This window comes from Psychrobacter sp. GW64-MNA-CIBAN-0177 (assembly GCF_040309585.1).
GTDB classification, from domain to species: Bacteria; Pseudomonadota; Gammaproteobacteria; order Pseudomonadales; family Moraxellaceae; genus Psychrobacter; species Psychrobacter okhotskensis.
Map to the genome: position 1 here is coordinate 1 of NZ_JBEOOY010000014.1, position 57,671 is coordinate 57,671.

49 protein-coding genes and 1 tRNA gene (1 of these 50 running past the window's edge) are annotated in these 57,671 nt (G+C 43.9%); 20 read left to right on the forward strand and 30 right to left on the reverse strand.

Annotated features, from left to right (window positions below):
* Nucleotides 1-388 precede the first annotated feature (388 nt).
* The 9 genes from AAEY79_RS09585 to AAEY79_RS09625 all read left to right on the forward strand — a co-directional run bounded on the left by AAEY79_RS09585 (nucleotide 389) and on the right by AAEY79_RS09625 (nucleotide 12,620).
* Nucleotides 389-1,189 carry an SDR family NAD(P)-dependent oxidoreductase gene (locus AAEY79_RS09585; protein ID WP_350588218.1) on the forward strand — a complete coding sequence of 267 codons (801 nt, stop codon included), beginning with the start codon at nucleotides 389-391 and terminating at the stop codon, nucleotides 1,187-1,189.
* Nucleotides 1,190-1,334: 145 nt separating this feature from the next.
* Nucleotides 1,335-2,480 carry an FAD:protein FMN transferase gene (locus AAEY79_RS09590; RefSeq protein WP_025652989.1) on the forward strand — a complete coding sequence of 382 codons (1,146 nt, stop codon included), beginning with the start codon at nucleotides 1,335-1,337 and terminating at the stop codon, nucleotides 2,478-2,480.
* Nucleotides 2,481-2,787: 307 nt separating this feature from the next.
* Nucleotides 2,788-3,033: a (Na+)-NQR maturation NqrM gene (gene nqrM, locus AAEY79_RS09595; RefSeq protein WP_025652990.1), complete on the forward strand. Its 246-nt coding sequence runs from the start codon at nucleotides 2,788-2,790 to the stop codon at nucleotides 3,031-3,033.
* A gap of 486 nt (nucleotides 3,034-3,519) precedes the next feature.
* On the forward strand, nucleotides 3,520-4,788 hold the full coding sequence (locus tag AAEY79_RS09600) for a CynX/NimT family MFS transporter (RefSeq protein WP_227687632.1): 1,269 nt from the start codon (nucleotides 3,520-3,522) through the stop codon (nucleotides 4,786-4,788).
* Between the two features lie 91 nt (nucleotides 4,789-4,879).
* Nucleotides 4,880-5,719, forward strand: coding sequence for an arylesterase (locus tag AAEY79_RS09605; protein WP_201566678.1), 840 nt, complete (start codon nucleotides 4,880-4,882; stop codon nucleotides 5,717-5,719).
* Nucleotides 5,716-6,438, forward strand: coding sequence for an ABC transporter ATP-binding protein (locus tag AAEY79_RS09610; protein WP_201582718.1), 723 nt, complete (start codon nucleotides 5,716-5,718; stop codon nucleotides 6,436-6,438). The genes AAEY79_RS09605 and AAEY79_RS09610 overlap by 4 nt, the downstream gene beginning before the upstream one ends.
* The gene (locus tag AAEY79_RS09615; RefSeq protein WP_025652995.1) at nucleotides 6,416-9,058 is read left to right on the forward strand and encodes an ABC transporter permease; all 2,643 of its coding nucleotides are present in this window, start codon (nucleotides 6,416-6,418) and stop codon (nucleotides 9,056-9,058) included. The genes AAEY79_RS09610 and AAEY79_RS09615 overlap by 23 nt, the downstream gene beginning before the upstream one ends.
* Before the next feature lie 259 nt (nucleotides 9,059-9,317).
* Nucleotides 9,318-11,033: an AIPR family protein gene (locus AAEY79_RS09620; RefSeq protein ID WP_350588217.1), complete on the forward strand. Its 1,716-nt coding sequence runs from the start codon at nucleotides 9,318-9,320 to the stop codon at nucleotides 11,031-11,033.
* A gap of 267 nt (nucleotides 11,034-11,300) precedes the next feature.
* Nucleotides 11,301-12,620, forward strand: a complete 1,320-nt coding sequence (locus AAEY79_RS09625) for a valine--pyruvate transaminase (protein WP_350588216.1) — start codon at nucleotides 11,301-11,303, stop codon at nucleotides 12,618-12,620.
* Between the two features lie 321 nt (nucleotides 12,621-12,941).
* On the opposite strand, the gene AAEY79_RS09630 is transcribed toward AAEY79_RS09625, so the two are convergent.
* The 5 genes from AAEY79_RS09630 to hisB all read right to left on the reverse strand — a co-directional run bounded on the left by AAEY79_RS09630 (nucleotide 12,942) and on the right by hisB (nucleotide 16,806).
* A complete protein-coding gene (locus AAEY79_RS09630; protein ID WP_350588215.1) occupies nucleotides 12,942-13,853 on the reverse strand; it encodes a DJ-1/PfpI family protein in 912 nt (303 codons plus the stop codon).
* A 206-nt stretch (nucleotides 13,854-14,059) separates the two neighbouring features.
* Nucleotides 14,060-14,908: a hypothetical protein gene (locus tag AAEY79_RS09635; protein ID WP_350588214.1), complete on the reverse strand. Its 849-nt coding sequence runs from the start codon at nucleotides 14,906-14,908 to the stop codon at nucleotides 14,060-14,062.
* Nucleotides 14,909-14,969: 61 nt separating this feature from the next.
* Complete coding sequence (locus tag AAEY79_RS09640) at nucleotides 14,970-15,353, reverse strand: hypothetical protein (RefSeq protein WP_350588213.1); 384 nt, start codon at nucleotides 15,351-15,353, stop codon at nucleotides 14,970-14,972.
* A gap of 142 nt (nucleotides 15,354-15,495) precedes the next feature.
* Nucleotides 15,496-16,140, reverse strand: a complete 645-nt coding sequence (hisH, locus tag AAEY79_RS09645; RefSeq protein WP_352288152.1) for an imidazole glycerol phosphate synthase subunit HisH — start codon at nucleotides 16,138-16,140, stop codon at nucleotides 15,496-15,498.
* On the reverse strand, nucleotides 16,141-16,806 hold the full coding sequence (gene hisB / locus AAEY79_RS09650; RefSeq protein WP_101211854.1) for an imidazoleglycerol-phosphate dehydratase HisB: 666 nt from the start codon (nucleotides 16,804-16,806) through the stop codon (nucleotides 16,141-16,143).
* 550 nt (nucleotides 16,807-17,356) lie between these two features.
* Here hisB and AAEY79_RS09655 point away from each other — a divergent pair.
* Together AAEY79_RS09655 and AAEY79_RS09660 are read left to right on the forward strand one after the other, a co-directional pair.
* Nucleotides 17,357-17,779: a hypothetical protein gene (locus AAEY79_RS09655; protein ID WP_173239079.1), complete on the forward strand. Its 423-nt coding sequence runs from the start codon at nucleotides 17,357-17,359 to the stop codon at nucleotides 17,777-17,779.
* Between the two features lie 111 nt (nucleotides 17,780-17,890).
* Nucleotides 17,891-17,966: transfer RNA gene (locus AAEY79_RS09660), tRNA-Phe, on the forward strand.
* A gap of 99 nt (nucleotides 17,967-18,065) precedes the next feature.
* Here the strand turns inward: AAEY79_RS09660 and AAEY79_RS09665 are convergent.
* Nucleotides 18,066-18,431: a hypothetical protein gene (locus AAEY79_RS09665; protein WP_350588211.1), complete on the reverse strand. Its 366-nt coding sequence runs from the start codon at nucleotides 18,429-18,431 to the stop codon at nucleotides 18,066-18,068.
* Nucleotides 18,432-18,610: 179 nt separating this feature from the next.
* On the opposite strand from AAEY79_RS09665, the gene AAEY79_RS09670 reads away from it, so the two are divergent.
* Complete coding sequence (locus AAEY79_RS09670) at nucleotides 18,611-19,111, forward strand: DUF4385 domain-containing protein (protein ID WP_201577890.1); 501 nt, start codon at nucleotides 18,611-18,613, stop codon at nucleotides 19,109-19,111.
* A 127-nt stretch (nucleotides 19,112-19,238) separates the two neighbouring features.
* On the forward strand, nucleotides 19,239-19,916 hold the full coding sequence (locus tag AAEY79_RS09675; RefSeq protein WP_352288156.1) for a phosphoglycolate phosphatase: 678 nt from the start codon (nucleotides 19,239-19,241) through the stop codon (nucleotides 19,914-19,916).
* Nucleotides 19,917-19,943: 27 nt separating this feature from the next.
* Here the strand turns inward: AAEY79_RS09675 and AAEY79_RS09680 are convergent, their stop codons facing one another.
* Nucleotides 19,944-21,521 carry a YifB family Mg chelatase-like AAA ATPase gene (locus AAEY79_RS09680; protein ID WP_101211858.1) on the reverse strand — a complete coding sequence of 526 codons (1,578 nt, stop codon included), beginning with the start codon at nucleotides 21,519-21,521 and terminating at the stop codon, nucleotides 19,944-19,946.
* Nucleotides 21,522-22,014: 493 nt separating this feature from the next.
* Here AAEY79_RS09680 and AAEY79_RS09685 point away from each other — a divergent pair, with 493 nt between their 5' ends.
* The 3 genes from AAEY79_RS09685 to hemN all read left to right on the forward strand — a co-directional run bounded on the left by AAEY79_RS09685 (nucleotide 22,015) and on the right by hemN (nucleotide 27,479).
* Nucleotides 22,015-24,528 (forward strand): penicillin acylase family protein, encoded by a 2,514-nt coding sequence (locus AAEY79_RS09685; protein ID WP_352288159.1) that lies wholly within the window; start codon nucleotides 22,015-22,017, stop codon nucleotides 24,526-24,528.
* A 381-nt stretch (nucleotides 24,529-24,909) separates the two neighbouring features.
* Complete coding sequence (locus AAEY79_RS09690) at nucleotides 24,910-25,782, forward strand: arylamine N-acetyltransferase (protein ID WP_352288190.1); 873 nt, start codon at nucleotides 24,910-24,912, stop codon at nucleotides 25,780-25,782.
* A gap of 155 nt (nucleotides 25,783-25,937) precedes the next feature.
* The gene (gene hemN / locus AAEY79_RS09695) at nucleotides 25,938-27,479 is read left to right on the forward strand and encodes an oxygen-independent coproporphyrinogen III oxidase (protein WP_227691715.1); all 1,542 of its coding nucleotides are present in this window, start codon (nucleotides 25,938-25,940) and stop codon (nucleotides 27,477-27,479) included.
* A 126-nt stretch (nucleotides 27,480-27,605) separates the two neighbouring features.
* Here hemN and AAEY79_RS09700 read toward each other — a convergent pair whose 3' ends face one another.
* The 5 genes from AAEY79_RS09700 to AAEY79_RS09720 form a co-directional block, all read right to left on the reverse strand.
* On the reverse strand, nucleotides 27,606-28,466 hold the full coding sequence (locus tag AAEY79_RS09700; RefSeq protein ID WP_201566664.1) for an SPFH domain-containing protein: 861 nt from the start codon (nucleotides 28,464-28,466) through the stop codon (nucleotides 27,606-27,608).
* 38 nt (nucleotides 28,467-28,504) lie between these two features.
* Nucleotides 28,505-28,996, reverse strand: a complete 492-nt coding sequence (locus tag AAEY79_RS09705; RefSeq protein ID WP_051395162.1) for an NfeD family protein — start codon at nucleotides 28,994-28,996, stop codon at nucleotides 28,505-28,507.
* Between the two features lie 198 nt (nucleotides 28,997-29,194).
* The gene (locus tag AAEY79_RS09710; protein ID WP_350588209.1) at nucleotides 29,195-29,737 is read right to left on the reverse strand and encodes a porin family protein; all 543 of its coding nucleotides are present in this window, start codon (nucleotides 29,735-29,737) and stop codon (nucleotides 29,195-29,197) included.
* A 207-nt stretch (nucleotides 29,738-29,944) separates the two neighbouring features.
* Nucleotides 29,945-30,499: a porin family protein gene (locus tag AAEY79_RS09715; RefSeq protein WP_025651962.1), complete on the reverse strand. Its 555-nt coding sequence runs from the start codon at nucleotides 30,497-30,499 to the stop codon at nucleotides 29,945-29,947.
* Nucleotides 30,500-30,645: 146 nt separating this feature from the next.
* Nucleotides 30,646-31,191, reverse strand: coding sequence for a porin family protein (locus tag AAEY79_RS09720; protein ID WP_025651963.1), 546 nt, complete (start codon nucleotides 31,189-31,191; stop codon nucleotides 30,646-30,648).
* A gap of 292 nt (nucleotides 31,192-31,483) precedes the next feature.
* Between AAEY79_RS09720 and AAEY79_RS09725 the strand changes: the two genes are divergently transcribed.
* Both AAEY79_RS09725 and AAEY79_RS09730 read left to right on the forward strand, forming a co-directional pair.
* Nucleotides 31,484-32,734, forward strand: coding sequence for an 8-amino-7-oxononanoate synthase (locus tag AAEY79_RS09725; protein WP_352288163.1), 1,251 nt, complete (start codon nucleotides 31,484-31,486; stop codon nucleotides 32,732-32,734).
* Nucleotides 32,735-32,805: 71 nt separating this feature from the next.
* Nucleotides 32,806-33,615, forward strand: a complete 810-nt coding sequence (locus tag AAEY79_RS09730) for a methyltransferase domain-containing protein (protein WP_201566658.1) — start codon at nucleotides 32,806-32,808, stop codon at nucleotides 33,613-33,615.
* 145 nt (nucleotides 33,616-33,760) lie between these two features.
* Here AAEY79_RS09730 and dnaK read toward each other — a convergent pair whose 3' ends face one another.
* Both dnaK and grpE read right to left on the reverse strand, forming a co-directional pair.
* Nucleotides 33,761-35,704 carry a molecular chaperone DnaK gene (gene dnaK / locus AAEY79_RS09735; RefSeq protein WP_025651966.1) on the reverse strand — a complete coding sequence of 648 codons (1,944 nt, stop codon included), beginning with the start codon at nucleotides 35,702-35,704 and terminating at the stop codon, nucleotides 33,761-33,763.
* A gap of 275 nt (nucleotides 35,705-35,979) precedes the next feature.
* On the reverse strand, nucleotides 35,980-36,585 hold the full coding sequence (grpE, locus tag AAEY79_RS09740) for a nucleotide exchange factor GrpE (RefSeq protein WP_025651967.1): 606 nt from the start codon (nucleotides 36,583-36,585) through the stop codon (nucleotides 35,980-35,982).
* Nucleotides 36,586-37,288: 703 nt separating this feature from the next.
* Here grpE and AAEY79_RS09745 point away from each other — a divergent pair.
* Nucleotides 37,289-38,584 (forward strand): alpha/beta hydrolase, encoded by a 1,296-nt coding sequence (locus AAEY79_RS09745; protein WP_201566656.1) that lies wholly within the window; start codon nucleotides 37,289-37,291, stop codon nucleotides 38,582-38,584.
* Here the strand turns inward: AAEY79_RS09745 and AAEY79_RS09750 are convergent.
* The 15 genes from AAEY79_RS09750 to fmt form a co-directional block, all read right to left on the reverse strand.
* Complete coding sequence (locus AAEY79_RS09750) at nucleotides 38,549-39,676, reverse strand: metallophosphoesterase (protein WP_025651969.1); 1,128 nt, start codon at nucleotides 39,674-39,676, stop codon at nucleotides 38,549-38,551. The genes AAEY79_RS09745 and AAEY79_RS09750 overlap by 36 nt on opposite strands.
* Nucleotides 39,677-39,832: 156 nt before the next feature.
* Nucleotides 39,833-40,867 (reverse strand): metallophosphoesterase, encoded by a 1,035-nt coding sequence (locus tag AAEY79_RS09755; protein WP_227687610.1) that lies wholly within the window; start codon nucleotides 40,865-40,867, stop codon nucleotides 39,833-39,835.
* A gap of 187 nt (nucleotides 40,868-41,054) precedes the next feature.
* Nucleotides 41,055-41,516, reverse strand: coding sequence for a thiol-disulfide oxidoreductase DCC family protein (locus AAEY79_RS09760; protein WP_201566652.1), 462 nt, complete (start codon nucleotides 41,514-41,516; stop codon nucleotides 41,055-41,057).
* A gap of 131 nt (nucleotides 41,517-41,647) precedes the next feature.
* The gene (locus AAEY79_RS09765) at nucleotides 41,648-42,505 is read right to left on the reverse strand and encodes a fatty acid desaturase (RefSeq protein ID WP_025651972.1); all 858 of its coding nucleotides are present in this window, start codon (nucleotides 42,503-42,505) and stop codon (nucleotides 41,648-41,650) included.
* Nucleotides 42,506-42,621: 116 nt separating this feature from the next.
* Nucleotides 42,622-43,095 carry a hypothetical protein gene (locus AAEY79_RS09770; protein WP_025651973.1) on the reverse strand — a complete coding sequence of 158 codons (474 nt, stop codon included), beginning with the start codon at nucleotides 43,093-43,095 and terminating at the stop codon, nucleotides 42,622-42,624.
* A gap of 79 nt (nucleotides 43,096-43,174) precedes the next feature.
* Entirely contained in the window at nucleotides 43,175-44,140 is a 966-nt protein-coding gene (locus AAEY79_RS09775) for an epimerase (RefSeq protein WP_201566650.1), read from the reverse strand.
* A gap of 23 nt (nucleotides 44,141-44,163) precedes the next feature.
* Complete coding sequence (locus AAEY79_RS09780) at nucleotides 44,164-44,664, reverse strand: hypothetical protein (RefSeq protein WP_201577131.1); 501 nt, start codon at nucleotides 44,662-44,664, stop codon at nucleotides 44,164-44,166.
* 124 nt (nucleotides 44,665-44,788) lie between these two features.
* Nucleotides 44,789-45,742, reverse strand: coding sequence for a fatty acid desaturase (locus tag AAEY79_RS09785; RefSeq protein ID WP_201582697.1), 954 nt, complete (start codon nucleotides 45,740-45,742; stop codon nucleotides 44,789-44,791).
* A 141-nt stretch (nucleotides 45,743-45,883) separates the two neighbouring features.
* On the reverse strand, nucleotides 45,884-46,402 hold the full coding sequence (locus AAEY79_RS09790; RefSeq protein WP_025651978.1) for a GbsR/MarR family transcriptional regulator: 519 nt from the start codon (nucleotides 46,400-46,402) through the stop codon (nucleotides 45,884-45,886).
* Between the two features lie 121 nt (nucleotides 46,403-46,523).
* A complete protein-coding gene (locus tag AAEY79_RS09795) occupies nucleotides 46,524-47,153 on the reverse strand; it encodes an L-threonylcarbamoyladenylate synthase (protein WP_025651979.1) in 630 nt (209 codons plus the stop codon).
* 158 nt (nucleotides 47,154-47,311) lie between these two features.
* Nucleotides 47,312-48,559: a DNA-processing protein DprA gene (gene dprA, locus AAEY79_RS09800; protein WP_201577642.1), complete on the reverse strand. Its 1,248-nt coding sequence runs from the start codon at nucleotides 48,557-48,559 to the stop codon at nucleotides 47,312-47,314.
* A 48-nt stretch (nucleotides 48,560-48,607) separates the two neighbouring features.
* Nucleotides 48,608-49,705, reverse strand: a complete 1,098-nt coding sequence (locus AAEY79_RS09805; protein WP_350588207.1) for a LysM peptidoglycan-binding domain-containing protein — start codon at nucleotides 49,703-49,705, stop codon at nucleotides 48,608-48,610.
* A 338-nt stretch (nucleotides 49,706-50,043) separates the two neighbouring features.
* Nucleotides 50,044-51,465, reverse strand: coding sequence for a threonine synthase (thrC, locus tag AAEY79_RS09810; protein WP_025651982.1), 1,422 nt, complete (start codon nucleotides 51,463-51,465; stop codon nucleotides 50,044-50,046).
* Nucleotides 51,466-51,523: 58 nt separating this feature from the next.
* A complete protein-coding gene (locus AAEY79_RS09815) occupies nucleotides 51,524-53,098 on the reverse strand; it encodes a transcription antitermination factor NusB (protein WP_025651983.1) in 1,575 nt (524 codons plus the stop codon).
* Nucleotides 53,099-53,164: 66 nt separating this feature from the next.
* Nucleotides 53,165-54,256: a methionyl-tRNA formyltransferase gene (gene fmt / locus AAEY79_RS09820; RefSeq protein ID WP_025651984.1), complete on the reverse strand. Its 1,092-nt coding sequence runs from the start codon at nucleotides 54,254-54,256 to the stop codon at nucleotides 53,165-53,167.
* A 231-nt stretch (nucleotides 54,257-54,487) separates the two neighbouring features.
* On the opposite strand from fmt, the gene AAEY79_RS09825 reads away from it, so the two are divergent.
* Complete coding sequence (locus tag AAEY79_RS09825; protein WP_201567487.1) at nucleotides 54,488-57,406, forward strand: response regulator; 2,919 nt, start codon at nucleotides 54,488-54,490, stop codon at nucleotides 57,404-57,406.
* Between the two features lie 125 nt (nucleotides 57,407-57,531).
* Here the strand turns inward: AAEY79_RS09825 and AAEY79_RS09830 are convergent, their stop codons facing one another.
* Nucleotides 57,532-57,671, reverse strand: the end of a protein-coding gene (locus AAEY79_RS09830) for a riboflavin synthase (RefSeq protein ID WP_352288171.1). Its footprint extends 535 nt past the window's final position; 140 of the gene's 675 nt are visible here — the last part of the coding sequence; its start codon lies beyond the right edge, outside the window; it ends in the stop codon at nucleotides 57,532-57,534.

The following is a 57,671-nucleotide window of genomic DNA, read 5'->3' on the forward strand; positions in this document are numbered from 1 at the left end:
ATAACGTGGCATGATTGGTCCTTGTGCCCCCATTTGGATTATTCTTTAGGGGTGACAACTATCCTGCCATAGGGGGGAAATGCCGTTATCAAATTGGGATTGCAAATGTAAAGAGTGAAAGAGAAAAGAGTTTACTTAGTTCTTGCATGGAATCAGAAGGTTATCGTTATACAAATGCTAGAGTAAATTAAAGAGAATACCTCTAGAGTTTATGTAGTGATGAAAAGTATTAGAAATTAAGGGCATCCTATTAGATGCCTTTTTTATTTTTTTAAATTTAATATATGATGGTATCCAGTTTGTGGTTTTAAAATAGAAATATTCTTAAGCTAAAAAAATCATTGGCTAAAGTCTATGAAAAACTTCAATTATTTAAGAAAGGATTCTTATGAAAACCAAAGTAAAAGAATTAACCATTTGGCTTACTGGTGCTTCTAGCGGTATCGGTGAAGCCTTAGCCATTGCTTTTGCCAAACGCGGTGCTCGGATTATCTTGAGTGGTCGTGATGAGGCAAAATTGGCAGCGGTCAAAAAAAGCTGCAAACACAGCAAAAAACATATCATTATGCCTTTTGATATTAGTGATGCCGAGCAAGCGAAAGAAGCCTATGACGCTGCTATCGCACAAGCAGGGAACATTGACTGGCTGATTAATAATGCTGGCGTCAGTCAACGCGCGCTTATTATGGAAACCAGTGAAGAGGTCGAACGGCAAATTATGGAGATAGACTATTTTGCGCAAACGCGTCTCACAAGATTGGTTTTGCCCAATATGATCGCACAAGGCGGCGGCAAAGTCGTGATGATATCGAGTGTGGCCGGCTTACTCGGTACGCAATATCGTGGCGCTTATGGGGCAGCCAAGGCAGCCTTGCATATGTGGGCGAACAGTTTACGTGCAGAATTGCATGATCAAGGCATAGAGGTTGCGACCGTATTTCCAGGCTTTATCCAAACCAACGTTTCTATTAACGCGCTGACAGGAGATGGTAGCGCCCAAGGTACCATGGATGAGGCGACCAATAAAGGACTGACTGCAACTGCTTTTGCCAAGCAAGTCGTTAAGGCGCTTAGTAACGATAAAGAATACATCATCGTTGGTGGCAAACAAGAAAAACTGGCCACGAGAGTCAATCGCCTATCACCGCCAAAGCTCTATAAGTTAATACGTGAGTCGCAAGTGAAATAATAAGCATAAATATACTAGGGACTCATTAACACGCTCGCTGACTTTTGCAATTTTAGAGTTATTGGCGTTATGGGTGGCAAGGGGTGTAAAATAGGCAACGCTTAACTAAAGCCACATTCACCCCTGATGCTATAGCAAAGAGCTTATGAAAAATTTAATGTATTCCTTGTCTACTAATAAAAACAACACTATCGCCCTATATGGCGTCATTGGTCTCATCGGTACAGTGAGCCTCACTGCTTGCCAGCAAACGCCAGATTATAATTATCTGAGCGGTGAGACGATGGGCACCAGCTACCATATTAGCTATCAACTACCGGATGATGTAGACGAAACTGCCATCCAAGCCGCGATTGATAAGCGTTTGCAAGATATCAATGACAGCATGTCCACTTATCAAGCGGACTCTACTATTTCTAAATTTAATCAATTAGGCAAAGATACGCCGATTGCTATCGACTCCGATTTCAGCCATGTATTAGAGGCGTCTAGGCAAGTCTATCAACAATCAGGCGGTGCCTTTGACCCGACAGTGATGCCACTGATTGAGACATGGGGATTTGGTAGCACCATGACGGTTGAGCGCCTACAAAGCCCGCCAACTGCGCTAGACATCGCGCAAGCAAAAGCCTTGGTAGACTTTGAGAGCGTGGTGCAAAACGACAACGGTCTTATTAAAACCAAAGACGGCATCGAGCTTGATTTTTCAGCAGTGGCAAAAGGCTACGGAGTTGACGTTATCGCTGACGTCCTCAAAAACAACTATAAAATCCGTAATTATATGGTCGAGATTGGTGGTGAAATTGCGACCTCTGGTGTCAATAACCAACAGCAACCGTGGCAAATTGCGATTGATGCGCCTATCGACGGTAGCACCGTTAGCGAACGCCAAACAATTACCGCCATCCGTCAACCGATGAACACGACGAATCAGATGCATCTAGCAACGTCAGGGAACTATCGCAACTCGGTCGTCTTTAATGGTAAGCACTATAGTCACACGATCGATCCCACCACTGGCAAGCCTATTGTTGGTGGTGCTCCTTCGGTCACCGTGGCTGCAGATTCGGTTGCGTTGGCAGATGCCTGGGCAACGGCACTGACGGCGATGCCTTATGAAAAGGCCTTAAAAGTCGCTAAGGAACAAAACCTAGCCGCGCTGTTTGTGATATTAGCTGACGGTATCAAGCCTAGTGATTCTTTAGCCAAAGAACGTTTAGACAGTATCGACGATTGGCAACTAGTACAGACACCGGCGATGATGAACCTGCGTGCTGATAAACAACCGTAAATTTCTAGGGCGTGTCCTCATTTTAGAAATGAGGATAAAAGCAAGGTAAATTGCTGTCAAACAAGGAAAATAGCGCAGATCATATCGATGATATTATCTAGCTATTTGATGATGTTTGGCCGATATTTGGCGATGTTTAACCACTTTTAGCCTATTTAGATCGCTATCGGTTGAATTGAGGGCATGCCCTAGTGTAATGCTGTAAAGAACACCCTATTAGTATCAACGAGCAATGCAAAAATTTGCTATACTATTAGTAAGTTATCTTTACTGATGACTGCCCTATTTTTAAAACGAGGCCTCCTCTATGCTTAGCCAACTACTTCCCATGCTTGCTATTACCTTTACTGTATTTATCCTATTCTTTGTGTTTATGGGTATCGGTTATATGGTCAAAAAAAAGCCGCTTAGAGGATCTTGCGGCGGCGTTGCAAAACTGATGGGCGATGAAAACTGCTCGTTTTGTGGTAACGATCCTAACAAATGCGATTCAATCATCGCAGAGCAGCAAGAAAACGCGCTTAGAGCTGCTCAATTAGGCAAATCTGTATAAAGGTCACATTGGTTACCATACGCTGGTAGCATTTACCTTACATCTGTTCTTATAATAGCGTCTAGTCACTTTGAAAGTGGCTGGCGCTATTTTTTATTGTGCCATCAGCTGTTTATATGCTTGGTTTTAGATCAGTTGTCCATAAAAGGGTGAGTGAAAAAAGTGCCAATAATAGCTTCAGCGCGCCTGATGCCGTAGCCACGTTATGTGTGATTGACGACAATCAATCTCTCAAAGCCATACTCGTATAGGCTATTACTCATATATAAAGCCACTACCCATACATTATGTTTACCCTAGCTTATAGGGTAACAAGCTCGTACTCCTTGCGCTGTGCAAGTAATGTCTAGTTCTGATTTGCGATTCTGATTGATAATGTTAGTCACCGTTTAGGTGCGTTTTCCTTAGTGTTATTTATCAGCGACGATTCTTCGGCGTTGTTTAATGACGTGTCCTTTTTCTCATTTTAATAATAGTCGTGCTGCTATGTCTACCTCCTCCCATTTGCCGTCTGATTTGCCACCACAGTCTCACCCAGATACCTCGTCAGCGTTTAAGCTGCCTTCATCGCGCTTCACTTTTTGGCTCGTACTATGCGCCATGATATTACTGGCGACCAATATGCGTGCGCCTATTGTCGCCCTTGGCTCTATTGCACCAGTGGTGCAAGAGGCGCTCAATATCTCTGAGACGCAGATTGGTTGGCTGGGTGCGGTGCCGATGCTAACGTTTGCAGTGGGCGCGCTTATCGCACCAACGATTGGTAAGCGCTTTGGTCTTGAGAATACGCTCATTGCGATGATTGGTTTATTAACGGCAGGTATGATTATTCGTACTGTCATACCAACTTGGCTGGGATTCTTAACGGGTACTTTATTACTGACCTTGGCTATCGGCTTTGCTAACACCTTGGCGGCACCCGTTATCAAGCAGCGCACTCCGCAACATATTCCATTGATTACTGGCCTATTTAGCCTGACCATGACGGTGTCTGCGGGTATTGTCGCAGGGGTGGTATTACCGTTATCTGAAAGTGTCGGTTGGCAATGGTCGCTCGGTGGTTGGTCGTTGTTGGGACTATTTGCCCTAGCGATTTGGGTATTTTTGCGTTTTAGTTTGGGCTCTTCTAATCATCAAGCTGCTGTTTTGCCGCCCTCAGGATCTTCAAAGATTTCGATGTGGCGCACGGCCTTTGCTTGGCAGATCGCGGTCTTTATGGGTTTGCAGTCACTACTGTTTTATACCGTTGCCAGCTTTTTACCTTCTATTTGGGTCAGTAAGGGTTTAACTCCAGTTGCTGCTGGCCAGATGGGCTCGGTGTTTCAATTTATGGCGCCGCTCTCTATTTTAAGTTTGACTTGGCTCGTCAATCGTGGCCGCCCTATTCAAGCGCTCGCGATCTTAGCTGCGGTGCTCAACGTCATTGGGGTGTTAGGAGTCAGTTATCTAACCCCTGATTTAGCTTGGCTGTGGTCAGGTTTGATGGGAGCAGGTTGTTCTGCTATCTTTACGCTCAGTATGATGCTGTTTTCCCTGCGCACTTATACCACCAACCAGTCCAGCGAGCTATCGGGCATGGCGCAGTTCGTTGGTTACTTGCTAGCCTTCTTTGGTCCGTTAGGCACAGGTTGGCTACATGAATTAACTGGTAATTGGGGCTTAGCACTGTTACTTATGCTGATCCTGATGGTGATTAATGTCGGTTTTGCGTGGTTAGTCAGTCGCCCCATTATGGTCGACGGACAGAAGGCTTAAGATAGAATTAACCTACTTGCCGTAACTTTACCCTTATATTGACTATCACTTTATTTTGCTAAACTGGTTCGATTGATTAAGAGATACTTACATGATGAAAAATAACAACCTTAGCTTAATTAAGCGGTCTATTTTTAGCGTAACTATCGGGATTTTTAGCATAGCTTTGCTGTTAAGTGGCTGTCAAAAACCTGCTGAAACAGAAGCTGCTAACGAGCCACAAACCACTGAAACGGCAACGGTTAATAAGCCTGTAGTGGTTGAAGGAGCGGCAAGTATCAGTGCTACGGATCAGGAAGAAAAGTCACAACCTATAACCATTTTAGCCCTTGGCGATTCACTAACCGAAGGCTTAGGTGTCGATCCTGATGATAACTATCCTGCGCAACTAGAAGCTAAGCTCAAGCAAATGGGCTATACCAATGTAGATGTGGTCAATTCAGGTCTCAGTGGCGAAACCAGTAACGGATTAGTCAATCGTCTCGATTGGGTGAGCCAGACCGAACCTGATATCACGATATTAACTATTGGCGCTAATGACGCGATTCGCGGTCTCGATGTGGCAACGGTTGAAAAAAATATTCGTACCGCGGTTACCCATCTACAAGATAATGGTAGCGAAGTCATCTTGGGTGGTATGCAGATTTATGACAATCTCGGTAATGATTATGTCAAATCCTTCTCAGCTATCTATCCACGCATCGCTGAAGATATGAATCTTAAAATGATCCCGTTCTTTTTAGAAGGCGTTGGCGGTGACCCTGAGCTTAATCAGGCCGACGCTATTCACCCGACTAAAGAGGGTTATACCATTATTGTTAATAATAATATCTTGCCAGTGCTTGAACCTGAGGTCGATAGAATGCTGCAATCCATGCAAGCAAACTCGCTAACCCCTGTAGAAACGCCTACCACTGAGACTACGCAATGAGCCTAACGAAAGCTAATAATGTGAATCTTGCCTCCAACCAAGAAGTACTGCTCCGCGCTACTGGCTTAACCAAAACGGTCTCGGTAGGCGAGCGTTCGCTGACAATTATTAAGAACGTCGATATCCATGTCAATGCTGGCGAGTTCGTGGTGATTATGGGTAAGTCCGGCTCAGGCAAATCAACTTTGCTTGGCTTACTAGCCGCGCTCGATTATCCTAATAGTGGCTCGGTTAAATTGGCAGAGCAAACCTTAAGCAATCTTGATGAAGATAAACTCGCCGCTATTCGTCAACGCGATATGGGTTTTGTCTTTCAGTCCTTTCATCTATTGCCAACTTTAACTGTCGCTGAAAATATCGCCTTCCCGCTCGATATCGCTCGTCGTCCCGATCAAGCGCGCGTTGATGAATTAATAGAAGCCGTCGGATTGGGTCATCGCCGTGATAGCTTACCGAGTCAACTATCAGGCGGTGAACAGCAGCGTACTGCTGTCGCGCGCGCTTTGGTTTCACGCCCTAAAATTGTCTTCGCTGATGAGCCAACAGGTAATCTAGATGAGCAAAACGCTGATCAAGTCATGCAGCTATTATTAGATCTACGTCAACAAACAGGATCCGCGCTAGTGGTAGTCACTCATGATCCTGCGCTTGCCGAGATGGCGGATCGGGTGATTACTATGCATGATGGGATGATAGATGGATCAAAAGTTAATGGATAATACTGCTAATAATGATAAGAATAGATTATCTAGCGATAAATCAAATCAAAGCTTAATGTCTACTATGCTTGCTGTCTTTGCCTCTACTTTAGGCACTAAAGCCTTAACCCGTAGCTGGTGGCGACGTTGGGTTTATCCGGTTTTATTCCTAATTACCTTAACCTTATCACTTGCCACTTATCTAACCCTTGATTCTATTCAGCAATCTGTCGATAAATACATCACCGATAATCAGCGCGCGCTCGTCGGTGGCGACTTAGTGTTAGAGGCCAATCAGGAGTGGCCTGCGCAAATCATAGAACAAGTCAAAGATTTGCCTGATGACCAAATCGTTTACGATTATCAGTTTAGCTCAATGGCAGTGACCGATCAGCAAACTTTACTCGTCCGCGTCAAGGGCGTCACCCCTGCTTATCCGCTATACGGTGAAGCCCAAACTGCTTCAGGCAAACCTCTATGGCAACAGCTCAAACCTAACACCGTAGTCGTCGCGCCAGAAGTCATGCAGGGTCTTAACGCTAGCGTTGGCGATACTATCAAAATCGGTGAAGCTGAGTTTACTATCAGCGATATACTGACCAAAGAGCCCGATCGTCCGCTAAGTGCCTTTGATTTTGGCGGGCATGTATTGATGCAAGAGGACGGCTTAGCCGCGACTAACCTGTTAGGTCAGCGTAGCCGTGTGCGTTATCGTATCGAGATAGCAGGTGACGCGGAAACCATCACCACGTTAAATGAGCAATTACAGCAAACCTTAGTCAGCTATCCTGACATTCAGCTCTCTGATATAGACTCTGAGGACACGCAAGTCTCGCGTATCTCTGACAATGTATTGATGTTTTTAAAGCTGCTGGTTATCGCGGTACTGCTATTATCAGCGGTCGCTATGTACGGCGTTATCACCGCTTTTGTCACGAAGCAGCAGTCTAATAATGCCATTCGTATGGCGATGGGCGAACCGGTTAGGCAGATTAAAGCCAGTTATTATCGGTTATTATTGACCACTTCGATCATCGCTAGTATCGCCGCTACTGTGCTCAGTCTCGGGCTATTACAGATTGGTCAGCCCTATCTGTCGGCTATCTTGCCTGCCGATATTGGTTTGGCTATTAACCCTATTAGCATTGTCAAAACGCTTATTATCGCTATCCTACTGACGATAGTGATTACCCAGCGCGGTCTCAGTGAGCTGAGCACCACTACCCCTGCTACCCTACTCAATCAAGGCGCTAGCCAAGCCGCTGCCGATCAATCTTGGTTTCAACGTTTGCCACTGCTGTCGTATACGGTGATGTTTATCGGTCTCTATCTGTTCTTCGCTTATGAAGTCGGCTCATGGATATTATCCGCGCAATTACTCATTGGCCTAATTGCCTTTGTCGCGGTGTTTTGGCTATTGGCTCGAAGTTGGTTAGGGCTGCTAGCGGGCATTGCTAAGCGTCGTAAAGTCAGTTGGATGCAGCGTATCGCCATTCATAATCTGGCGCGTAAAGGCAATCAATCGGCATTATTTTTTGTGACCTTAGCGCTATCTGTAGCGGTATTGACGCTGATTACCACTCTCAATCACAGCATCAACGCGCAGTTCGTCGATGCTTATCCAGAGGATGCGCCCAATATATTCTTGCTCGATGTACAAACCGAACAGCATGAAGCGATCAACAATATACTCAAAGCGCCTGTCAGCTATTATCCTGTCATTCGCGCGCGCGTGGTCACCGCTAATGACGTTGCCGCTGCCGATATCGATGCCCCTGACAACCAAGACGACCCGACGCGAGTGTTTAACTTAAGCTACGCCGATAGCGTAATGGATACCGAGTTTATTAGCGATACCGCGACTCAAGATAAGCTCTATACGCCTATCAAAGATCAAGATCCGCAAACCTCAAAGCTACAACAAGTACAGCCACTATCTATCTTAGATACCGCAGCCGATATGCTTAATGTTGGCATGGGCGATCAAGTCGTCTTCAATATTCAAGGTATCGAGCTGACGGGTCAAATCACTAGTATCCGCTCAAGGTTTGAACGTGGCCCAAGTCCGTTCTTCTATTTCTTGTTTGAGCCAGATATTTTGTCTGCGGCGCCGCAAATCCAGTTCGCTACGGCGCATGTAGCCGAGGCCAGTATTCCAGAGCTGCAAGGTCAGCTAGTACGCCAGTTCCCTGCGGTAACCACCATCGATGGTACCGCTATCGCGGAGCAAATCCAAGACTTAGTGATGCAGATGAGTCGCTTGGTCTATGTCTTTACGCTACTGGCGTTATTGACTGGGATTATGGTACTTATCAGCTCGCTACTCTCCACTTCACAAGATCGGATGCAAGAAAGCGCCTCATTCCGATTATTAGGGATGCAGAAGTCTGATTTATATAAGCTCAATATCTTGGAGATTGGCGTACTTGGCGTTAGCGCAGCGGTGTTTGCGATGACTATCGCTAGTGTTGGCGCGTGGTTTGCCATTACCCAGTGGTTCAATCTACGCTTTAGCGTGCCGTGGGTAAATCTAGCTATTGGTGGCGGATTGCTCCTCGCCTTGCTGCTAGGTATTGCGATTATTTATGTAAGATTGGTGATTGGGCGTGGGATTATGGCAAGGGTTCGGGCTATGGTTTAGGTGTATTCAATTTTGGCTTTATGCAAAAACCCCTTAATTGAGGGTTTTTAACTTTATATTACTTATTTTTCTGAGCTAGACGACGAATACACCTTGGTGCGTCTCTTGGCACGTAGCTACCTCAAAGCTTAACTATCGAAAATTAATCAGCCCGTTATGATAAATTCTGCTATCAGAGCTAAAAAGCTCCTTCGGGAGCGATTTTGTTGTAAGATATTGACTTTAAAAATTAATCCAAAATGTAAGAAAAGGTTCTATCATGAGCAATGAAAAAATAATACTTGAAGGCTGCATTAAAGCTTTTAAAGAGAGTAATGAGATTGATTTGTCTGATAGTGAATTATTCGAGATTTTTTCATTAACTCAAATCCATAAAGATAGTAGCGTGACATACGAAAATATATTATCTTCAATTGTCGATGGTAGTAATGATGGTGGTATCGACTCCATTATGATTTTTATTAATGATGAATACATAGATAATATAGATAATTTAGATAACTTCAATTTTACTAACAAAACTAATGCTAAATTCATTATTTCGCAATGTAAGAAAGCAAGCTCCTTCAAAGAAGGTATAATTGACAAACTTATCACTACAGTTCCCGTTTTATTCAACCTAGAAAACGAGGAAGAGCTACTACTATCTCGTTTCAATTCAGATTTAGTTAATCAAGCATTGTTATTAACTGAAGTTTGGAAAAAAACTGCTACCAGTGGAGGAAAGATATCTTTAGATTATCTCTATATATCAAATGCTCCTAGCAAAAATTTTAATACAGTTTTTTCTCAAAAGGCAGAGCAGTTAGTCGAAATATCTCAGAAAATATTTAGCACTTCCGATATAAATTTTTCTGTCTATAGCTCTAAAGAGCTACTCGAATTATACCAACAGCAGAAGTCCAATCGTAATACTATAGAATTTAAAGATAGACCATTATCGACAGAATTTGATAATTATGGTATTGGGTATATTGGGACTGTTAAGTTAGGAAACTACAAGGAGTTTTTAACAGCAGAAAACGGAGGTATTCGTGATGATCTTTTTGAAAGTAATATTAGACACTTTCAAGGATCAGTAGATGTAAATAAGCGGATACGGGAATCAATAGAAAACCCTTCGAATGAGGATTTCTGGTGGTTAAATAATGGTATTACCATTATTGCAGAAGAGCCAAAAGAAGTAGGGAAGAAATTATCTATTGAAAACATACAGATAGTAAATGGCTTACAAACTTCTTACTCTATATACAACTATCATAACCTAGATATGGATGATAATAGATCAGTTCTAGTTAAAGTCATAATAAATACAAATAAAGAAACGACTGACCATATTATCGCTTCCACCAATAGTCAAAACCCTGTCTCTGCTACTTTGTTACGTGCAACAGAACCCGTACAAAGACATTTGGAATTATTTTTCTTAAATGAAGGCTATTATTATGATAGACGGAAAAACTACTATAAAAATCAAGGGAAACCAGCGACGAAAATATTTAGTATTCAACTAACAGCTCAAGCGGTTCAATCTATTGCTTATAACGATCCACATACAGCTAGATCGCGTCCAACCTCTTTGTTAAAAACGGAAGCTAATTATAATAAAATATTTGATCCTAAGAAGGATTTTAAACCGATGTTCAACTGCTGTCTTATATATAAGAAAGGGCATAGTTATTGGCTAAAGCATTCTGATAGTAAAGAGAAGAGTAAAACATCGAATTTTAAATTACACTTAGGTATGATAATTTCTAGAATTTATTTTAAGAAGACAAACGTTTCTTTTGAAGATATATCTATTATTGATCTATCTCTGATTACTCAAAATATTTTCGAAGAAGCAATAAATTTTCTAGCTAATAGCATTGATAATTACTTACTAGCCAATTCAGAGAAAAATCTAATCAACATTGCAAAAAGTAAAGAGTTTACTGATTATCTGCTAGAACAGTTAAATAACAAATTTAAATAAATATGTTAGAAATTGCGCATTCTAATTCATTTAGATTAAGTTTTTAATTATCTTAAAGAACTTTTCAGTAACAAGGCTTTTCAGCACTGATTGAATTGGTATCTTGGCTCCAAAACCCCAAGCCCCTAAAACAGCAAATCCGAAACGCTCGCTATTGATTTGGCGGGCGTTTTTTTATTACGCTTATACGCGTACCCCGCATTTGCTATAATAGCGCCACTTTGCACACAAATAACTCCTACCCCTCATTAGCCCCACGGTACTCTTATGAAATTCTCAAAGTTCGGTCAGAAATTTACCCAGCCCACTGGTATCTCGCAATTGATGGATGACTTGGGCGATGCGCTAAAAAGCGATCAGCCAGTCAATATGTTAGGCGGCGGTAATCCTGCCAAGATTGAGGCGGTGAATGAGCTGTTTTTGCAGACTTATCGAGAGCTTGGCAATGATAATGATACAGGCGAAGCGAATAGCACCTCAATCATCAGTATGGCGAATTATTCTAATCCGCAGGGCGATGCGGCTTTTATCGAGGCTTTGGTCAGCTTTTTTAATCGTCATTATGATTGGAATTTGACCGCAGAAAATATCGCTTTGACCAATGGTTCGCAAAATGCCTTTTTCTATTTGTTTAACTTGTTTGGTGGTGCTTTCGCTGACGAACAGAGCGAATCTATAGACAAATCTATCCTACTACCGCTAACGCCTGAATATATTGGCTATAGCGATGTGCATGTCGAAGGTCAGCATTTTGCCGCAGTATTGCCACATATCGACGAAGTGACTCATGATGGCGAGGACGGATTTTTTAAATATCGGGTGGATTTTGAAGCGTTAGAGAACTTGCCCGCGCTCAAGGAAGGTCGTATTGGCGCGATTTGCTGCTCGCGTCCGACCAATCCAACGGGTAACGTACTGACCGATGAGGAAATGGCGCGGTTAGCTCAGATTGCCAAGCGTTACGAGATACCACTGATTATCGATAATGCCTACGGTATGCCCTTCCCTAATATCATTTATTCAGACGCGCATCTCAATTGGGATCATAATACGATACTGTGCTTTAGCTTATCTAAGATTGGCCTGCCCGGTATGCGTACCGGTATTATCGTCGCCGATAGCGAAGTGATCGAAGCGGTCAGCGCCATGAATGCGGTGGTGAATTTAGCACCGACACGTTTTGGCGCGGCGATTGCGACGCCACTAGTAGCGGATGATCGTATCAAGCAACTCTCCGATGACGTGATCAAGCCTTTTTATCAGCAGCAAGCTAAGACAGCAGTGAAGCTATTAAAAGAAGCGTTGGGCGATTATCCGCTAGTGATTCATAAGCCAGAGGGCGCGATATTTCTGTGGTTATGGTTCAAGGATTTGCCGATTAGCACCTCTGAGCTTTATGAGACTCTCAAAGAAAAAGGTACGCTTATCGTGCCGAGTGAGTACTTCTTCCCTGGTGTCGATATCAGCGATTATAAACATGCACATGAGTGTATCCGCATGAGTATTGCGGCGGATGAAGACACGTTGACTAAAGGTATTGCAGTGATTGGTGAGGTGGTGAGAAAGCTTTATGATGAGTCTAAATAATAATTTTCCATTGTAGAAACTAAAGAACGGACTATTTAGTAGTCCGTTTTTTTGTTATCAAAATCACCTTTAATTAAGTTTCAAAACTAAGTTTCATTACCAAATAGTGTAATATTGTATAACTATTTGCTGGGCTGAAGCCACAGCCTACGCGATTTTAACTATATTATTGCTAAGTCAAATCTTATGTATCTTATAAGTCATTGCTTAAGATACTTTGTACTAACAAGCTAAGTTATGTCGTAGGCTGGCGCTTTAGCCCAGCATTGCAACTTTGCAAAATCAAAATATAGTACTTCAAACTGACGTCGCGAAGTCCTTTTAGCCAAGCTCTTTTAGCAAAGCTTTAGCGCTGATCTTACCAAAGTCATTAGCCGCTAATGGCCCATCACCTGAGATCAGCTTTCTATCTTGATGCGTCTGTCCTGAGGCCAGCTTATTATTAATCGTAACGCCCAAATCTTCTAACTTTTCTGCAAAGTACCACGGCATAGGTCCCGGCAAATAACCGATTTTTGGCATTTGCTTATCCATAACCGTTGGGAACGCGACCATCTCATAGCCTTTAAAAATAAAGTCTTTATTAGCGTTATTGTCTGCATCTGAGCTATCAGTACTTTTTAAATTAGCCGCCAATAAAGCCGCTGGTCCATGACAGATGGCTAAGGTAAATAGATCCTTCTCATGACCCCAACGCAGCAACTCACCAAGACTATAATCTTCAGGTAAGCCTAACATCGCACCATGACCGCCGGGAATGAAGATAGCGGCGTAGTCGTCACTTTTAGCCATGTCATTTTTGACAAAGTCATCGATACCTTTTGGCTTATTCAGCTTAGACTCGTATTCGCTATAGATTGCTTTGACGTCGTCATCCTTGTCTGGCATGGCCCACTGCTCAACCTTTACCGGCTCACCAGTTGGGGTAAATACATCTACCTCAAAGCCTGCCTTTTTAAAGTGCAGTAACGGAACCATCATCTCAACTGGATGATTGCCTGTATCGAACTTTTTATCATTGGTCATGGTCATGTATTGCTGCTCGGTGCAGACCATCATGATTTTTTTATTACCTGTATAAGGCGTGTCATAATCGGTATTATCATAGTTAGTTTTGCTCGGTGCTGCTATCTTGAGCGAGGATACGGAGGGAATATAAACTCCTTCCTCAATTTGTATTGGTTCTAAACCCAACGTATCTTTAGCTTTATCTAATAGGTCTTGGATATTCATAGTGACTCCTTTTTGATAGTTTTTTATTATTGATAGTCATAGATAGCTGAATCGATAAACCTGATAGGCATATCGATTTGGCTATTGTCTGAGAGTAAGGTAGCAAACTAAGGAGGGCTTAAATAGAGGAGAGTTTTTATGTTTCGTAAGCTTTGTAAGGGGTCGGTTGTTAAGTTGCAGAGTTTTCTATCTAACAACTAACCACTCTATAAATCAACTTTTATCCTAATATACTGCGTCTGTGCATTGACGCGACCGCCTATCTGCATGGCACTAGCGCTATGAGTCACCGCTACATATAAATAGCCGTCTCTCGCCCAAAATATATCAGCAGGATCAGTGATAGGCATCCAATTTTTAAAGCCTGCATTCATAACAGGGATGATCTCTCTGCCTTTAACTTTATAGAGTCCGAGATCGGTATGACCCTCGTATGGGTTGGCATAAGCTGAGATGATATAGCGTTTATTTGGTGAGAGATAAGGATAAGCTGAAAACTCTTGAGTTAAGAACCCTTCAACTTGATCAAACATTTGATAGTTCTGACTCTCCCAACGCAGTACTTCAACCAGATGCTGATCTAAGGCATCTATTTGGCCGATATATCTATACGTTTCGCCATCATCGTCACTATCGATATCTACTAGTTTCAAAGAGTCCTTAACCAGTTGAATGGATATAACGCCATCTTGTTTTTTAATCGCGTTTTTATGTGATAAATAATCGACAGCGAGCGCACGTTTTTTCTCAAAAAAGGCTTTATCTATTAATTCAATTTTAAGATAGTCATTGAGTACTTTGCCAGCTGGAAAAAATTGATCTTTTTTGCCTACTGACAAATGCGTTATTCGATTTAACTCATTAGTATCAAGTAATTTGACAGGTACAGGTGTTGCGTGGGCTGATGGTTTTTTAATGGAGGGGTTTGTCGATTTAATGACATTCTGAGCAGCTACTGCCGAATGATAACTGCCAAAGCTAAGTAGCAAAGCGGTTACTACCAGAAGAAGGTTAGCAGCGTAAGGCTGAAACTTTGTGGAGATAGATATAGTCATAGCGCCTCTTTCAGGTTTGAGAAACAACCGCATTAATTTACCTTATTTTTATGATAATCAACTAAGATCGTTTTTTTAATAATCTAACGGGTGGCGCAGGTGCGGTGGGACGAAAAATCTTAGTCCATTTATTCAACCCATAGAGCACGTAAGGTATCAGGCAAGTATTGATCAAATCATGGAGACTTGCCTTGATGTCTACCATTCCTAATGCAAAAAGCCCTCTCGGTCTAATGATATGGCGGTTGTCTAAATACTCACCCAATAAAGCAATACCCGTGACGACGATTAAAGCTATAAAGGACTTAATACCTTGCTTTTTAATAATAGGCAGCAGCACAAGCAGACACAAAAGATAGACGCCGACACCGACATAGATATGCAGAGCATCTTTAGCCAGTCCGGTTACTTCAATAATATCGATTTTAAAGGTGGTGAAATCCACTAGAGTATTCCAAATATAAGCAAGTAGAAAATAACTGAGAGTATAGCTAAAAATTTATAACTGAACATAAAAAAGGCAGATTATACAATTGATAATCTACCCTCATACTAAAATAAATATTCATTTCACGTTTAGCGTCTCTCTAAATATTCCATTCGACGAAGTTTTTGAGCAGTTGCAAACCTGCAGTGTGGCTTTTCTCTGGATGGAACTGGGTCGCAAATAAATTGTCTTGAATGATACTGGCACAAAACGGTTGACCATAATCACAGATAGACGCCACTTGTGAGCTGTCGGCAGGCGCACAGTAATAGCTGTGCACGAAGTAAAAATGGGCGTTGTCCTCGATACCATGCCACAATGGATGATCAACATCCATACCGCTGATGGTATTCCAACCCATATGCGGGACTTTAATAGTCGCACCTTGTTCGTCTTGCCACGTCGGGTCAAACGCTTCTACGCTACCTTTTAAAATACCAAGGCAATCTGTACCACCATTCTCAGATGACTGCTCAAATAACGCCTGCATACCGACGCAGATGGCCATGACAGGCTTGTTGAATATCGCCTGACGTACAACCCCATCAATGCCTGCTTCATGCATGCCAGCGATACAGTCGCGCATGGCACCGACACCGGGGAAGACTATTTTGTCCGCCACCGCTGCGATTTTTGGGTCATTAGTGATAGAGACTTCTGCGCCAACGCTCGACAGTGCTTTACTGACAGAGTGCAAATTACCCATGCCATAATCTAATAGTGCAATCTTTGTAGCTCTACTCATCTAGAACGCCTCTTTGGTCGACGGCAAGGTATTCAAAGCGCGCTCATCATATTCGCAAGCCATACGTAGCGCACGAGCAAAGGCTTTAAAGGTTGATTCAATCTGGTGATGGCTATTTTTACCTTTGAGGTTGTCTAAATGCACCGTCATCCACGAGTGATTGACGAAGCCGTAGAAGAATTCGCTAAATAGATCCACATCGAATTTGCCCACGTGTGAGCGAGTAAAAGGAATGTCCATATGCAAACCCGGACGACCTGATAGATCAACGACTGCACGCGTCAAGGCTTCATCGAGTGGCGCATAAAAATGCCCATAACGACGAATGCCCTTCTTATCGCCTAAAGCTTTATTAAAGGCTTGACCAAGCGTGATACCCGTATCTTCTACACTATGATGATCATCAATGAAAGTATCGCCGGTACATTTGATATCTAAGTCAAACAAACCGTGACGCTTGATTTGATCAATCATATGATCCAAGAATGGCACGCCAGTGTCTACCGTGCCTTGACCCGTACCATCAAGATTAACGGTACAGGTAACTTGCGTCTCTGCAGTAATACGCTCAACGGTGGCGATACGTTCAGGGCGACCGTGTAGGTTTACATTGGAAGATTGGTTTTGCCCAGTTGTATTGGCTGTCGTTGTTGAATTGGCGGTCATGGCTACTCTCTATTAATGAAAAGCGGTCAATAAAATAGGACGAAAAAGCGCCCAAATCATTCTTACTAGCGTCTAAAACAAATAAAAATAAAACAATTAAGCTTAGGGTCTGTTGAACATTCAGAATTTTTACTAAAAATTCTTATTAAAAAAGCCAAAATATTAGGGCGTGTCCTCATTTTAAAAATGGTCATAAAAATGAGATAAATTGCCGTCAAACGAGGAAAATAGCGCAAATAATATCGGGATATTAATCAGTTATTTGACGATGTTTGGTAAAGTTTAGCCATTTTTAGCCTATTTAGATACAATCGCTTGGATTGAGGACACGCCCTAGACTTTATGCACATAAAGCACTGTCTATCATCATCATAGCAAACCCTAACCACTCCTGCCACGACCGAGCAGTAAACCACGCACAAAATCGTGTCATTCTGCTAAAATAGTGGATTCAGTTTTATCAATCATTACTCGCGCCGACTCTGAGAACCCATACTCTACGGCCCTACACTCCATGACATTGTGCTGTCTCACATTATAGGAACCGATTATGCCCTTAGAAGCGATTGCCATCAACCGTTTGGATGCGCCACTTATCAAAAAACCTGCACGTGAGAATGAACTCTCGGAGCGCTTGCATGATTTGTATGACAGCGATGATAACCAGCCAAGTGGTCTCGAGGTATTAAGCCTCGTTGAGCAGGGTTTTAAGCGTGGTCAAACGCTTTACGTCGGTATGTTCAATGATAAGCCCATCGCTGCTGTTGCCTGCTTTGACGATGGACAGACCAATGCCAAGCGCTTGCAATATCTTACTGTTCATAGCCAAAATCGTGGTCGTGCTATCGATGCCAAGTTTATTAAACTGGTTTATGATGCCGAAGTAAAAAAAGGCGTGCGTGAATTCGTCCCTGTTGATGCGGATATTCATCGTATTATGAGCGAGTATGAGCTACTGCGCGTTAAGGATTAATCTTAAGGTTAAAACCTTATATTTGACTATTTATGCCTTTTTATCGCCTATTATGCAAAAATCACTTGACAGTAACGTCTATATTTAGTTTAATAGCGCCTCAACGAAGACGGCTCGATAGCTCAGTCGGTAGAGCAACGGATTGAAAATCCGTGTGTCGGCAGTTCGAACCTGCCTCGAGCCACCATTCGTTTAAGAATTCTAAAAAGCTCCAAACAGCAATGTTTGGGGCTTTTTTTATGGCTGTCGTTAATAGCATTTATTGTTTGATCCATAGCATCTGTTATCAGAGTCGCCGACGCAACAACACCTCGCAACGCTCGCGTGAATCCAAGTCATAAATAGTGGCACGGTAATCAATACCGTGACGGCCTTCAAAAAACACCACCCGATCGCCCACGGCTAAAAAACAAGAAGTACGCGCGTCATAAATAAAACCATCAATGACGAATGCCAAATCACGATCTATCTCGCGTACCGTATAGGTCTCACCTTGCGGAACCAAACGCTCAAACCATGCGCTATGGGCAACATTGGTGCTTAGCACACTTATCAGCAGCAGCGCTGATATCATAAGTACCCTTTTTAACGACATCGCAAAAGTCGCGCCAGCTAAGCTGATTTTATTTAGGATATTTTTATTAACTGTCATGACCTTAACCTACTCAAACCTGCTCAATGATTGATTCTGTTCGCTATGCTACTTATGCTAAACGCTTACTGTCACGGTTGCATAACATTTCTGTGCTGTTTTTTAGACGGCAGTGCTCAGTATACTCGATAGCAATGATAATGCTAAATAAGACAGATAAATGCTAATAGGGATAAGCGATGAGAGAGTTTGATTATGATTTGGATTATAAAAACCTAGACTTGCGGGCGCAGCCTGAGCTGTATCGCGTCGGTCGCGGTGAGCAAGGCGTATTATTGGTAGAGCCTTATAAGTCTGAGATACTGCCGCACTGGCGCTTCGCCACGCCTGATATTGCAACTGAAAGCAGCGAGACAATTTATCAAATGTTTTTAGATTATCTGGCTGCCGATGACTTTGTCGGTGCCGATATGGCGCGCAAATTTATCCAAATGGGTTATACCCGCGCCCGTCGCTATGCCAATCATAAAGGCGGTAAAAAATATAAAGGCCCAGTACCTGATGATAAAAAAGGCCAAAGCGGCGCACATGGTCGTGCAGAGCTACCACGGCAAGAGGAAGATCCGATTAAAGCAGAGTCCGCGCGTATTTTTAAACAAAAATGGGATGAGTGCCGCGAGAACAAAGAGTATCTAAAAATGAAAAAAGAGCATCGTGAACGCTACAAAGATATCGAGTGACTGCTGATGTTTATGATATTAAGAACAGTAAATAACTAAATTGACTGGTCTCAAAACACTACTGTGCTAAGGTATGGCACGATATACCAAACATAATAAATATAACGACTTTCAATAGTGAGGAATAATGGATAAGCAACTTTTAATTTTTGATTTCGACGGCACTTTAATCGATAGCGTACCAGATTTGGCTGATGCGACCAATGCGATGCTGACCACGCTCGGCAAAGAGACCTACCCTATTGACAGCATACGTAATTGGGTCGGCAATGGCTCAAGAATGCTGGTCGAGCGCGCGATGGTGGGTAAGGTAGAGGTGTTAGAAGGTGAGTTGACGGTCGAGGAAGCTGATCATGCCGAGCAGGTATTTTTTGAGGCTTACAATAATATTAGCGGTAGCAAAACCGTTGCCTACCCATATGTCGATAGCGGACTAAAGAAGCTGAAAGATGCAGGCTATACGTTGGCATTAGTGACCAACAAGCCGATTCGCTTTGTTCCCAAAATATTACAATCCTTTGGCTGGCAGGATTTGTTTGCTGAAGTGCTGGGCGGTGATAGTCTAGCTGTTAAAAAACCAGACCCCGCGCCGCTACTGCATGTTTGTGACGCTTTAGATGTAACTCCAGCACAAGCGGTCATGATTGGTGACTCAAGAAACGATATATTGGCAGGACAAAACGCTAATATGGACACCCTTGGACTGTCTTATGGTTATAACTATGGGCAGGATATTCGTGAGCTCAATCCTACCGCAGCGTTTGATGACTTTGTCACACTGGTTGATTATCTTTTACAAGGATAAATGATAAATTACTGAACATCACGCCAGCTACTTACTACGATAGCTCAATGCTTCAGACACATGGGCACTCGTGATATCGGTACTGTCAGCGAGGTCTGCGATGGTACGAGCAACGCGCAAAACTCGATGATAACCACGAGCAGATAAATTCAAGCGTTGCTGAGCCAACTGCAATAACTGCTGCTCGCCCTCTCCTAGTTGAATATATTGATCAATCTCGCTAGGACTTAGCTCATTATTGACCTTTTTTTGCCGCTTTAATTGATGTTTGTGGGCGGCAGCGACCCGAATTCGCACTTGCTCGGAGGTTTCACCCGCTTGAGCATTTTGCAAGTCGGCGATAGGTAGCGCCGGCACAGTAATATGCAAATCAATGCGATCGAGTAATGGGCCTGATAGCTTATCTTGATAGCGCTTAATCTGCTCGGGACGACAACGACATCTTGCTGAGCCGTCACCATCATAGCCACATGGGCACGGGTTCATCGCTGCCACCAATTGAAAGTTGGCTGGAAAGGTCATCTGCGAGTTGGCACGACTGATGGTAATTTGCTTCGCCTCTAATGGTTGGCGCAGCACCTCCAACACAGTACGATCAAACTCCGGTAATTCGTCAAGGAATAACACGCCTTTATTGGCAAGGGTAATCTCACCCGGTTTGGGACGTGAGCCACCACCGACCAAAGCCACGGCTGATATGGTGTGATGAACTTGGCGAAATGGCCTTGTCCCATAATCATAATCACTGTCTGCGACCGAATAGGTGCTAGCAACTTCTAACGCATCCTCAGCACTCAAATCTGGCAAAATAGTCGGTAGCCGCGAGGCCATCAACGTCTTACCTGAACCGGGAGGGCCTGTAAACAACAGCGAATGTCCACCAGCAGCGGCAATCTCTAAGGCTCGCCTCGCATGATGTTGGCCTTTGACATCAGCCAAGTCCACTTTATAACCCGTGTGTTTTTCTATCGCAGCTGGCGGTACAATCGCTAAGCGCTCATAAGTAGCATTTGGATTGGTCAAAGATTGCAGATGATCGCAAACGGCTTTTAGACTATCCGCTGCCAATATCTCTACACCCTCGACACGGCTAGCTTCAGCACCATTATCGAGCGGCACGATTAACTGCGGCGTTTGTGGTTCTTTATCCTGCTCCGTCAATTCTGATTCATCATTATCTGCTGTCTGTAATACTTTGGACGCCAACACTTCCGCCTTTATGGCTCTAGCAACGGCCAAGCTGCCAGTGACTTGCCGCAAATTTCCATTTAATGCAAGCTCACCGATAAACTCAAACCCTGCTAGTACCTCTGGATCCAACTGATCGCTGGCTGCCAAGATGCCAATAGCAATAGGCAAATCCAGCCGTGCGCCATCTTTTGGCAGGTCTGCTGGTGCTAGATTAATCGTCAGGCGACGATTGGGAAACTGAAATCCAGAATTAAGAATCGCTGAGCGCACTCTATCTTTACTCTCGCGCACAGCAGCTTCTGGCAGACCGACGATGGTCAATGCGGGCAAGCCTTGTGACAAATGCACCTCAATAATGACTTTTGGCGCATGCAAACCGACGACTGAACGGGTATAGACTTGGGCAAACGACATCAGCGTTTCCTGATACAGGGAGCTATTGATAATAGAGCATTATTTATCAACGCGCAAATGTCGTGTTTTTTATCATTCGAATGGCTTGATTGCTGCTAAACGTCTATTTTCTAGTACGCATCCTAGACCGTGCCCTCATTTTAAAAATAGTGATAAAAAGGAGGTAAATTACAGTCAAACAAGGAAAACAGCGCAGATAATATCGAGATATTAGCCAACTACTTCACGCCCTCATCTTTTAATAAATGTTACCTATTAAGTTTTTAATGATTAACACCATGATTTGAAAGAATAAAATAATTATTAACTTTTATTTTTGTCTGACAAATAATTTTGTTAACTGACTAGCAAAGTATTTTCTTTTGGGTATATGATTAGTGAGTATTTGTACACTAAAAGCAACAATAGCAATTTATTGAGCGTTTAAAGCAGGCTAGATAAATGGATTATCAGCGCCTTAAATCGTAAAAACTAACCATGGATGGTGAAAACAATGAATATGTTGATTAGAAATCAGCGAGCGCCCACGCTCACGCTACTCACAATGGCCGTGTCCTTAGCGTTATTCGGCTGCTCGGATAATGACAATAGCTTTAACGATGACGATATCGATACCCCTGCCGCGACATATGAGGCCGATATTCAGCGTACCCAGTTTGGTATCCCCCATATTACTGCCAAGGATTATAAGGGGCTGGGTTATGGTGTCGGCTATGCTTTCGCTGAAGATAATATCTGCTCGCTCGCACATGAAATCGTAGTGGCCAGTGGTCAGAGCATGCTGTATTTGGGCGATGAAGGCAATATGGCCAGCGATGTATTTTATACCTGGTATAACTCTCCAGAGAGGCGCAGCAGTTTTTTAGCGGCGCAAGATCCAGAGGTTATCGATGCTGTAACAGGCTATGCGGCAGGTTATAGTCGCTATCTGCGTGATACAGGCGTTGACAATATTGATCCCGATTGTGCTGGTGTCGAGTGGGTACGCGAAATCGATATCAATGATCTGCTCACACTTTATGGCAAAGCCAATCTACGCGGTGGGCTTTCTAACTTCGTCGGCGCGATTGTGGCCGCGACACCGCCGGTAGAAAATAGCGTAATGGGCAGCTCTAGAATGCGTAGCGCTAACATAGATCCAGTCGTAGAATCCGCGCCAAAATTCGATATGACGACGATTAATGTGATGGATGGTGGTAGTAATGCTTATGCCTTTGGTAGCGAGGTCACCGGCACTGACAGTGGCGTAATGTATGGCAATCCTCATGAGCCATGGGAAGGCGTTCAGCGGTTTTATGAGTTTCATTTAACAATGCCAGGCAAGCTTGACGTGATGGGGGTCGGTCAGCAAGGTCAACCCTTCCCTAATATTGGTTTTAATAAGGACGTCGCGTGGAGCCATACCGTCTCTACCGCCAAACGCTTCACCCTTTACCAGCTCAATCTGGTGGCTGGTGATCCGATGAAGTATATCTATAAAAACAGTGATGGTGCCCTTGAGCAGCGTGATATTGAAGCCGTTGATGTGACCATCCAGCTCCCTGATGATCAGACCCTAGTCCGACCCATATACTTATCACAATATGGACCTATGCTAGCGGCCAATACCCTTAGTGATCTTTTGCCAACGTGGGGCGCTAACAATCTGGCTTATACGATTCGCGATGCCGCTTCAGAAAATCCACGTGCGTTAAATCAATGGCGCAGTATGAACCAAGCCACTAGTGTAGAAGATCTGGTCGATAGAATGCAGGACACCCTTGGTCTTGGGTTCGTCAATACCATCGCGACTGACCGTTACGGCAAGGCGCTCTATGCTGATATCTCAACCGTGCCGCATGTGACTAAAGAGCAGCTAGAAGCCTGTAGTGCCAATGCAGGGCCTTTCCTTGGGGCTTTGGTCGCAGCAGACTTGCCAGCACTAAACGGTAGCGATGCTGCCTGCGAATGGGGCACTGATGCGGACTCGCCACAAGCGGGTATTTTTGGTCGCTCAAACTTGCCATTTTTGATTCGTGATGACTATGTCGAAAACTCAAATGACAGCTACTGGTTGAGCAATCCTGAGGAGCCATTGACCGGATTCTCGCCATTATTACGTCGGCGTTTAGTACCTTTCTTAGGGCCTAATCCCGTAGATGGCGTTCCCCTACTGATGCGTACTCGCATGGGACTTACTCAAATATTGGATCGACTAAGCAATAAAGACGAGCTTGGCGGCAATACTTTTAATCTGGAAAATATGCAAGAAGTCGTCTATGGCAACCGTAGCTACGTGGCGGAGCTGGTACTCGATGATGTATTGGCTGATTGTAATGACAACGCTATGTTACCGCTATCCACTGGCGGCAGTATCGATGCCACGCAAGCCTGTACGGTTTTAAGCAACTGGGACCGCCGTGACAACCTTGATAGCAAAGGCGCACACGTCTTTAGAGAGTTTTGGAACAATGTCAACTTCACCGAAACCACTGACGCCGCATTTGAGGTCAAATTCGACGTCAACGACCCCGTCAATACGCCACGTGATCTCATCATTAATGACAATACGCGTACCGCTTTGGGTGATGCGATTGCTTACTTTAATAGCAAAAACATAGCCCTCGATGCAAGTTTGGCTGATTTGCAGTACGTGATTGATGCCGGTAAGAATAACGAAAAAATCTCTATGCATGGCGGACTTGGTCGTGAAGGGGCTTTCAATGTCGCACAGTCTCGAGGTAGAGAAATCATTAGAAATGGCGTTAAGACGACAACCACAACAAACAGTGACGGTACTTACGGCCCCATTATTAATGGCCCCACCTATATGCAGACAGTGACCTTTGATGACAAAGGACCGATCGTAGAAGCGTTATTAGCGTACTCACAATCAGCAGATAGCACGCGGCCTTATCACCGTGATCAGACGCGTCGCTACTCTGCCAAAGATTGGATTCGTGTCCCCTTTAGTGCTGGCGAGATATCCGCGCAAGCAGTTGGTGATAAGATTGAATTAAGAGAATAATCTGAGGATCATTTGCAGTAACTATCGGTAAACGTATACACAAGACCTCAGATAAATTCTGGGGTTTTTTGCTAATATTATTCGGGGGTATGTTTTCAGTTCAATCTATAATCATCTAAATATATAGTCAAAACATCCTAAAAACGCGACGGTATTGCTGATATCAATTTTTTGTAGCCTCTGTCTACACAGGCACAGCAAGCAAGAAAAATGGATGTCAGCAGTGCCTGATGTATCGATATTACTTTTCATTCACTGTAGCCATCTAAATGAAGATATTCCTTAAAAGAAACTACGCTAGGATTATTTATTACCAATATTAATTACAGCCATTATCTGCAACAACTTGGGTTTACAGCATCAGAGATTGATCAGCCAATCATACCCGACTTAGAACACCTAAAACGCCTACAGCTTACGCATTTAACCCAGTTTCCGTTTCAAAGTTTAACCACCCTTGTAGACCGACCCGTTGATTTAGAAGACCGCTCAATCTATGACAAGCTCATTGAGCGCCGTGCTGGCGGATACTGTTATGAGCTTAATGGCTTATTTTTGGCGCTGCTGCGCCACTTGGGTTATGAGGCGAGAATCATTACTGGGGTAGTGACCATCAACAATCAGCTTGAGAGGCACAATGCTCGCACGCACATGGCCATTATGGTGAGCATCGATGGCCAAAACTATTTGGTTGATGTGGGTTATGGTGGCCTAGTGCCCAGCGCGCCGTTGCTGTTCACTTATAACCAAGAAGACACTAATCAAAAAAATAACGACAGTCAAAATGCTTCGCAGATACAAACCACACCGCATGGTCGTTATAAAATCATCAAAGACAACAGTTTTGAAAATCAAATCGAAAATCCCATATTGCCACATGCCCAAGTAAACTATGAACGCTACCTCTTATGTTGTGAGGTTAAGTCAGAATGGCAGATGCTCTACGTCTTTGACTTATTACCACAAATTAAAATAGATATGGTGGTCGGCAGTTGGTATATCTCCACTTACCCTAACTCCCCTTTTAAACGCAGACTTATGGCTTCAAGGCTTGATAATGACGGCGTAAGGCATACTCTATTGAACCATAAATATCAGCGACATCAAGTGGGCAAACCCAGTAAAAGTAGCATTTTGACAAGCGTAGACGAAGTATTAATGCAGCTAAAACAGGTATTTTTGATAGATATCGCTGACGAGTTAACAGCCAGTGAGCGGCAGAAACTAACGGTCTTTTTAGAAAACAATGAATAGACAACAACGAAATCTTAAGAAGATTAACAAGGGTCAAACACCCTACTGTTCACAAGGATTTGCTATACTAGCGTCTATCTATTTAGACATAAATATGGCTGTGCACTTTGTGATAAATAAACAGCAATATATATGGTCAACACGAGGAATGCCGCATGACAGAATATACCGAACCAAACACTGAGCAACCTTATAATCGTGCCGGAGAGCAGCCGACGACCACACGCCCTGTTATGCAGCCAGACAACCCTTATGCCAGTACGCGCGGCAGTATTATGACCAAGCAGCTACCTGCATTTGATGAAGCGATTATTAATAAATACAATCGTTCAGGGCCTCGTTACACCTCTTATCCGACTGCTTTAGAGTTCTCCCCAATCCCTGATGACTTAGAAATAAAAATTCTGCAGAATCGTGAAGCGCGCGCGCCATTATCGCTCTATTTTCATATTCCATTCTGTCGCCATCTTTGCTATTACTGTGCTTGCAATAAAATTATCACTAAAAAAAACAGCGACTCCGGCGATTATCTGCAATATCTCATCGCGGAAATTAAGCACAAACGACACTTATTGACCACGCCAGAGGGCAGCAGTAAACCACTCGTTAAGCAGCTGCACTTAGGTGGTGGTACGCCGACATTTTTACGTGATGAAGAGATGAGTCAACTTTGGGCATTTTTGCAGACCCAATTTGAATTCTTACCTGAAGATGAAGGCGACTATTCTATTGAAATTGACCCGCGCGAGCTGGGTGATGACACCTTAAAAACGCTACGCAATCTTGGTTTTAATCGCATCAGCTTAGGGGTGCAAGACTTGGACGAAACGGTACAAATCGCCGTCAATCGCATGCATTCGGCAGAAATGATCGAAAATGTGCTCACTGAAGCGCGCGAGCTTGGTTTTCATTCTATCAATGTGGATCTGATTTATGGCCTACCGCATCAAACGCCTGCGACCTTGGATAAAACCGTACGCCGCATCATCGAGATGTCACCAGATCGTCTGTCAGTCTTTAACTACGCGCATCTGCCAGAACGCTTTAAGGCCCAGCGTCAAATCAAAGAAGCAGACCTGCCAGAGCCGGCGGCTAAGCTTGCGATGCTCGGCAATACCATCAATACGCTGACCGAGGCGGGCTATCAATATATCGGTATTGATCACTTTGCTAAGCCTGATGACGAGTTAGCCATAGCGCAGCGCGAGGGCAACCTACATCGTAACTTTCAAGGCTACACCATCATGGGTGACTGCGACTTGATAGGCTTTGGCGTCTCATCCATCAGTCAAATTGCCAACGCCAATACCCGTTACATTTTGCAAAATGAGACAGACTTACAAGCATATCAAGCCAATATCGATGCGGCAAAAAGCAATCTTGCTGTCATGCCAGCAGTAAAAGTTATCAAGACATCGATTAAAGATCGCTTGCGTGAATATGTGATTATGAAGCTACTCTGTCATGACTATATCGACTTTAAAGACGTGAATCAGAAATTCGGTATCGATGCGATTACTTACTTCATTGATGAGATTCAGCAATTGGGTGAGATGCAAGACGATAAGCTCGTCGATATGGATGCTGCTGGAATTCGAGTCTTACCAAAAGGTCGCCTGCTTGGTCGCAACGTCGCGATGGTGTTTGATGAGTATCTGACAAATAAGCAGCAAAATCGCTTTTCTAAAGTTATCTAACTAGACTGGTTTTTGAGTTGATTATGAGCAATAAAAAAGACCTCAAGCGAGGTCTTTTTTTGGTTTAGCATAAAGGCTGTTAACTACCAAGCTTAAGTTTGAATGATATGATTCATAATTTAAGCACTAAACCTTAAGCTTATCGCCTACCATCCCTTTGACTGTACTGAGGATGTCAGCCGGTAATACCACCATTTTTGCATTGTCAGATTCAGCTAACTGACGAATCGACTTGATATATTGCTCACCGAGTAAATAGACAATTGGCATCTCTTCTGTGCCCATTGCCGCGGTAATCAAACGAATCGACTCCTCTGACCCTTTTGCCAGTACTACCTGCGCTTCAGCATCACGGCGTGAGGCTTCTAGGCGACCGTCTGCCTCTAGGATAGCGGCTTGCTTTTGACCATCAGCACGGGTCACTGTCGCACGACGTAGGCGCTCTGCCGCCGCTTGCTCTTCCATTGACGCTTGCATGGTTTGCGATGGGTTAATATCTTGAATCTCTACGGTTTTTAGGGTGATACCCCAATCTGCAATATCTTCTGAGATGGCATGCTTTAGCTTGGTTTTGATTTCATCACGGCTAGATAATGCACTATCCAAATCCATCTCACCGATGATGGAACGCAAAGACGTCTGCACCAAATTACGAATACCATATTCATAATCTTCGATACCATATACTGCCTTATCAGGGCGCACAATATTAATATAAGCGACAGCATTCGCGATAATAACCACGTTATCGCGCGTGATAACTTCTTGAGACGGAATATCGAGCACGATATCTTTGGTGGTCACCTTATAAGCCACATCATCAACGTAAGGAATAATGAGGTTTAGCCCAGGTTCTAGCGTTTGACTATATTTACCGAGGCGCTGCACGACCCACTTATAACCCTGCGGTACGATCCGCACGCCTTTAAATACGGTAAACACTACCAGCGCGATCAAAACGATCATGACAATACTGAAACTTTCCATATTCCACCTCTATCATTATATTTGCTTAATTATTATATTTACATACTCTTAGGTATCGCTGCCTGCGACTTCATACTACTGACAACCAATTCATTACCAACGATATCGGTCACGATTACCCGATCACCGACGGCCACTTGTTCTCCTTGCGTGCGGCACATCCATTCAGCGGCCCCAACGATAGGCACACTAAACCGTACCATGCCCGCTCTCTCAGGCTGCGGTGGCACGATAATCATACCGGTCTCACCGATAATAACGCTGCCACCCAATCCCGCTTTGGTACGATCTACTGATAAAGGTTTAATAAATTTAAACCATGCCAATAAAAACACCGCAGAAAGTATCAGCCAAATCACAATCTGGATAGTTAACGAAATGGGTAATAGCCACGACAGTGCCGCCACGATGATAGCAGCAGCGCCGAACCAAAGGCTGGCAAATGTCGGAACAAACATCTCGACAATCAGCAGCACAAAACCCAATACCAGCCAATGCCACGGTTCAATCATCCAGAGAGTCTCCATCATTGATATATTCCCTGTCTTTGTCATTCTAGCTTTCAATGTAGCACATTTCTAGCGTGATAATGCCTTAAAAATCATTAATATACTGCTACCGCTTCCCTGAGTAGAAACAAAAGCTCAATAAGTGCTCATGAAAGCCTGAAACAAAAAAAACGACCACATATGTGATCGTTTTTTATTCTATAATTGACTAGCAAGCATTTAGAATTTTAGATGTGCACCAACTGTCATAAGATCTGCATCGCTACCTAACTTATCATATTCAGCTTCTACGCTAAAGTTAGGGTTGACTGAATAACCAAGACCGACACCACCAGCAAGACTCGTATCACTTTCTGAGTAAGTCTCAGTTCTGATTTCAGTGTTACCAACATTGCGGGTAAAGTCACCCTCTATCTCAGTTTTAGCAACCCCTAATTTACCTTTGGCATATAGGCCCGTATTTGGGAACTGATAACGGTAAGTACCGTACGCACCGTAGCTTTTAGCATCGATATCACCGCCACGGTAGTCAGCGTCATCTGAGCCGACATACTCGGCTTCGATACCGAAGTTAGGATCAAAGTTGTACCCACCGTACACACCATAAGCGGTTGGATCATCAGCGCCATCGACGTCTAGGTCAAACTGACCGACTTTGACACCTACGTATGGTTGACCAGCATAGTTGATGGCTGCTTGCGCACTAATACTCATTAAAGAACCAACTGATAATGCGATCAAAGCTTTTTGTAAAGTATTCATCTGTCTTCCTATTAAATAAAACTAAAATGTAGCCTGAGTGGACATAACAGAGCACATAAGTGAGCTGAACTATTGTTGAATTCGCGATTCTAGCAGAAGATTATTTTTAATGCATTCTTTTTTAGTGACTTCAACCGTATTTTTTTCGTACAAAAAAAACGACCGCCAAAGCGATCGTTTTTTATTCTATAATTGACTAGCAAGTATTTAGAATTTTAGATGTGCACCAACTGTCATAAGATCTGCATCGCTACCTAACTTATCATATTCAGCTTCTACGCTAAAGTTAGGGTTGACTGAATAACCAAGACCGACACCACCAGCAAGACTCGTATCACTTTCTGAGTAAGTCTCAGTTCTGATTTCAGTGTTACCAACATTGCGGGTAAAGTCACCCTCTATCTCAGTTTTAGCAACCCCTAATTTACCTTTGGCATATAGGCCCGTATTTGGGAACTGGTAACGGTAAGTACCGTACGCACCGTAGCTTTTAGCATCGATATCACCGCCACGGTAGTCAGCGTCATCTGAGCCGACATACTCTGCTTCGATACCGAAGTTAGGATCAAAGTTGTACCCACCGTACACACCATAAGCGGTTGGATCATCAGCGCCATCGACGTCTAGGTCAAACTGACCGACTTTAACACCTACGTATGGTTGACCAGTATAACCATTGCCATAAGAGACGGCGGCTTGTGCACCCATGCTTACTAAAGAACCAGCGGCTAGTGCGAGTAATGTTTTTTGTAGAATTTTCATTGTATTCTCCTAAGATTTTTTTATTAATTGCTTTTATATGGATTGTGATGGTAAGAGACGACCATAAGAATAGCTATCTCTTATTTTTATAATGAATCAGCCATCTGCCCGATGGCTTAAAACTTTATAACTTTAAACTTTGTGAATTAGAACTTTAGATGTGCACCAACGGTTAGCAACTTGGCATCAACATCGCTGTCCATCATCGCGTATTCAGCTTCGATACCGAAGTCAGGGTTTACTGAGTAGCCTAGACCGACACCGCCAGCGATACCTGTGTCACTTGTAGAGTTTGACACTCTCACTGGACCAGCAGTATAGTCACCTTCTACTTCAGTTTTGGCGACACCGAGTTTACCTTTGGCATAGAGGCCTGTGTTTGGAAACTGATAACGGTAAGTACCGTATGCGCCGTAAGTCTTGGCATCAAGGTCGCCATTGCGGTAATCAGCATCATCTGAGCCGATATATTCTGCTTCAATACCAAAGTTAGGATCGAAGTTATAACCACCGTATACACCATAAGCAGTTGGGTCATCAGCATTGTCAACGTCTAAGTCAAACTGACCGACTTTAACACCTACATACGGTTGACCAGTATAACCGTTGCCATAAGAAACGGCTGCTTGTGCACTGACCGTTAATAAAGAACCAGCTGCTAGTGCAAATAGAGTTTTTTGTAGAGTTTTCATTATTAGCTCCTTCAACTTATGTGGACAAACAAGTTATTTATTTATAGTGGGCGTTTTTAGCCATATCGCCTTGTTTGCTAACGATGGGTATATAGTAACAAAGTATTTCATACAGTCTGTCTGTGTTTGATGGCATCCGGGTTAAGATTTGCAAGCGTTTATCAGCCTATGGGTTACAAACACCGAGATATGAAACTTTTTGTTACAAGTAGCCAATTTGTGCAATACTTCCTACTCATCAAGCACTCTATTCATGCCAAAAAGCCAAAAATAAAAGAAGGAATATTTCAATATGGCAAGTTCTATAGTGGCGCAGCTGCACGAATCATTGATCCATTTGAAGTCCCAGCAGCAATATCGTTGTTTGCCAAGCCTAGAACATCAAGGGCGCTATGTCGTCAGCCAAGGCAAGACACTGCTGAACATTGCCAGTAACGACTACTTAGGCTTGGGTGGTGATACTGAGCTGCAAACTGAGCTCCTTGAGCAGATACAACAGTTACCAGTGGTGAAGCGACCTAAGATGAGTGCGACTTCCTCGCGGCTGCTCACAGGCAACGATACCCAGCTGCAAGCACTGGAATGCGAGCTGCAGGAATGGTATCAAGCCGCTGCATGCAGACAGGATATATCTGCCTCAGAACCAGAATCATACTCAAAGTCAGTATTGGTATTTAACAGTGGCTATCACGCCAACCTAGGTATCTTGCCAGCATTAACAACTTTGCCAGTCAAAACACTCATTTTGGCTGACAAGCTAGTGCATGCCAGCATTATCGATGGGATGCGCTTGAGCCAAAGTAAACTTGTCACCTATCGTCGTTACCGTCATAACGATTACGAGCATTTAGCCAAGTTTATTGAACAAGCAGACGAGACGGTTGAACGCATCATCATTGTCACCGAGAGTATATTTAGTATGGATGGTGACCGTGCCGACTTACAGCAATTGGTACAACTAAAAGCCGCAGACAGCCGCATTGAGTTGTATGTCGATGAGGCACATGCCATTGGTGTCTTAGGAGATACCGGATTGGGGCTCGCAGAAGAAACACAGACGTTGGCGGATATTGATTATTTGGTCGGTACCTTTGGTAAAGCGTTTGCGTCAGTTGGCGCTTATATCATGTGCGATGACATCGTCAAGCAATGGCTCATTAACACCATGCGTCCGCTGATTTTTAGCACCGCCCTACCGCCCATCAATCACGCCTGGACGCGCTTTATTTTAGCAAAAATGCCAAACCTCATTGACCAACGTGCCCACTTGGCTCAGATCTCTGTAAAGCTCAGTCAAGCCATTGCACAACGACATCACACCTCGCCAATCACTCAACATATCCGCTACGACTCACCCATTATCCCCTATATACTGGGCGATAATGGACGTGCTATTGCCAAAGCGCAACAATTACAAGCAGCAGGGTTTTACGCGCTGCCCATCAGACCACCTACCGTTCCTGCGAACACCGCTCGTATTCGCTTGGTCATGAATGCCAAACTAACCAACGAAGACTGCGAGCAGTTGATAGAACAATTATAAGTCTGTCATCTAACCGAGATGTCAGTCCTACTATCGACCGATAATGGACTTACTTGGATGTAATAAGCCGTATGAAAACACTCGACATACCTAATGACCTCAGTGCTAGGAAACAAATCATCGCTCGCCATTTTGCCAGTGCCAGCGACTATGACCAGCATGCCAGTATTCAGCAGACAGTCTGTCAGTATTTACTAGAAAACATTGCTCATACCAAACAAAGCAGTGTATTAGAAGTCGGTGCGGGTACCGGTCAAATGACACGACTACTGGCTGAACATGTTCAAAGTCAGCATTGGCTGATCAATGAATTATGCGCTGAACAAGCAGCTACCTTGCAATCAATTTTACCAACGGCTGACATAGCGATTGGCGATGGTGAAACCATGGACTTGGAAGGAATACACAGTTTGATAGTCAGTGCCAATGCAGTGCAGTGGTTTGATAATCCGTTGAATTTTGTCACGCAATCAGCACACCGTCTACAGACTTCAGGTCAACTACTCTTCAGCACCTTTACGCCCAATAATTTTTTGCAAATTAAAGCGCTAACGGGTCAAGGCCTTGATTACCCAGATATCACTGAATGGCAGTCAGTATTAACGAATGCTGGCTTTGAGCATATCGAGCTTTCAATTGAGCGTTTCGACTTACCATTTATCAGCCCTTATGCTGTGTTGAAGCATATGAAACTTACGGGTGTCTCAACCAGTCAAACGCAAGTATCGTCAAGGAACACGCAACCTTTTAGATGGACGAAAGCGCGTTTACAACAGTTTGAGTCAGATTATTGGCAGCATTTTTCTGCACAAAACGAAGGTGGCCAGCCTTGCGTCAATTTGACGTATGAAGTACTGACCGTGAGTGCGTTTAAACCCTAAATCAGCTATATAGTCAAAATATCCTAAAAACGCGACGGTATTGCGGATATTTGAATGTTCAACAGACCCTACAAACAGAAATTATAGCCATAAAAAAACGCACCCCGAAGGATGCGTTTTTTAATCTAACTAGTTAGTAGCCGTATTATTTTTTATCTTCGTCTACTTCAGTGAACTCAGCATCGACTACGTCATCGTCGGCTTGGCTGCTATCTGCTGCACCGTCAGCACCTTGTTGGAACTGGCTTGGATCCATACCTTCGGCGCCAGCGCCTGCATCAGCATAAATCTTCTGACTGACTGGCAAGAAAGCATTGTCTAACGCTTCAAGCTTGGCTTTGATGTCATCATGGTCGTCTTCTTTTGCCGCTGCTTCAAGCTCAGTGATAGCCGTCTCTACTGTTGACTTTTCTTCATCAGTGACTTTATCTGCAGCTTCTTTTAGTGCTTTTTGTACCGCATGGATACGACCATCTGCTTCGTTACGTACTTGCGCTAGGTTAGCGAACTTCTCATCTTCAGCCGCGTTGGCTTCTGCATCACGAACCATTTGTTCAACTTCTTCATCCGACAAGCCAGAATCCGCTTTGATCTGGATACTTTGTGCTTTACCAGTACCTTTGTCCGTTGCTGAGATGTTCATGATACCGTCAGCGTTGATGTCAAAGGTGACTTCGATTTGCGGTAGACCACGTGGCGCAGGTGGAATGTCCGTCAAGTCAAAACGACCAAGCTGTTTGTTTTGGTTGGCGATTTTACGCTCACCTTGATACACCTGAATGGTTACTGCTGGCTGGTTGTCTTCAGCGGTTGAGAATACCTGTGATTTCTTAGTAGGAATCATGGTGTTTTTCTCGATCACTGGCGTCATCACACCACCCATTGTTTCGATACCAAGGGTCAATGGCGTTACGTCAAGCAATAGGACATCAGTTTTGTCACCAGACAATACCGCACCTTGAATGGCCGCACCAGCAGCGACTGCTTCGTCAGGGTTCACATCTTTACGTGGCTCTTGACCGAAGAACTCTTGTACTTTTTGTTGTACTAATGGCATACGAGTCTGACCACCAACTAAGATGACGTCATCGACATCGCCGATTTTTAGACCAGCATCTTCAAGGGCAATCTTACAAGGACCCATGGTACGTTGTACTAGCGCTTCCGTTAAGCTCTCAAGTTTTGAGCGGCTGATAGTCACGACCAAATGCTTAGGACCACTGCTATCAGCAGTGATATACGGCAAGTTTACTTCAGTACTTTGCGCACTTGATAATTCAATTTTCGCTTTTTCTGCGGCTTCTTTTAGACGCTGCATCGCAAGAGAGTCACCTTTTAGGTTAACGTCTTGGTCTTTTTTGAACTCGTCTACTAAGTAATCAATCAATGCTGAGTCAAAGTCTTCACCACCAAGGAAAGTATCACCGTTGGTTGCTAGTACTTCAAACTGCTGCTCGCCATCGACATCAGCGATTTCGATGATTGATACGTCAAAAGTACCACCACCTAAGTCATATACAGCAACCGTACTGTCGCCTTGCTTTTTGTCCATGCCATAAGCAAGGGCCGCTGCTGTTGGCTCGTTGATGATACGTTTTACATCAAGACCAGCAATTTTACCCGCATCTTTGGTTGCTTGACGCTGTGAATCATTGAAGTAAGCCGGTACCGTTACTACTGCTTCAGTCACGCTTTCACCAAGATAGTCTTCAGCTGTTTTTTTCATTTTTTTCAAGATTTCAGCAGAAACCTGTGGTGGCGCTAGTTTTTTGCCGTTGACTTCTACCCATGCATCACCGTTGTCTGCTTTGGCGATTTTGTAAGGCACCATGCCGATGTCTTTTTGCACGACTTTGTCATCAAAACGACGACCAATCAGACGCTTAATCGCAAACAAAGTATTGTTTGGGTTGGTGACGGCTTGACGCTTGGCTGACTGACCAACGAGAATTTCGTCATCCTTATAGGCGACGATCGATGGTGTAGTACGAGTACCTTCAGCATTTTCGATGACTTTAACCTTGTCACCTTCCATCACTGCCACACATGAGTTGGTTGTACCTAAATCAATACCAATTACTTTACCCATAATCAATTGCTCCTAATTTGTTTTTAAATATAAATGTTTGTATTGCTAACCGTATGGGTTGCCTGCACTTATTCAGCCATGCTGTATGAACCATACGGAACTTTACATATCAAACCTTTGCATATCAGACCATAGCCGGTCACTTGTTGCTTTATATCGGTTTGACCGTACATTTTTTCAAGTCAATAACCACGCAAACACAGTCTTTTGTGTGATTTTTTGTCAAAACCCTTAATTTAAGTAAGGTTTAACCATTTAAAATCAAGTGTTAAGTCCTATTGACCGACACGAACCATCGCAGGACGCAAGAGGCGGCCATTCAAGCTATAACCTTTTTGCAGTACTGTACCGACGGTATCCGCTTCAGCGTCTGGGTCGATGCCTACCGCTTCATGAAAATCAGCGTTGAACTTTTCACCTTGTGGTTCAACCACTTCTACGCCGTTTTTATTCAAGACAGCGACCAATGCTTTGTGAGTCAGTTGCACCCCTTCGGCGACTGGATCATTTGCATTCGCACTTTCGATAGCACGCTCTAAGTTATCAACGATTTCTAACAACTCTTTGGCAAATTTTTGTAAGGCGAATTTTTTACTTTTATCCGCTTCTTGTTCCATACGTTTTTGCGCATTATAGGCTTCAGCATTGGCACGGGCGGTACCTTCTTTGGCCTGCTTAACCTCGCCTTCTAACTCAGCGATACGCGCTTTAAAGGTGTCGATATCGATGTCATTTTCGATCGTCTCATTGGCATCAGCGTCTGAGTTGTTTTTTGGATCAAATTCTTTCATGGTTTCTTCTAAAATACTCTCAGCGTGCTCAATATTGTCATGCGACACATTGTGCTCAGGGGATTCGTGATTGTTATTCTGCTCGCTCATGGTAGCTCCTTAGGATTATTAATAATAAAGGTTGGTTTTAAGGCACGATAAACTGACCAAACACTGGTCATTGTGCTGTTATTAATGGCCTAACTGTTTTCGTTCATTCTTTTTGTAAATGCGCTTCAATAGCTGCTTGATAAAGGTGATGAGCATAAATTTCAAGCCTAACCTAAGGAATTTTTTGTTTTAGCAGGATAAATCATTGCAAGGCGTAGGGATTATCGTCACTAACACTATAAAAAGCACTCAACGTTAAGATAAATGACGGGTACAAATGATGATGTTTTTGTCACCGAGCCACGCTTAACTTTATGGTGACCAGCTTTTAAGATAGATTGGAATGTAGGGTCTGTTGAACACTCAAATGTGGCACTGGCAGTGGCTATTTTTTAGACAATACGCAGTGAAATTTTTGACGCCTAGTCATTCCAGGTTAGATAATTTCGCCATGTATTGGCAAAAAATAGCCCTGCCCCAAAGGGCTGATGCTAAAACCACCCCAAACGTTGTTGTAAACCTAGCTAAGGTCTCGACATTCTCGTCGGTTTACGCCTAGTTTGATGCGATTTTAGCGATCAGCAGTCCTAATATTTGAATGTTCAACAGACCCTCATATAAATCTTATGATTAACTGCTATATTAATCGTTCACTTATAAAGCCGATTAACTTTGTTTAAACATCGATTACAAGAGAGGGTTTATGCCTATTTTACCAGTGCCATCGCTCAATGCTTTATTGACAAAAACGCTTAAGACCGTCAAAACAACAGCCGCTAAAAATGCGCACCAGCATCATGTTTTGCACCATACGCTAAAAGGGTTGGATAATCTGCCAACGCCGCTACTCGAACGAGTTAATCACCAATTAAAAGCGTCTACAGCGGAGCAATATCCCCTCGCTGACGCCCATCTGCGCCTGATACTTGCGGTCAGTAATAAGCTCAAGCGCCCATTAGCACTGGATAAGCTACCCAACCTACGGCAGAAATTTGGTACAGATGCGGTGTCGTTGCAAGCGCCTAGCGTTTGGCAACAAAATGCGAATGTCTCAGGAAATTCAGAGAACGCCGTCAGCTGGCAAGATAGAACCATTGCCAACGCTGACGGTGGTGACATGACCGTGCGCTGCTACCAGCAGACGAAGCAGAATAATGAGAGAAAAAGTGCGGATGAAGTCGCCATGCTGTTTTTTCATGGCGGCGGATTTTGTATTGGTGATATCGACACGCATCATGAGTTTTGTCATACGGTCTGCGCCCAAAATGGCTGGGCAGTCGTGAGCGTCGACTACCGCATGGCACCTGAATATCCAGCGCCAACAGCCCTTAAAGACTGTCTGTCGGCGTATGCTTGGTTGGCTAAACATTCTCAGTCACTTGGTGCATTGCCATCGCGCATCGTATTGTCTGGTGATAGTGCGGGTGGTTGCTTGGCAGCACTGGTGGCGCAGCAGGTTATTAAGCCTATCGATGCACTATGGCAAGATAATAATCAAACTGCTGAGACTGATAAAAAAGCCAATGATACTTTTAAAAATTCACTGGCTGATTTGCCGCGACCTTTAGCTCAATTGCCGCTCTACCCTGTCACTGATTATGAGGCTGAATATCCGAGTTGGGAGCTTTATAGTGAAGGCTTGCTGCTCGATCACAACGATGCAAACGTCTTTAATACTGCCTACACTCAGCATAGTGGTCTAGCGCAGTCTCACCCGCTTATCTCAGTCATGCACGGTGACAATGCGCACCTGTGTCCCAGCTATGTCGTCGTTGCGGAATTAGATATCTTGCGAGATGAAGGGCTGGCTTATGCTGAGCTTTTGCAAAAAGAAGGCGTTAAGGTAGAAACTTATACAGTGCTAGGCGCACCGCATGGTTTTATTAACTTGATGAGTGTCCATCAAGGTCTTGGCAATCAGACAAGCTATATTATCAAGGCGTTTGCTTGTTTTGTGCAAGACCTACTGACCAGTGAGGGTGATGAGCCAAATCTCTGAGCGCGAGCCCAGTCGAAACGGAATGCCCCAAAAGCCGTAACCAGATGACACCACAAAGTGACTGTCATTGATAACCTCATAGCCATAACCCAAGCGGTTGATGGCACTGACAATGAAGTTGGCGGGGAATATCTGACCGTTATGGGTATGCCCAGAGAGCTGCAAATCAATCGGCATTTGGCTGTGCTCAGCAATATCACTTGGTCTGTGGTCTAACAATATCAGCGGCTCAGCGCTATTGACCTGCGCCAGTAGCTCAGTCGTCGGGACGCGCTGACGCTTATGATTGTCGAAGCGTCCCATCAGCCAAAACGCTTGCCCTTGGTGCGTGAGGCGTATGACTTCGTCATTTAATAACTGCACGCCAGCAGTACGCAACGCTTGGACAATTGGCTGCTCGTGCCCGTACAAATCATGATTGCCTAAAGTTGCATAGACCCCATACGGCAGGCTTTTGCATAACTCAGCCAAGTTTTCTGCCATTTTATATGTGGTAAATGCCTGTATATTGTCATCCATGATATCGCCTGGCATCAGCAATATGTCTGCTTTATGCTGCACAATAAGACGATGCAGCCTATCTATTGCGCCAATCCCAAACAATCTCCCGATATGCAAATCGCTAGCGACCGCAATACGTAGCGGCTTGACCAAAGGCTTATCAATATCAATAGATAACTCACGCACCACAGGCGCATAAGCGCTGTATAGAGCATAAACAAATAACCCGATAAATACTGCCAATGCCAATATGCGCAACCCAAAATCGACGGTAGCCGATGTAGCCAGCACATCACCGGTTAGCAATGTGATTAGCCAATAGCCACCATAAAATAAGCTGGTAACTAAAGCCGTCAATAGCATAAAGTGCATGGCCAACATCCAACCACTGATCCAGCGATAGCTATTGGCAAATGCTCTATTGACACTGAGTAGCAGCAAAGCATTAGTAATAACAAATATGATGACCCATACCGAAGTTTGCAAACCTGCTGTCTGCCAAGGTTGTAACCACCATTGCACGCTTAGAGCAGCGCCGACACTAAAGAGCTGCAATAGCGCAAAAATGGTAATGAAAAATGCGTAGCGCATGAAGAATCCCTGAGTATGATGGTGTCAATGCAGTATGTTTTTAGCTAACCAGACAAGCAAAGTAGCTATTAACCAGCCTAGCAGCAAATAAAAGCCTCTACCATTTAGATATGGTAGAGGCTTTATCATAAGGGTAACACTTTTTATTTAAATAGCTCATACACCAGACTGCAACGTAATTATCCAAACCTCAGAACGCGTACCCAGTCTAAATGGTACGGGACCGATGCCATAACCAGAGGTCACCAAAAACTGCGTATCGGCTATTTTTTTGCTGCCATAGTTTAGCGGTGTCAACCAATCCATCAGCGTCGTTAACGGGAATATCTGCCCGCCATGGGTATGCCCAGACAGATGCAAATCGACTGGCAGGGCGCTGACCTCATCCATCGCGCTAGGACGATGTTCTAAAAATAGCACTGGTTTATCTGTCTGTACTTGCGTTAATAACTCCTCAGCTGACAGTCTGGTACGATCGATGTCATCTGAGCGCCCTACCAGCCATACTGAGTCATTTAATAGTACACTCTCATTATCAAGGGCTTTGATGCCAGCCTCTTCCACCGCTTGAGTGATCTGCTTTTCATAACCAAAATAATCGTGATTACCTAAAGTCGCATAAACGCCAAGCGGTGCCTTTAGCTTTGATAGCTGCTCATGCATATTCGTATTATCGTAAGCAATGGTATTGTCATTCATAATGTCGCCAGCGATAACCACGACATCGGGATGTTGCGCATCGATAAGGCTTACCATTTTCTTTATCTGTCGATTGCCAAACCATCTGCCCAGATGCGTATCAGAGACAAGCGCGATATCCATTGGCTTATCCAGCGTCTTATCTATAGTGACTGTTAAACGATGTACGACGGGCGAATAAGCATTAAATACCGCTAAGCTAACAATGGCGACATAAACTGTAATGGCAAAGGTACGCAAGAGTATTGGACGAGATTTTCGCTTAAAAAGCTGATAAACGAGTAGCGCCACCGCAGCCGTTATCAGACCAGCATAAAGCATAAAACCTTGCAAAATACTGACGACTAGATAGACATGAAAGCGCTCACCCCAAAACTCAGTCAAACCATAAATGAGAGCACTATTATTAATAACAAAGACAGCTGCTACCAGTGCAGCTTTTGCAGCAGTAGTTTTTGGCTTTACAAACCAGCAAATAAGAACGCTGGTCATAACAGCTAGCAACTGAGTAAAAACGATGAAGAACCACATAGTAAGGTCTAATCAGATAAAGATAACGCTATCTTACGTCAAAAGCTGGATGCTCTGAATGTATTGTCTTTTTTTCCACAAAAACTTCATATGCTTTGCCTCTAAAGTGCTATTGCCACAAAACTAAATAGTGGCCAATAAAAGCCCTTTAACGTTTGTCTGGTGCTATTTTACAGACGCCATTGTCACAAGCTTGCATCAGCGCTTTGCCATAGAGCAACTTGGTCATCCAATTCGGAATTCTATAACGATTGCGCGCGACATACGGATAAGCAAAGTCACCCAGTTGTTTGATCACTGGCAAAAATAACAAGGGTGACCATTTCACGCCGCCCGTTCTGTAGAGCAGTCGTACGGCATCCATGTGCGTATACCAGTTATCGTAGCTGTCTTGCACACACATATAAGTCATCGCATCCTCACGGCTAAATCCTGCGGCGGCTAAATTATCAAGCCCCTCTTTCACAGGAACTAAGCGTATCTTCTCCGGCTGACGCACTTGCATATTGTGCGCCTCGGTGCTACATATGACGCATGCATCGTCGTAGTACATGGTGATGGATAAATGTGCTTGCTCTCTATAACTGTTGATATGATTTTGAATAATCATCTTATGACTCCTTTCTGAGTGATATAGTCAATCCTATATAAATCAGATACGGTGTCAGGCTCGCTTAGTCTACTATTTGTAGTACTTTCACTCGCCTTCCTTGTATCCAAATTATATTGAACCGACTATGGCTAAACATCAAAGTGATGCGAATGGGCATTGGATTTTTCAGTCACCCTAGACTCTTGATACTGATTGACTGGGGCTAAAAAGGGAATTACTGGCTGCTGCGTCCACTGCGGGGCAATAGCATCTAAACGCTTGGCCAGCATCGGTAAATGGTTGGTCGGCACCGCTGGAAACAGATGATGTTCGATGTGATAGAGCAAGTTAAAAGTCAGTAAATTAATCAATGGATGACGCTCACTACGGGCATATACTATCTCATCACAGCCATGATGGACGCTCCATACAGCAAAGAACCCCACCATCGTATTGGCCAATATCATTACCAATACGTGATACATCAATATAGGATGCATCGTGATAAAAGCGGTGGCAATCACTGCGAAAATAAGCAACATATCAAGGGCAACAAGAATACGATTGCGGCGGCTACCATGCGTTAAGCCAAACCACTGAATCGCTATCGAAAAAATTCCGCCGCCTAATATCGCTTTATACCAAGGCAGACGTGCCCAATTACCCTCAACGTCACTCTCTCCCAGCGGATCTCTATGATGATTAAGATGAGTATGCCGAATGGCATGCGTACTACAAAGCATAGTGATACTCAGCATAAATAGCATGAGCTTTGTGGCGACTTTACTCACACCTAAAGTACGGTGATAGCAATCATGGGCTTGTCTAAGTGCGGCGGTAAAAAAGAAAAACGTTGCAGCCAGCGCAAGTAGCCAAAATCCCTGCCACGCGCTCCACCATGACAATAATAAAAATGGTAACGATAAAAAGATATTATAAACCGTCTCAGTGGGCTTGAGCTGACGCAAATCTTGCCATTCAATATTGGCTAACGAAGGATGACGCATGATGTTCTCCTTGCTTTGTGATAAGCAGTAGCGACTCAAATTAAGCAACCACTTGTTTAGTAATTATAATTTCATTTTACTTTATTTCTGTCAAAAGTGAAATAACTATTTAAATTTTATTTGTATTTAGGTAATGCGATAAGACCCGTAATCACAGCGCTGATACCACCTGTCAAAACCTGCATAATAAGAGGTAGCTCTAGTAAAGATAGAAAGGCAAAGCCCATAAAACCACCCGTAATTAAAGAGATAAGAAGGCCTTTATAATTACAGTGAGCATTTACTTGCGCAAGAATCCAGCCTGTAAATAATGAAGATAACAGTCCTAATATAAATCCAAAAATTATATAGAAAATCAGCGCAAACCCTAGCAGCCAAACTATATTAAATACAGTGATAAAATAGGCGTTAGTAATATTGAATATTTCGGAACCACCAAAATTATAGTCATTAAACAAGACATCAGGTACTGCTACGCTTAACCATAGAAATATCCCACCCAGTGCCCCGCCAAATTGTGCATATTGATTTATTACTTTACCTTTAGGATAGCTAGGTGTTTTGACTGTACTAAACTCAATATCACTCATAAAAACCTCTATGTTGTTTCACATGAAACAACATATCATATAATTAATAATACTGTTTCACATGAAACATGCCACTCACTTACGACTTCTGCTGTTCTAATGCTTGTTTAAGTGTCGGCTGCTGGAACTCATACCCTGCATCTAATAACGCTTGCGGTAATACTTTTTGCCCATCTATTAGTAGCGTCGACATCTCACCAAACATCAGCTTAAGTAAGAAATTCGGTAGGGTAAAGAATGTCGGACGGTGTAACCATGACCCCAGTGTTTTGGTGAAAGTATGATTGTTCACGGGATTGGGTGCGGTTAAGTTGTACACAACCGCTGTTGTGTCATTTGTAGTCTGTTGGGTGTTTTCATGCATGGCTTGAGTGCTCACATCATCAGCTAGATGCTTCTCAATGATAAATATCGCTGCCCCTACCCAGTCCTCACGGCTGACCCAACTCATGATTTGCTGACCATCACCCAATTGTCCACCGACGCCCATCTTAAACGGGGTTAATAGTTTACCGAGCATGCCGCCTTTAGGATGAATGACAACACCAGTACGCACGATAGCCACAGACACGCCATAATCGTTTGCTGTCAACGCCAGTTGCTCCCATTCATCACATAATCGATGAGCAAAATCGGTTTCAAAACCACTGCTTTCGGTAAGAGGTTTGTCACCTTGAGTCCCATACCAACCAATCGCTGAACCGTTGACCATTAGCTTGGGTTTAATACTGGTACGCTTAATAAATGCCAATAGAGATTCGGTAGGCTTAATACGGCTGGCGAGCAATTGCTCTTTGCGCGCATCGCTCCAGCGCGAGTCAGCGATACCTGCCCCTGCTAGGTTTAAAACAACCTCAAAGCTTTTATCTGAGCTCGCCAGCTCATCATAAGTCATCATGTCGATATCATTCGGATGGGCTTGGCTGCTATCACGCGTCAGCCAAGTAATGTGCAGCGCTTTATTTTGGGCACGGTAACGCGCCATAATCTCATTACTAAAGGCACTGCCTAAAAATCCTGAGCCACCACTGATTAAAATATTCATGTCCTATTCCCTATATTTTTTGCTTATCGTTTAGTAAAACTTAATTCGCTATAGTCATCGTCTTCTTTTTTAACTTTTATATCAAAACGACTTTTACATGCTTTTGGTAAAGCAATACAGCCAGCGATAGCTGCATTGATAGCGCCAAATAGTCCTATACCAATCATAAAGGCCAGTAGCACCCCAACCTCTATCAATGAGTTTATGCCTAAATATAGGATGATTGCGCCCATATAACCTGCTGACGTTATAAACCCAATCAAAAATGTCGTGCGTAGACTCTTATGATCACCGCGCCATATATTCTTATAAGCGACAAGAATACCCGTCAATAAAGCAGGAATAAAACCAAGCAGACCAACATATAGCAATGGCTGATAACCAATCTGCGCAAAATCCGCATTCCTAAAAATGAATAACAAACCTAGCTCTGCAATCACTCCACCAACCATACTACCAAGCCCTGCAAACAAAATAATCACTGATAAGTAAGGGTAAGCACCTACATTGTTATTCGTTTTCATGATATTTATCCTATTAACATTGGTCGTTAATTGAGTATAAATACGACGTTGGCAAAGCCAGTGAAATTACTGTGGATAATGGGTGGATAAGTAATAAGTATCTTGATTTCATTTAGTCTACTGATTAAGCAAAACGTTTACGAATAGGACACTCACTATCATTATTATTTTGAGATTTATTCTTTAATTTGTTCCAACGATGATTAATAAAGTCCATCGCAACAGCAGTATTTGGCAATACATGCGCTTTGGTCAAGTGTGATGCTGCCTCATCTAAACGCTTGGCTAATTCAGGTAAATGGTTGGATGGTACAGCAGGGAAAAAATGATGCTCTGCGTGATATAACAGGTTAAAAGTTAGTAAATTGATCACTGGATTACGCTCGGTGCGAGCGATTGTCTCATCACAATCATGGTGCACGCCCCACACAGCAATGATACCAACGCTAGCATTGGCCAACATCATGGTCAGTATGTGGTACATCAATACTTGCGCTAACATGGTCAGAGCAGGAACAGCGACAGTAAATACGGTCAGTACGAGGGCAACCAAGACGACTAAAGCAATCAAGCCAAATTCTAGCCAAGCCAAGCTTTGATTGCGACGGCTGCTTAAACGCAGTCCTTGCCGATAGATAGCGAGCCGATAAGTTATCCCGCCGAGCAGTGCTTGCCACCATGACACATTTGCCAGACTGCCTTCAATATCACTATCGCCCAGCGGATCACGATGATGTGCCATGTGAGTGGCTCGAATGCTGTGCAAGCTGGTCATTAATAGTACGCTAAGCAATAATAATATGGCAGTGGTCGTACGCTTACCTGTCCCCAAACTATGATGATAGCCATCGTGCGCTTGACGGAATGCAGCAGCAAAAAACAAATAAGAAGCGCCGCATGCCAGTACATACCATGATTGGCTGGCGAACCACCAAGACAGTAGTAAGAACGGATATGGCAAAATAACATTGTAAGCGATTTGACCGCGCGTTAACTGACGCAAGTCTTGCCACTCGATTGAAGCAATAGCCTTTTTAATGACTTGCTCTTTATTAGCGTGTGTTTGATTGACTGTCATTTTACACATCCATTTGTCATTGATATTTTTATTGAAACTCGTATCACTTAAACTTAGCTGGACTTTATATCTATTACATAAATTTCTGTCTAAACAGAAATAGTTACTTAAATTTTTTATTTTAGATCACACAGCTTACTATTAACGTAAAACCTTTTTAATACTAGCGCCCAATTTGAGGACTTTTTTAAGGATACTTGTGGGTAGCTTCAGCATCTCAGACGACCATGTGGTCAGCGTGTTGACGAACTCTTGGGTATCCTTTATCCGCGCTTTTACTTCGCTATTTTCATGCTCAAATTCAGGACTGTCCATAAGTTCTTGTAAGAACTGCACCGTTGGCTCAAGCTCACGTTTTTGACGCTCAACGACGATAATACGTGCCAACTCCCAAACGTCGGTATTAGTCGTAAAATGATCGCGACGATCGCCCAATATCGATACTTTCTGTACTAGCCCCCAGTTTTGTAGCTCTTTAATACTGTTTGAGACATTAGAGCGCGCAACGCCAAGCGTCTCGGTAATCTCTTCCGCATTGAGCGGCTTACCGATGATATAAAGCAATGCATGAATCTGTGACATAGTGCGATTGACACCCCACTGTGAGCCCATTTCACCCCAATGTAAGATAAATTTTTCGGTCACAGGATTTAGTTTCATAGTATTTATTCGCTTAATATTTCATATAGTTTGGCTAATTTCTTAGTTCATATTGCATCATTCTTTTATTTCTGTCAATAATGAAATCAGAGAGTAATATCTATTGCTTGATTGCCATGCTCTAACGGACGATTAAACCTGTGATTGCATCACGTATTTGACTGGGTAAGGTATAGCCTAACGTCTCCGCCTGTAAGTAGCGGATTTGCTCGTCAAAATACCCATAAGCATCCGTAAGAGTCATAGCAGGCGGTTGCCCTGATGGATTGCAGCTTGTAGAAACCAACAGTCCAAAGGGATTATGCGCGCTGACCAACTGCTGGCATAGCTGACGGATAATGGGGTGAGCGATAACTCTGACCGCAACTGTCCGATGCTGCCCGGTTATCCAAGGAGGAATAGTAGTAATCAGCGCCTGCGGAATGGGTAACAACCAAGTGTGCGCTTGTTTGCATTGTAGCTTTATATTGTCACTATCCGTCTGCCAGCTATTAATGATTTGTTGGCGCTGACTGTCTTCTAAAGTATCTAATAAGGGCGCTAAACGCTCAGCACTGTCAGTAACGACAATCATACCTTTAGCTTTTGGGCGCTGCTTGATATCCAAAATACGCTGCACGGCTGCCTTATCATAAGCATCACAACCTATCCCCCAAACGCTTTCGGTTGGATAAGCAAGTAACTGTCCTTCTTTTAGCCACTTGGCAGCTTGAACGACAGAATCAGTAGTAAAGGATGCGGATTTTTTCATGACTTGAAGGCTTCGAAAAGGTAGGAGTTTAAGCATTAATAATAACATAGGAGAGAAGCTGACTAAGTGAGCGACATTTAAATATTTATAAAATTGGGCTGACCTTAGCACCATTAGAAATATCAAAGCATAGCTATCGTTGTAAACACCCAAATAGCCTATACGCGTAAATAACGCCCACCTTGCACGCTGATGACGCCTAGTAACTCAAGCTCCATCAATTGTCCGATCAGCTGCGGTGGCGTAAGCTTGGTACTGACTAACAACGCATCTAAATCTTGTCCATGCCAATCAAGCTGCTCATAAACCAGCGTTAAATGCTCAGGGGCGACGATAGCGCTTTTAGGAGATTTGATATTAGACGGTATCGGTTGGCTCACCGCTGGCACAGAATCTGTCTCTGCAGCATTAGCAGACTGACCGTTAGTCGAGGGCTTATGGTTTGAGTTGGTCGTCTGTGCTGTTGGTCGATAGCCATTATTGCCATAAGCCAGCTGACCATTGACGTCCTCAATGACTTGCTGAGGATGATAAATCAACGTCGCGCCTTCACGTATCAGATGGTGGCAGCCCTCAGCATTGCTATTATCAATATGACTGGGAATCGCAAAGACTTGCTTGCCCTGCTCTGAGGTTAGGCGCGCAGTAATCAACGAACCACTTTGGATAGTCGCTTCGGTGACAATAGTGGCTAAGCTGAGACCTGCCACCAAGCGATTGCGCCGTGGAAACGTATGCTTGTGCGGCGGCGTATCCGGCAACAGCTCACTGATAATACAGCCACCTTGCTCGATAATTTGCGCAAATAATTTATCATGATGATTGGGATAATACACTTCAATACCAGTGCCCATCACCCCAATGGTTCGACCTTGATAATCAGCATCTGTCTGCGCCAGTGCTCCTAAATGGGCGCGCTTATCCACACCCATGGCCAGACCGCTAGTGATGATATACCCTGCCTGTGCTAAATATTGTGCCATATCAAAAGTAATTTTTTGCGCATGGGCGGTGGGTTTGCGACTGCCGACGATGGCAATTTGTGCTTGCTGCAAACGCGCGCGCTGGCCACGATAAAACAACAGCGGCGGCGGATCGTATATTTGTAGGAGTTGGGCGGGATAATCAGGCTGGTCGGCAAATAGCAGACCGTAGCGCCCCTCGATGAGCGCTTGCTGAATTTTATCGATACTGGCTTGTGTTTGCGCTGGCTGTTCATGGCGGGCAAGATGCGTATGATGAATACCCAATTGCCGCCAAGCGTCTACTTTGGCTTGCCAAGCAAGCTCTGCTACCCCAAAAGAAGTCATAAGCTTATGATAAGCCGATAATGACGCGTTCACCTCAGTCCACAGCGCCAATATTGCGCGCTGCTCGTCGGATAACATTGGAGAAACTGCCGTCATAATAGTCTGACTCGCATTTACGGATTCAACTGACTTAAGAAGTCTGGCTTATAGATAAGGGGGTGGTAGTAGCTGATCACCCACGTTGAGCGGTAGCTCAGAATCAAGCACATAGGCGTAGCTAATATTATCAAAAGTATTGAACACCATCACCATGCCGCTCTGCTCACTGGGCAAGCGTACAGAGGCATCATTATCTTTGGTATCGCGTACCAACGCCCCTTTTTGATAGACAGTCAATACATCACCGGGTTTGGCACCATCAGTGTGACCCAAATTAATCGCGACCACACTACCCTTCGCCGCAGAACTGATTGAGTCCATGACACGAACAATCATACCGCCACGGCTAACGGTTGCAGGCGTTGGGTAAAATACGGGCGGGATAGAGTTGTTCAGCTCAACAAAAACGCGATCACCTTCACGGACTTCTTTGCCGTAGCTGTCGGTAAGCTGCAAGCTTGTGACGCCATTACTTTCTGTAGACGTAACCAATCCAGTCGCTACTTGGGTGACTTCAAGTCCGATGACTTGCTGAGTTTTTGGCTCAACATACATCTCGCCTTCACGGTAGATGCCATAACGCTGTCCAACGATAAGTGAGACGCCTTTGGCATAAACTTTGTCACCGCTTGCCGTGATTAAGTTACCTTTTTTAGACGCTAATATATAAGGCGTGGTATTAAAATCTGCTGGATTAACAATGATCGTTTTATCCAGCCAATGCTGGATCGCAGACCATGGAATAGGCGGAATGCTATTGGCCGTCGACGTGACTGATACGGAGGTGGTGACTGATGTGCCGGTTAATTGTTTTTCAATACCAGCACAGCCTTCACCTGTATCCACACCAACTAAAGTCTTACCTTGTATCACGCACAGAATAAGAATATCGTTAGGATAAATAAGGTTAGGGTTTTTGATTTGCTTATTGGTTGCCCAAATCTCTTTCCAGCGCCATGGACTGTCTAAATAGCGTCCTGAAATGTCCCATAAGGTATCGCCTTTTTTGACAATATAACGATTGGGCGCATCTGCTTTGATGGTTGGTGGTGGATTGTTAGCGTGGGCAGTGGTCATCAGCATGGCACTACTAAATGTCGTGATCAACAGTGCTTTTGCTATCGTTTTTAAGCTCATCTTCATTGTTATATCCACAATATGTACCGCTGTTGTCGCCACAATTAATACCATTTAGACCCTTTATTTAATCTTAAGCCTTGAGCATTATTAAAATTAATGACAAGCATAAAAGGGCTTAACAGTACGGTTATCATAACGCCTATAGGGCAGCTGTTCAGTGTAATTGGCTGGTGGGATTGCTAAAAAAGCGTCTAGCAAAATGATGAGTCGCCGACGCTGTTTCTAATATTACAATTATATCTACCATAACACAATCATAAACACTTTATTACAATGGCGTAACTTTTATGTGGACGCTTGTTTAATGGTTAAACAAAGCTAATAACAAGTCCAGCATTAATTCAGGCTGGATTTGGCGTCACATGTTGACGAATTTGCTCAGCGACCAGCTCAGCGTTGTTATCCAGCACCACCACGTGCTGTGGTAAGCTCTCCAAGCCTTCGGTATGCGCTGGCCGAGCAATGTCTATTGGCCCAATCGCTTCAACGATTGTGTCAGCAAATTTGACGGGTAACGCTGTCTCCGCACAGACAATGATTTCACCCTCTAACTGTAGCTCTTTAGCAACCTTGATACCGTCAGCTGTATGCGGATCAACTAGCTCACCATGCTGCTCATAAAGCGCTTTAATGGTTTGCAGGCGGTCGCTATGGGTCGACTTGCCAGCAGCAAAACCGTAACGGCTGTTGACTGCTTCCATCAAATCAGACAAATCAAATCCTTGGCCGGATTTCACCCCCTCAAATAGCTCATGAACGCGAGCGCTGTCTTTGTCGAGTAGCAGATAAACAAAGCGCTCAAAGTTAGAAGCTTTAGAGATATCCATTGACGGACTAGAGGTGACGTAAGTTTTTTCCGTCGGACGCGGCTGGTAAGCACCTTGATTAAAGAAGTCGTTTAGTACGTCGTTTTCATTGGTCGCGACGATTAGACGGTCAACGGGCAGTCCCATTTCTCGGGCGATATGACCGGCACAGATATTACCAAAGTTACCAGATGGTACACTAAAGCTGATTTTTTCATCGTTGCTCGTAGTAACGGCAAAATAGGCTTTAAAGTAATAAACGATTTGCGCAAGGATACGACCCCAGTTGATAGAGTTAACGGTACCGAGGTTATAAGCCGCTTTAAATTCGGCATCTTGCTGCAATGCCTTGACGATATCTTGGCAATCATCAAACATGCCATCGATGGCAATATTATGGATGTTATCATCGGTCAGACTATACATTTGCGCACGCTGGAATTCGCTCATTTTGCCGTGCGGTGACAGCATAAAGACTTCGATATTGTCTTTACCACGTAGCGCATATTCTGCTGCGCTGCCCGTGTCACCACTGGTCGCACCAATGATGGTAATACGCGCGTCTTTTCTTTTGAGTACGTATTCAAAGGCATTGCCCAAGAACTGCATCGCCACATCTTTAAATGCCAATGTCGGACCGTTCGATAATCCTAAAATATATAAATTATCTTCAAGCTTACGCACAGGGACAATCTCATCAGAACCAAATACCTCAGCGGTATAAGTACGCTCAATGATATCTTGCAAATCAGCGGCAGGAATATCAGTGGCAAAGCGCTGCATAATCGCCATGGCAAGCTGTGGATAGCTGAGCGTGCGCCACTCATCAAGGGTCGTACTATCAATGTTTGGATAGTGCTCAGGCAGCATCAAACCACCATCTGGCGCAAGCCCCATCAATAGCACATCACTAAAATCCATCGGCGCTGTCTGACCACGGGTACTGATATATTTCATTAGATTGTCCTGTCTATAATGAGGTTATTCAATATTTAAAACGGTTTATTCAGCAGTTTTATGCCATTGTCTTATGAAGCAACGCATAATAGAAACCATCGCCACTCGCGCTATCAATCGGCAAGCATTGACGACCAATTGCTTGTTCGATACCCCAACTGCAATCGTCGGTAAACTCAATCGCTACTGCATCATTATGATGCGTGATAAAGTCCTGCATTTGCTCGACGTTTTCTTGCTTTAAGATAGAACAGGTCACATACAGCAGATAACCACCAGCTTTGAGTTGTGGCCATAGATTGTGCAAGATGTCTGCTTGCAACAGTGCCGTTTGCTCGATGTCTTCTTCGGTACGAAGGATACTGATATCAGGATGGCGACGAATCACACCAGTCGCGGTACAAGGGGAATCGAGTAATATTGCATCAAAGACGGGTTCATTGGTAGCCGCTTTTTTGTTTTTTCCATGCTGCCATCTGGTCGCATCCGCACAGACGATATTGAGTGCGACACTTTTCTCTGCTTGCTGCAAATCGTGCTGACTTAGATTTAAGCGCTGTAAATTCTCACGAATACGCTCAATACGTGGTGCTTCGTTATCGATAGCTGTTACTTTGATATCAGCAGTCGCAGACGACGTTTCAGCATTATCTCGTTTCACGTGAAACAATGATGACTCGTTCTTAGAACTTATAAGCTCTAACCAGTGAGCCAATTTACCACCAGGTGCCGCACAAGCATCTAGAATATGTATCTCATTATTCGTATTTTTCGTATTAGATTTTTCAGCACTAAGCTTAGCCATCAATGCTTGATTAATAATCGGTGCAGCAAGTTGCGCATGCATGTCTTGTACGCTAGCAACCCCTAAAGCAAACTCAGGCAAAGCGTTAACGGCAGTGCTTTGATGTAGCCGGAGACCTTTGGTTGATAGCGTTGTAGCAGCGGCAGACTCTGACGAGCTCGCTACCTTAAAACCAGTCGTTAGCTCAACGATGTCTGCATCAATTTCTGCCCCATCCAACGCATGCTGATAATCCTCTACCGAAGTAACCGCCGAGTTCACTCGTAAAAACATCGGTGCTGGCTGGCGCAAGCCTTGGGTCAGCTCATCATACTGCTCGCTCCAATCTTGCTTAAGCTGATAAGCGAGCCAATTCGGTAGGCTGTGTTTTTTATCGCACTTCTTACGGAATTTGCTTGGATTCTTGGCGACTTTGCGCAAAATAGCATTCACCAAACCAGTAGAATGAGCAAACTCAATTTCCTTTGCAGCCTCAACAGTTTCATGAATCGCCGCATGGTCAGCCACCTCTAAATACAGCAACTGTACTAAGCCTACTTGAATGGTGGTACGCACCTCAACCTCATCAATAGGGTTGTCTGCTAAAGTATCGAGCAAACGTGCCAACGCATGCCACTGGCGCAATGTCGTGAGCAGCAATGCATGAGCAAAGCCTTTGTCACCATCATGCAAACTATTCAATAATGGATCAAGGACGCTTGAGAGCGACTGACCGTTTTGAATAGCCAGTAAAGTGCGGATCACGCGTACGCGCACGCTGCCATTCATTATAAGGTTGCTTGACGGTTTGAGCTTGTTGTTTCTTGGCGCAGTGCTGGTTTGTCTCATTAAATTTGATTTCCTTGACGCCTAATCGATAGCGCCTTGTGCAAGTAGGTTAAATATAAGTAAAAATTAGTTTGATTCTTTAGTGAACTGGTCACCATCATTTAATTGGTTGCCATGGCAAATTTGCTCGGCGGTCATCGGCTTACCACCCGCAAACTGTAAGTCGGTGATGGCTAAAGTGGCGGCTGATGATTCAGCTTCACTCTCTTTACCACAAGCGACTAGAATCGCTTTGCGGCCAACGCTCACCACAGTACCAGCAGGCTCATTGGTTTGCTGCGATGCATTCACAGGCAAACTGGCCAATATTTTGACCCGCTGACCTACCAAAAAAGTATAAGCGCCCGGCCATGGCGTCAGGCCACGAATTTGGCGTTCAATCTCCGTGGCGGATTGCGTCCAGTCGATTTCGCCTTCGGTTTTGACCAGTTTTTCGGCGTAATTGGCTTTACTGTCATCTTGAGCTACGGCTTGCGCTTGATAAGGTACCAAGTCTTGTAGCACGGTACTAATAGCTGCCGCGCCCAGTTCAGCCATCTTATCATGCAGGCTCGTGGCGGTATCATCAGCATTAATAGGAGCGCTGACTTTGTAGATCATATCGCCAGTATCCAAACCTTTATCCATTTGCATAATGGTAATGCCGGTCTCAGAATCGCCCGCCAATAAAGCACGATGAATAGGCGCTGCACCGCGCCAGCGTGGCAACAATGAGGCATGAATATTTAGACAACCATAAGTAGGCGTGGTCAATACACCAATCGGCAATATCAGACCATAAGCCGCAACAATCATGATATCTGGCTGATAAGTGCGCAAAGTCTGACGCGCAGCCATGCCTTCGGTGCTAGATTTTTTAAAGGTAGCTGGTTGTTCAACCACAATATCATTGGCCAAAGCAACTTGCTTGACCGCAGACGCTGATAGCTTTTGCCCGCGACCTGCTTTGCGATCAGGCTGTGTATAGACCGCGACAATCTCTATATTAAGTGTGTCCTGCTGGTTGATAAGCGACTCAAGGCTGACAGCAGCAAACTCAGGCGTACCCGCGAATATCACTCTTAAGGGAGCGATACGCTGCTGCTCAGCAAGCGTAGATGTCTGTTGCGGCTGGGTAGAATTTGTAGACAAATCAGAGGTGGAAGCAATTGTGGTCATAGTGGTGCATTATGTATGATTAATTCGTCCATTATAGGTGAGTTTACGACGTTGTGCCATGATTGTAATAGTGACAATCCAGCGTTACTAATGACACTATTTATCTTTATAATAGTAAAAAGCTCAGCTACTTATTCATAAATAAGCCAGAGCACGCAAACCTGTCAGATTTATCATTATTTTACGATCTGCCATCATGCCGACTTATTGTCGACTTAGGGTCATGCTTTTATGCAACAGTTTCAGTCTTTACAGCGCTTACTGCTCTTTTATACGTTGACACTATTGACCATGTTGTCACTGTACTACTTTGCGTTGTTTGACGATATTAAGACAGACAATAAGCAGCGGAGTATAGATACCTTTGAAACATTGCAGCATGCCGTTACTGAACACGCGCAGCCCCTAAACTCTGAAATCCAAGAAATACTGAGCGAGCCGTCTTTTGCAGGCATTAGTTATCAGATCATTTTTATGATGCCATCAGGGCAGACTCATATCCATCGTTATGTCCGTCCTAATGAGCGTGCATTTCCCACCGTCACCTTTCCTAATGTCATTACCTCATTGCCCTCTGATAGCAACAACTACGGCGCCTATACGCTCAACCCTCGCAACTTAACAGGAACGATTGAACTTGAGAGTGGTCATAAGCTCTATATCATATTGCGCCATAAACCCCTTGAAATAGACTGGATCTCCTATCGCTACTGGCTACCGCTAATGACGGCGATCATGTTCTTTATTATGGCGTTACTTTATACATTAAATCGCCAGACTAACTGGCAACAACTGATAGTTTATACCGATAATTTAAGTGCCAAAGCAAAGGATGCTTATTTGCCACCGCCGTTTGTTGACAAAAAATCGACGTCTGAGTTTTTGCGTCTAGGTCACGCGCTCAGTCGTATCAGTTACCAACTTCATAGTAACCATCGACGTATACAAACCTTGCAACATCGTCTTGAGCGTTTGGTTGAGCAAGCGCCGTTGCCGATGGTCATGATTATGCGTCACGGGCAGATTAGCTTTTTTAATCAACGTTTTGAGCGAGTATTTGATACATCATTCCAAAGTGATACCACCTACCAATTAACAGATTTTGTCTCAGCTGACGATGAATCGGTTCAGCTCCTGCTCCAAAAACTCTCTAGCTTGCGCGTTACCCGCACTCTAAACGTTCGCGGTATAGAGAACCAGCAAGCCTATCAATTGCATATTACCCCATGGTTTGGCGAACATGGACAAGTACATGGCTTTACCGTGCTACTAAATAATGTCAATGAGCTTGTCAATCAGAACACTCAGTTGCAGCAAAAAAATCAACAGCTACAAGGCAAGATTGATGAACTTAGTGAGCTTAAACCCGCGATATATCACGAGCTGCATCAACCACTAGAGACGATAATCGACACCCTTGAAGCCGTCAATACTGATACTTTTTCTATCCAGCAGCATACTGTATTACAGACGTTAACGAGGTCGAGCGACGCGATGTTGACGAGTCTTAATGACATGCTGGGCATGGAAGAGATTGACGTCAAAAAAACGCACCTTAAGATTGAATCTGTTGATATCTATAAACTGGGACAACACATCAATGACTTAGTCATAGAGGATGCACGGCGCCAAGGGCTTGAGCTGCTTTATTTTTTTGATCCTGACTGTCCGCGCCATATTGACACTGATCGCAAACGCCTTTGCCAAGTCTTACTGAGCTTACTGGATAACGCCATCACCTCTACTCTTGCAGGCTCTGTTTCCCTAACGATCGAAGCCTTTGCTGACGCAGCTTTACCACTAAGCGTCAATGACAGTGTACTGGTTACCAATGACGACATGACAGCAAAAAACCCGCATAACTGGGTAAGGTTTAGCCTGCAACATACAGCTGTAGATAACACTTCGCGCAAACAAACACCGCCGCTTACTTACGTTAAGCAAACTGATGTTGCAGCTAATGACCAAATACAGCAACCGCTTGTGCAGGCAAATCTTGCACACACCAAAGCCAATACTTTTGCGCAATTATTGGGCGGCTTCCTTGAGTCAAATAGCTCGGATAATGACTGTAGCACCATCAATTTGTATTTGCCTTGTCGTCGTCCAAGTTATCAGCCGGTCTATCACCTTAATGAGCAATTGACCAAAGTCCATCTGATTGCAGTAGTCAATCAAACGCTTGGTGCTGAGCATTTGCAACGTTTATGTGACTACTTATCTATACCAGCTTCTATTTATACCACTATCAATAGTGCAACTATTAAGCAGTTAACAAAACAGCTCGCAAAAGATGGGCAAACACTGGCACCCGTTCTGCTGTTAGATTATGAATATTATGAGAGCAACGCAATCGTATTCCCTAAGCCAGCAGCAGGGGACGATAAAAACATCAATGATAGTAGACGCAAGAGCTTGAGCCGCTTATTGGCTAATATCTCGCTACCAACGACACTATTGAGCATGAAGCCTGAGCGCCGCATTCCTTCTATGCTATTAGATCAATGCGATGGTTTTTTGGCTAAGCCACTAGACAATGCTTTATTATTATCTGAGCTGCTGCGTTTGACACTACCAGTCAGGCAGACGTTGGTAACCGCACAAAGCACTGATACTGACAAATTTGATACCGATAATCTTAATAATGATAATCTTGATAATGATAATCTTGATAATGATAATCTTGATAATGATAATCTTGATAATGAGAGTCGGGCGCTGGTCACCGAGGTAGATGGCGCTACCATAGATATTTCTGACCACAAAACTACCAACGAGACCGCGCCACCGCTTATTTTGGTGGTAGAAGACAGTCCGACCAATCAAAAAATAGCGTGTAAGATATTAACCAAGCTTGGCTATCGTACCGTGGTCGCAGAAGATGGGCAGCAGGCGTTGAGTCAACTGCAAGCGCAGCATGAAGAGATTGCTCTTATTTTGATGGACTGCCGGATGCCGGTGATGGATGGCTTACAAGCGACCCAAGCGATTCGTGCGCAAGGGGATGATATTCCTATTGTGGCGTTGACAGCGAATAATACTGCAGAGGATCGCGATGCTTGCTTTGAGGTAGGCATGGATGAATTTTTGACCAAGCCTATCGATAAAAATAAGCTGCAATCGGTATTACAGAGTCTTATTAAAGATTAGGGCGTGCCCTCATTTCATCGTTATCAAAATGAAGACATGCCCTAATAGGTATCTTTGACACTCGCGATTTAAATTGGCTTGCAATTTAAACCAGAAAGAAAGTATGTATTGATAAATGTCACTTACTATCTCATAAAGCCGTTATCTGCTAAAAATGTCTCAGTGATGTTACTTGGTGCATTTTGCGCTGTCGCACTTGCAGTTTGTGGCTTGGTTAGCAACCGCTCTAAATAGCGCGCGACAATATCCACTTCAACATTAACCT

Coding starts and splice junctions, on each gene's coding strand:
- dnaK (WP_025651966.1), bottom strand. CDS start 35,704: ATGGGTAAAGTAATTGGTATTGATTTAGGTACAACCAACTCATGTGTG.
- thrC (WP_025651982.1), bottom strand. CDS start 51,465: ATGAAATATATCAGTACCCGTGGTCAGACAGCGCCGATGGATTTTAGT.
- AAEY79_RS09785 (WP_201582697.1), bottom strand. CDS start 45,742: ATGACAGTCAATCAAACACACGCTAATAAAGAGCAAGTCATTAAAAAG.
- dprA (WP_201577642.1), bottom strand. CDS start 48,559: ATGACGGCAGTTTCTCCAATGTTATCCGACGAGCAGCGCGCAATATTG.
- AAEY79_RS09750 (WP_025651969.1), bottom strand. CDS start 39,676: ATGCGCTACGCATTTTTCATTACCATTTTTGCGCTATTGCAGCTCTTT.
- nqrM (WP_025652990.1), top strand. CDS start 2,788: ATGCTTAGCCAACTACTTCCCATGCTTGCTATTACCTTTACTGTATTT.
- AAEY79_RS09720 (WP_025651963.1), bottom strand. CDS start 31,191: ATGAAAACTCTACAAAAAACTCTATTTGCACTAGCAGCTGGTTCTTTA.
- hisB (WP_101211854.1), bottom strand. CDS start 16,806: ATGACCGCCAATTCAACAACGACAGCCAATACAACTGGGCAAAACCAA.
- AAEY79_RS09710 (WP_350588209.1), bottom strand. CDS start 29,737: ATGAATACTTTACAAAAAGCTTTGATCGCATTATCAGTTGGTTCTTTA.
- AAEY79_RS09705 (WP_051395162.1), bottom strand. CDS start 28,996: ATGATGGAGACTCTCTGGATGATTGAACCGTGGCATTGGCTGGTATTG.
- AAEY79_RS09610 (WP_201582718.1), top strand. CDS start 5,716: ATGAGCCTAACGAAAGCTAATAATGTGAATCTTGCCTCCAACCAAGAA.
- hisH (WP_352288152.1), bottom strand. CDS start 16,140: ATGAGTAGAGCTACAAAGATTGCACTATTAGATTATGGCATGGGTAAT.
- AAEY79_RS09670 (WP_201577890.1), top strand. CDS start 18,611: ATGAGAGAGTTTGATTATGATTTGGATTATAAAAACCTAGACTTGCGG.
- AAEY79_RS09625 (WP_350588216.1), top strand. CDS start 11,301: ATGAAATTCTCAAAGTTCGGTCAGAAATTTACCCAGCCCACTGGTATC.
- AAEY79_RS09600 (WP_227687632.1), top strand. CDS start 3,520: ATGTCTACCTCCTCCCATTTGCCGTCTGATTTGCCACCACAGTCTCAC.
- AAEY79_RS09775 (WP_201566650.1), bottom strand. CDS start 44,140: ATGAATATTTTAATCAGTGGTGGCTCAGGATTTTTAGGCAGTGCCTTT.
- hemN (WP_227691715.1), top strand. CDS start 25,938: ATGACAGAATATACCGAACCAAACACTGAGCAACCTTATAATCGTGCC.
- AAEY79_RS09815 (WP_025651983.1), bottom strand. CDS start 53,098: ATGAGACAAACCAGCACTGCGCCAAGAAACAACAAGCTCAAACCGTCA.
- AAEY79_RS09605 (WP_201566678.1), top strand. CDS start 4,880: ATGATGAAAAATAACAACCTTAGCTTAATTAAGCGGTCTATTTTTAGC.
- AAEY79_RS09585 (WP_350588218.1), top strand. CDS start 389: ATGAAAACCAAAGTAAAAGAATTAACCATTTGGCTTACTGGTGCTTCT.
- AAEY79_RS09615 (WP_025652995.1), top strand. CDS start 6,416: ATGGATCAAAAGTTAATGGATAATACTGCTAATAATGATAAGAATAGA.
- AAEY79_RS09715 (WP_025651962.1), bottom strand. CDS start 30,499: ATGAAAATTCTACAAAAAACATTACTCGCACTAGCCGCTGGTTCTTTA.
- AAEY79_RS09725 (WP_352288163.1), top strand. CDS start 31,484: ATGGCAAGTTCTATAGTGGCGCAGCTGCACGAATCATTGATCCATTTG.
- AAEY79_RS09825 (WP_201567487.1), top strand. CDS start 54,488: ATGCAACAGTTTCAGTCTTTACAGCGCTTACTGCTCTTTTATACGTTG.
- AAEY79_RS09790 (WP_025651978.1), bottom strand. CDS start 46,402: ATGAAACTAAATCCTGTGACCGAAAAATTTATCTTACATTGGGGTGAA.
- AAEY79_RS09795 (WP_025651979.1), bottom strand. CDS start 47,153: ATGAAAAAATCCGCATCCTTTACTACTGATTCTGTCGTTCAAGCTGCC.
- AAEY79_RS09700 (WP_201566664.1), bottom strand. CDS start 28,466: ATGGAAAGTTTCAGTATTGTCATGATCGTTTTGATCGCGCTGGTAGTG.
- AAEY79_RS09665 (WP_350588211.1), bottom strand. CDS start 18,431: ATGACAGTTAATAAAAATATCCTAAATAAAATCAGCTTAGCTGGCGCG.
- AAEY79_RS09675 (WP_352288156.1), top strand. CDS start 19,239: ATGGATAAGCAACTTTTAATTTTTGATTTCGACGGCACTTTAATCGAT.
- AAEY79_RS09655 (WP_173239079.1), top strand. CDS start 17,357: ATGCCCTTAGAAGCGATTGCCATCAACCGTTTGGATGCGCCACTTATC.
- grpE (WP_025651967.1), bottom strand. CDS start 36,585: ATGAGCGAGCAGAATAACAATCACGAATCCCCTGAGCACAATGTGTCG.
- AAEY79_RS09620 (WP_350588217.1), top strand. CDS start 9,318: ATGAGCAATGAAAAAATAATACTTGAAGGCTGCATTAAAGCTTTTAAA.
- AAEY79_RS09745 (WP_201566656.1), top strand. CDS start 37,289: ATGCCTATTTTACCAGTGCCATCGCTCAATGCTTTATTGACAAAAACG.
- AAEY79_RS09770 (WP_025651973.1), bottom strand. CDS start 43,095: ATGAGTGATATTGAGTTTAGTACAGTCAAAACACCTAGCTATCCTAAA.
- AAEY79_RS09755 (WP_227687610.1), bottom strand. CDS start 40,867: ATGACCAGCGTTCTTATTTGCTGGTTTGTAAAGCCAAAAACTACTGCT.
- AAEY79_RS09635 (WP_350588214.1), bottom strand. CDS start 14,908: ATGACTATATCTATCTCCACAAAGTTTCAGCCTTACGCTGCTAACCTT.
- AAEY79_RS09765 (WP_025651972.1), bottom strand. CDS start 42,505: ATGCGTCATCCTTCGTTAGCCAATATTGAATGGCAAGATTTGCGTCAG.
- AAEY79_RS09780 (WP_201577131.1), bottom strand. CDS start 44,664: ATGAAAACGAATAACAATGTAGGTGCTTACCCTTACTTATCAGTGATT.
- AAEY79_RS09680 (WP_101211858.1), bottom strand. CDS start 21,521: ATGTCGTTTGCCCAAGTCTATACCCGTTCAGTCGTCGGTTTGCATGCG.
- AAEY79_RS09760 (WP_201566652.1), bottom strand. CDS start 41,516: ATGATTATTCAAAATCATATCAACAGTTATAGAGAGCAAGCACATTTA.
- AAEY79_RS09805 (WP_350588207.1), bottom strand. CDS start 49,705: ATGAAGATGAGCTTAAAAACGATAGCAAAAGCACTGTTGATCACGACA.
- AAEY79_RS09730 (WP_201566658.1), top strand. CDS start 32,806: ATGAAAACACTCGACATACCTAATGACCTCAGTGCTAGGAAACAAATC.
- fmt (WP_025651984.1), bottom strand. CDS start 54,256: ATGACCACAATTGCTTCCACCTCTGATTTGTCTACAAATTCTACCCAG.
- AAEY79_RS09590 (WP_025652989.1), top strand. CDS start 1,335: ATGAAAAATTTAATGTATTCCTTGTCTACTAATAAAAACAACACTATC.
- AAEY79_RS09685 (WP_352288159.1), top strand. CDS start 22,015: ATGAATATGTTGATTAGAAATCAGCGAGCGCCCACGCTCACGCTACTC.
- AAEY79_RS09630 (WP_350588215.1), bottom strand. CDS start 13,853: ATGAATATCCAAGACCTATTAGATAAAGCTAAAGATACGTTGGGTTTA.